Consider the following 51,393-nt stretch of genomic DNA (forward strand, 5'->3'; position numbering starts at 1 on the left):
TGCAGCCGCCTTCGCCGCCGCCATTTTTTCTGCCGCATCAGCGGGCACAGCGGTTTTTTCCGCTGCCGGCTTTGCCGCCTCCGGATTCTCCGCCGCAGCCTTCTCTGCCTCGGCTTTTGCCTTCGCGGCTGCCTCCGCCTTTGCCTTGGCGGCGGCTTCCTTCTTCGCCTTTTCCTCCGCCGCCTCCACCTCGACCTGTGCAAGGAATTCTTCGAGATCCGCGCGGTCCTTGTCCGTCATCGCATCGTGGGTCATCGTCTCCTTACTCCACGTCGAAATCGCATAGTCTTTGTCCCAGACGAGGGTCTTGACGGGGCAGACCTCCACGCAGAGATTGCAGTAGAGGCAGCGTCCCGACTTGTGCACATAGGACTTCATATGACGCTTTTTCTTTGCATCCTGTACAATGGTAAGATCGAGGGCCTTGTTCGGGCACGCATTCGCACACATCGAACAGCCGATGCAGATGCGCCAGTCCATCGCGAGGTTCCCCCCGCGGAAATTATCCGTCATCGGAAGCTTTTCCTCGGGATAGCAGAAGGTCTCCTTCTTGCCCCAGAGGTGCTTCCATGTGACGCTCATACCCGTGAGCAATCCTTTACCAAACATGTGAGCACCTCCTTAGACGATGCCGAGAAGATACATCCCAACGCCCGTCAAAAAGACGTTGAGAATCGAGAGCGGCACGAGCACCTTCCATCCGAAGGTGAGGATCTGATCGACGCGCGTACGTGGGAACGTCCAGCGGAACCACATGATGAGAAACACTATGAGTACCGCCTTCAGTCCGAACCAGACGAAGCCCGGCAGGAACTCGGGGCCGCTGTAGCCGCCGAGGAAGAACGTTGTCGCGAGAATCGCCGCCGTCAAGAGGTTCGCGTACTCCGCAAGGAAGAACAGTGCCCAGCGCATACCCGAGTACTCCGTAAAGGGGCCCGCAATGATCTCGGACTCGCCCTCCACGAGGTCGAACGGCGTACGGTTCGTCTCTGCGACCGCTGCAATCAGAAAGATGATAAAGGCAAGCGGCTGCATGAAGATGAACCAGCTGGTCTGCGCCTGCATCTGCACGATGTCGTCCATGCGCAGAGAGCCTGTAATCATGACGACACCGAGCAGCGAAAAGAGCAGCGGTGCCTCATAGCTGAGTATCTGCCCGACGATGCGCATGCCGCCGATGAACGAGTATTTATTGTTTGACGCATAGCCACCCATCAGAAACGGCAGAACCGCCTGTCCCGAGACGGCGAACAGGAGGAACACGCCCACGTTCACATCGGCGAGCACCGCGCCCGCATCGAACGGGAAGAACGCATAGGCGAGTGCCGCAGGCACAAAGAGCAGTGCGGGCGAGAGTGCCCAGACCACCTTGTCCGCGCCGGCGGGCATGATGTCCTCCTTGCTCATCAGTTTCAGCATATCCGCAACGGGCTGGAGAAGGCCAAAGCGTCCCCCGACGCGGTTCGGACCGATCCGCACCTGGATGAACGCACAGATCTTGCGCTCCGCATAGGTAAAGACGATCGCCGCCATTGAGATAATGCCGAGCAGGAGCGCGATGCCGACAAAGGTCATGACAAGATCAACCACAAACGGAATCGGCACAACACTGTAAACAGCTGCGCGCAGCATGAGCGCAATCGCTCCCAAGAAAGAAAGTTCCATCATTTGCCTCCTTTCTCAGCAGTCCACTTCGCCCATGATCGGGTCGATGGATGAATATGCGGCGACCGAGTCACCGATGAACATACCGCGGCACATCGCATCCAGCCCCTGCATATTGACGAACGAGGGGCGGCGGATGTGGATGCGGTACGGCTTCGTCGTACCGTCGCTGACAATGTAGAAGCCAAGCTCGCCGCGCGTGCCCTCCGTACGGCTGAACACCTCGCCCTTCGGCGGCTTGATGACCTTCGGTACTTTTTTCCCCATAAAGTCGCCCTCGGGCAGACCATCAATCGCCTGGCGGATGATCTTCGCGCTCTCGGCGATCTCATTCAGCTTCACCATGTAACGATCCCAGTTGTCGCCGTTCTTGCCCACGGGGATGTCAAAGTCAAAATCATCGTAGACGCTGTAGCCATCCACCTTGCGCAGGTCAAAGGCAAGCCCCGTCGCCCGCAGGTTCGGTCCCGTCATATTGTAGGACAGAGCCTGTTCCGTTGTCAGCGGCGATGTCCCCACAATGCGGCGGATAAAGATCTCGTTGCCCGTCAGGAGCTTGTTGTACTCCTCAAGGAAGATCGGCACCTCATCGAGAAACGCGCGGATCAGCACCTCCGCCTCGGGTGTGAGATCCTCCTTTACCCCACCAATGCGGATGTAGTGGAAGGTCTGGCGTGCACCGCAGACGAGATTGAAGATGTCGAGGATCTTCTCGCGATCGCGGAAGCAGTAGAGCATCCCCGTCGACGCGCCCAGATCGTTTGCAAGTGTCCCGATAAAGATCAAATGGCTGTTGATGCGGTTCAGCTCCGCCATGATGACGCGAATGTACTCCGCACGCAGCGTGGTCTCGATTCCTGCAAGCTCCTCCACGGCAAGCGCATAGCCAAAGTTATTGTTCATGGAGGAGATATAGTCCAGGCGGTCCGTATAGGGCAGCCCCTGCGGATACGTCCTGTCCTCGAGCAGCTTTTCGATGCCGCGATGGAGATAGCCCATGATCGGTGTCGCCTTGACGATGCGCTCACCGTCGAGTTCGAGCTGCACCTGCAGCACACCGTGCGTCGAGGGATGCTGCGGCCCCATGTTAAGCGTGTAGGTCTCGGTTCTCGGCATCACATTCCCTCCTTCCGAATGCGCGGGATATTGGGGGGCGGTGGCGGGACAAAGTCCTTGCGCAGCGGATGTCCAACGAAGTTCTCATGGTGAAAGACGCGCCTGAGATCGGGATGCCCCGTGAACGTGATTCCCATGAGATCATAGACCTCGCGCTCCTCGAACTCCACGCCGGGGAACACTGCCGTTGCCGATGGAACAACAGGCGCATCGTGCGGCAGCGTCACCTTCACCGTCAGCCAGTGCATATGCACGGGTGAAAAGAGATGGTAGACCATCTCGAAACGATCCTTCCAGTCCACCGCCGTCACATTCTCCATACGCGTCAGCTGCAGTGCCGTATCGTCACGCAGAAACGTCAGGAATGCGACGAGTTCATCCGTGCCGATATAGACTGCGGCACGCGCTGCCTCTGCATCATATGCTGCGTTTGAAAATGCGAGCTTGATGCCGGCAAGTGCCTCCGCAGATAAATAATCATTTCTCATGCGTTCACCGCCTTTGCCGCTGCCTGCTCCGCCCAATAGGCACGCTCGGCTGCAACCCGTTCGGGATGGAGAATCTTCTCGCGCAGCTTGAGCATCCCGTCGATCAGTGCCTCAGGGCGCGGCGGACAGCCGGGGATATAGACATCCACGGGAAGAATCTCATCCACGCCCGGCACAACGGCATACGAATCCGCAAAGGGGCCGCCCGCAATTGTACACGCCCCCATTGCGATCACATATTTTGGCTCGGGCATCTCCTCGTAGAGGCGCACAATCGGATCTGCCATCTTCCACGTCAGCGTCCCTGCGACGATCAGGAGATCCGCCTGACGCGGACACGGACGGAAGACCTCGTAGCCGAACCGCGCGAGATCGAAGCGCGCCGTCGCCGTGCTCATCATCTCGATGGCACAGCAGGCAAGCCCCGAGGACAGCGGCCAGATCGAGCTCGCGTGTGCCCAGCGCAGGAGCTCGTCAAGTTTCACCACGAAGACATTGTGACGCAGGCTTTCGGGTACGCGATCCGCTATCTCCATGAGAGATCCCCCTTTCGCCATGCGTAGGCAAGCCCGAGCGCGAGAATACCAACAAAGACAAACATCTCGATGAGCGCAAACAAGCCGAGCATCTGGAACTCCACCGCCCACGGATAGAGGAACACCGTCTCGATGTCAAAGACGATGAACAGCAGCGCGTAGAGGAAATACCCCGCACGATACTGCACATACGGCGAACCGATCGGATCGACACCGCACTCGTAGGGAATGTATTTCTGCGGTGACGGCTGCTTTGGCTGCAACAGAAATGCAGGGCCAAGCGCCATGACGGGGAAAAACAGTGCCACCATCAGAAAAATCCCAAGACTTCCATACTCTCCCATACACAGGCCTCCTTATTAGAAAATAAAATAAATACATAGGAAAAACAAATAATCAGAAACAATAATTTGATGGGTAAAAAAATTATGCCAATTTCAGTGTATATTATATAAAATTTATGCCCTCTAGCATGTATAATAAAATCTATGTATAATATACCCGAAAAGCATTTCTTTTACAAGGAGAGCAAGGAAAAAACTTCTATTTATATTCATTCTTTTTTGCTATTTTGACATCGTTTGAAAGAAGTGGCTTTTCCTGCTATAATCATAAGCAATATCGGGGAACGCTTCGTTGATCGGAGCAACAAGTTCTCAAGCCAGAAGGAGTTTTTTACACAATGCTGTTACACCGAAAATCCGTCGAACTGCTTGCCCCGGCGGGCACATGGGATGCCATGACCGCAGGCATTGCAGCGGGTGCGGATGCCGTCTATCTCGGCGGCAAACATTTCAATATGCGTCTGCACGAGGGCGACTTCAATTTCGATGACGAGCGCCTGAAGGCAGCCGTCGACTACGCGCACGCGCACAATGTTGAGCTCTACGTCACGCTCAACAACCTCATCAGCAACGAGGAGCTGCCCGCTCTGCGCGAATACCTCGCCTACCTCAACGAGATCCGCCCCGATGCAATCCTCGTCCAGGACTTCGCCGTACTCGAACTCGTACACGAGATGGGCATCACCGTCCCCCTGCACACCTCCGTCATGATGAACACGCACAACGAGCACGCCATCGAAAAACTCAAGGAGTATGGCATCACGCGCATCGTCGTCGGGCGCGAGATGACGCTCTCCGAACTCGCACTTTTCCGCACGCGCACGGGCATAGAGGTCGAGTACTTCATGCACGGCGATATGTGCATCTCCGAAAGCGGACAGTGCATCCACTCGGGCGTGCTCTTCGGACAGAGCGGCAACCGCGGACGCTGCATGAAGATCTGCCGCTGGCCGTTCGCCCTCATCAACGAGGAGACGGGCGCGGTGCTCGATGCGGACAGCCCCGGACCCTACAAGCTCGCCCTGAAGGATATGTGCATGTACCGCTCCATCCCCGCACTCATTCAGGCGGGGGTCTATTCGTTCAAAATTGAGGGGCGGATGCGTTCGCCCGAGTTCATCGCGCGGCTCGTCTCTACCTACCGCAAGGCGATTGATGCCTACATTGCAGACCCGAACGGCTACACAACGGATGAGGAGGGCTGGCGTACACTCTACGACAACCGTGTACGCGACTACACGACGACGTTTGCATTCGGACAGCCGACGGCTGTCGACATCGGCATGACGGGCGAGCGCGAACCGCGCTTCTTCAGCCAAGCGGTCGAAGAGGCGGGCTTTGCCGACGAGGTGCTGCGCGCCGAACGCCCGATTGAAAAGGAAAATGCGCCGAGCCGCCATCTCAGCGTTCGCGTCGGCACGGTCGATGCTGCGCGTGCGGCGGTGGATGCGGGTGCCGATACCGTCTACGTCGGCGGCGAGACATTCCGCCCCAACCGCCCGTGGAAGCTCACGGACTACGAGGATCTCGTCCGCTATGCAGCAGGACGCGCACGCGTCGTCGTGAACACACCGCGCACGACCATGCGCCGTGAGTGCGGCGAACTCGAACAGTTCTTTGCCGCACTGAACGACATCGGCGTTGACGGCATCATGGTCGGCAACCTCGGCACGCTGAAGCTCGCACGCACGCTCACGAAGCTGCCTGTGCAGGCGGATCATTCGTTCAACATCTTTAACCACCTCGCAATCACCTTTCTCAAGGAGAACGGGCTCACGATGGCGACCGCCTCCTACGAGCTTTCGTTTCAGCAGCTGCGTCAGATTGTCGAGAACGCTGTGCTGCCCGTTGAGGCAGTCATCCACGGTGCATACGAGTCAATGATCTGCGACTACAATTTCCCCGCGATGTCGCTGCCGAACTACAGCGAGCTCGCTGCACCCGAGCTGTTGGATCGCCTCTACGCGTTTCGTGACGGGGCGGGCGGCGTGCACTCCATCCGCATCGACCAGTACGGGCGCAACCACCTCTACTTTGCAAAAGATCTGTGTCTCTATCCCTACTTGGAGAAGTTCAACGGACTCGGCTCCTATCGCATCGAGGCGCAGGACTATACGGCGGACGTGACCGCAGAGATCGTCCGCATCTACCGCGCTGCACTCGACCGCCTCGCGGCGGGCAGTGACGGCTATCGGACAGAGGATTTCGAGCGGCTCACGGAGATTTCGCCACGCCCACTCGGCATTGGCACGTACCGTTTCCGCCAGAGCCGTAATTCAATCTGATACTAGAAAGAATACTTCATGGACACAGCTTCCTCGAACGAGAAGAACTATATCGGCGCAGCCGCCATCCTTGAGAAAAAGCAGAAATACATCATGCCCTGCCTCGGGCATTTCTACAGCGAGCCGCGCCAGATCGTACGCGGCGAGATGCAGTACCTCTACGACAGCGAGGACAGGAAATATCTTGACTGCTTTGCGGGTGTCTCCGTCATCAACTGCGGGCACTGCAATCCCGCGATCAATGCCGCCGTCACAGAGCAGCTGAACACGCTCCAACACGTCTGCAACATCTACCTCACGGAGAACTTTGTCAATCTCGCCGAGCAGCTTGCACGCATCACACCGGGAAAACTCCAAAAGAGCTTTTTCTGCTCCACGGGCACGGAGGCGAACGAGGGAGCGGCACTCCTCGCCCAGATTGCCACGGGCAGCAGCGAGTTCATTGCTCTGCGCGGCGGTCTCCACGGGCGCACGAAGCTCACGATGAGCCTCACGGGCATCTCCATGTGGCGCACCGACCCGAATCCCGTCGGCGGCATCCACTTTGTCAAAAATCCATACTGCTACCGCTGCCCGCATCAGCATACGCCCGAGGAGTGCGGCATTGACTGCACCTACGAGCTCGAGGAAACGATCAAAAGTGCCACCTCGGGACGACCTGCCGCATTCATAGCTGAGACCATTCAGGGCAACGCGGGCATCATCGTCCCGCCCAAGAACTACTTCAAACGCGTCAAGGAGATTCTCGACCACTACGGCGTACTCTTCATCGCGGACGAAGTGCAGACAGGCTTTGCGCGCACGGGCAAGATGTTCGCCATTGAGCATTTCGGCATTTCACCCGATATCATGACGATGGCAAAGGCACTTGGCAACGGTGCCCCCATCAGCGCATTCATCGCAACCCCAGAGGTCGCGGATACCTACACGAAGCCCGGCGCATCGACGCTCGGCGGCAACCCCGTCTCCACAACGGCAGGGCTTCATGTCATCCGCTACATCGAGGAGCATGATCTCATCGGGAACGCCGAACGGCGTGGAGTGCAGCTGCGTGCAGGCCTCAGGGAAATCCAGAAACGCCATCCCATCATCGGCGATGTACGCGGACTCGGACTGATGGTCGGCGCAGAGTTCGTCCACGCGGACAAATCCCCCGCCGCCGCCGAACTGGATGCCGTGCTCGAAGAGCTGAAGAACCGCGGCTTTATCGTCGGCAAGAACGGCATCGGACGCAACGTCATGGCGTTTCAGCCGCCGCTTATCATCACCGAGGACAATATCAACGACGTACTGAACGCCGTAGAGCTCGTCCTCACGGAGAAAGGACTCTAAAGGGTGCATTATGGCAAAACGATATTACGATCTTACGGTCGCGGGCTGCAAGCGCAGTCTCCCCATCCTCAACCTGAGTGACAGTCTTGCGATTGCGGGCTTCGTCATGCTCGGCGATGTCGAACTCTGCGAAAGCTGTGCGCGTGAACTCGCAAAGAAGGTGCCCGCCGAAGCCGAGATCATCATGACCGCCGAGACGAAGGGGATCCCCCTCGCGGCGGAGCTTGCACGGCAGATTGGAATGCCCTACTACATCACAGCACGCAAATCTGTCAAGGCATACATGGAAGATCCCATCTGGGTCGAGGATGAATCGATTACGACAATGGGCAAGCAGCGGCTCTACCTCACGCGTGCGGATATCGACCGCATTGCGGGACGCAAGGTGCTCCTCCTCGACGATGTCATCAGCACGGGCGGCTCCATGACGGCACTCAGCAATCTCGCCGAAAAGGCGGGCGCACACGTCGTCGGACAGGCTGCCGTGCTTGCCGAGGGCGATGCGGCAAAGCGCACGGATATTATCTTCCTCGAGTCGCTGCCGCTCTTTGAGGCAGAGTAGAGAGGATAGGTAGGCTTCCTTGCATCAATATCTCTTCTACATCGGAGACTTCCCCATCCGCTCGTACGGTGTCGTCATCTCCCTCTCCATCCTGCTTGCGACGGGTGTCGGCTACTTCCTCGCAAAGGCGGACGGACGCGGCTATGAGAAGCACGTTCCCGATCTCGGCATCTACTGCGGCATCGCGGGACTCCTCGGCGCGCGGCTCTGGGACGTGTTCTTCTTCGACTGGGACTACTACCAGCACCACCTGACCGAGATTCTGAACGTCTGGCAGGGCGGCATGGCGATCCAGGGCGGTGTCTTTCTCGGTGTGCTCGTCGGCATCCTCTACAGCCGGAAACACAAGCTCGACACCATCCACTTTATGGACATTGCCGCTCCTGCGATTGTCCTCGGACAGGCACTCGGCCGCTGTGCAAACCTCCTCAACGGGGATGCCTTCGGCGCACCGACAGGCAGCAGCTACGGCATCCTCTACCCCGACACCACCCTCGCGCACCACACCTACGGTGCGCAGCCGCTCTGGCCGGCGGAGGTCTGGGAAGGGCAGCTCGACATCGTCATCTTTGCCCTGCTGCTCATCTTCCGCGCACGCGGACACGCACGCGGGCAGTGCTTCGCCCTCTACGTCATGCTCTACAGCCTCGTGCGCTTCGCGCTTGAATACCTGCGCGGCGACTATACGGAGAAATACCTCGGACTCTTTACCAGTGCCCAGATGACCAGTCTCGGCTTCGGTCTCGTCGCCCTTGGCTTCTTCCTCTGGCTCGGACTGCGGACAGATACGCAAACCGCGCCCCTCATCGAGACCAAATCAGAAAACCGCAAAAAGAATAAACACAGGAAATAATCCCTCCTGCAAAAGAGCCCCGATGGACGGCAGCCGTTCATCGGGGCTTCTTTACAAATGATATGAAATTACAATCGTTCCATCCTCCAACGGATGAATGCGCGCGTGCACGCCATAGAGCTCATAGATAAATTCATTGGTGAAGATCTCCCTTGGCGTCCCCTCCCGCAAAATCCCCCCGTCTTTCATCGCAATAATTCGATCGCAGTATGCGGCGGCGACATTGAGATCGTGAATCGCGGCAATGACCGTCAGATTCATCTGCCGAATATTTTCCATGATCTCCAATTGGTAGCGAATATCCAGATGATTCGTCGGCTCATCGAGAATCAGACAGGCAGTCGACTGCGTGAGCGCCCGCGCGAGAAGCACGCGCTGCTGCTCGCCGCCCGACAGACTGGAAAAGGGCTGCTCCTCAAAGGCTTCCATCCCGGTGAATTCCAAATAGCGCTTGGCAAGTTTATAGTCCTCTTCATGATAGCGCTCCAACATGCGCTTGTAGGGACTGCGCCCCATCAGAACGACCTCCAACACGCTGAAATCAAACGAAAACGCATGATGCTGGGCAAGCACAGCCTGTCGTGTCGCCGTTTCCCGTACCGAAAGATCATCCAGACGATCCCCGCCAAGGAACACGGTGCCGCCATCCGGACTGAGCACACGATAGATGCACTTGAGGAGAGTGCTCTTTCCACTCCCGTTCGGGCCGATAATGCCGACGAATTCCTTATTATGTACCGCAAGAGAAATTTTATTTAAAATCTGCCGCCCATCAAAACTCTTTTCCAACGCTTCTACGCGAATATCCATCACATGCTCACCCCACCTACGCGCCGCCAAAACCATACGTCCGCTTCACCATCAGATAGATAAAGCAGGGCGCTCCGATCATCGAAATCAGAATCCCGATCGGCAGTTCGGTCTGCGGAATAATCACGCGGCAGAGCACATCTGCCCAGACGAGAAAGATTGCGCCGGAGAGCGCTGCAATCGGCAGCAGCCTCCGGTGATCTGCACCGACCAGCATGCGGCTGACATGCGGAACAATGAGTCCGACAAAGCCGATCATCCCCGCCGCATAGACCGCAAAACCAACGAGAAGTGCACTGACAAGCAGATATGCTTGCCGATATCTATGCAGATCCACACCGAGTGTAACCGCTGTATCGTCGCCAAGGAGCATCAGATTCAGCACCTTTGTCTGCGTGTAGAAAAAGAACGGTATGATAATGCTCATCGGAATCATCACCTGCAGCGTCGACCATTTCGCCCCCGCCATGCTCCCCATCAGCCAGTATGTGATGGACTGGAGCCGTCCTTATCGTTCGCAAAGTAGACAATGAAACTGGCAAACGCGCTGCATACAGCGCTGAGCGCCATGCCCGCGAGCAGGAGCTTCACTGCATTCGCACGCCCTCCCATATTCGCAATGAAGACAATCGCAAGAGATATCGCAAAGGCACCGATGAATGCGGCGATCCCGACGAAGTTCTCACCCAGTGATACGCCAACACCAAGCAAAATTGCTGCCGTTGCGCCGAGAGAGGCACCGGAAGAAACGCCCAGAATATAGGGGTCAGCAAGCGGATTTTTCACAATCGCCTGCATGATGACACCCGATGTTGCAAGCCCCGCGCCGATGCATGCGGCCATGAGAATACGGGGCATACGGAGCAGCCATACGATATCGTGCAGCGGCCCCTGCCCCGGCGCATCGATTGGCACACTGCTGCGCAGGGAATCATAAACCGCAGATATGATATCGCCGACGGACAGGGATACGGTTCCGAACGTCAATGCCCCTGCCATACTGATAAGCAGAATAATGAACAGCTGTATCAGGATGATTGCTTGCTGCCAGTCTGTACGATTCATAATTCCGGATACAACCCCTTTTTGATGGCTCTGATGCCATCCAGCGTATTTACGGCCGGTGTATACATATACCAGAACGGCAGCATATAGATTCTCTGGCTACGCGATGCTTTCAGTGAGTTAAACCGGACATTTTGAAAGAAAAGTTCCGATTCCTCGCGATGCCGCGAATTAAAGTAAACGACAAAAATAACGTCCGGATCCTGTGCCAGCAGGTCTTCTGCCCCCACAGAGCGACTCTTGACGGGCATATTCCCTCCCAAACGACGCACCATATCGCCTACGATCCAGCCATCATCATAGTTCATAATTCCCGTTTTACTCACTTCAACGACCATGACCTCTTGAGGTTTTTCCCCCACAGTACTCTTCTCTGCAAACTCTATCTCTGCATGAATTTCATTGATCAAAGCCTCTGATTTCTCTCTAATATCAAATATCCGCCCCATGTCATCCAGGAACTGGCACTCGTCTTCGATCGTCCCATACGGCACCACATGGTTTGATGTTGCAACGATATATGTATTCACGCCGCGCTCCTGCCACCAATCCGTGCTGCCATATCGCCTCGGAGAAAATGTCGACTTCCATCCCAGAATAAAATCCGGCTGATAAGCGATCGTCATCTCCCTGCTTATTTCTTGATTGGAGATATGTCGTATTTTTGCCAATTCTTCGGGATATTTCGCCTTCATACGAGCATAAGTCTCACCGGATGCGTTTAAGGACGCGCTGATGATTTTATCTCCCTGCCCAAAAGCTAAAAGAGTCTCAAGCGTATTTGCCTCATATACAAGACCTCGTACCGGCACCCTATGAAACCGAATACGTAGCGGATGTTTTGATGAATCAAATGTATCAATCTCCACAGGAGGATATAAACGCGAATCTCCTGTCATATCTTCCGGTGAACTTTCGAAAACAGAATTCTCTCCATTTCTTCCTGCCAAGAAAGTCGATAAACATATTATGACGAAAAGTAAAATCAGGGGTTTCTTCATATCTCCCCTCCTCATACCAATGACGACAAGAGTCGTTTTGACTGCTTGTCGTCATTGCCTTTCAACAATTAGAATTTATACTTCATCCCAATCAAGAAATGTCTGCCAAGCTGAGGCCAGCTTCCCTTTCCAAGATAACGGGTATAGACGGTCTCATACGCCTGATTGGTCAAATTCACAACAGAGGCATACAGAGTTAAATCTTTCTGAATCGCATAATTGATATTGAAATCAAGAACAAGCGCACGCCTGCTGGTATACGCCATTGTATTGCAGCCCGTATACCAAGTCCCCGTCAATGCCGTATACAGCTTTCCGTTCTCATACGCAAGATCTGCTGTGTAGGTATTAGCAGGACGCAGCTTATTGATAACAGAATTAACATTTCCATCTGCCCATTTCAGTTCAGGATCGAAGGTCATTCCATCCTTTGCCGAAAATTTGTCAAAGGCATGGGAATATCCTGCCGTAAGTGTCAAATGCGGACTAAATCGATGCTGCAGCGAAAGGTTGATCGATTTCTTGACTTCCTTCGCATTGACAAATTTGAGCTTAAAATCACTGGCTGCCCGATCCCAAACACTGTATCGTACAACTGCATTGCTCATGCGTGTATAGTCATAATGGAGAGAGGCTGTCGTATTTGGCGAAAAATCGTGCCGCACGCCGAGCGTCCACACATCTCCCTTCTCATCCTGCAGATTGGCAGCATCCGCTCCATTCGTCGCCGTATAGTCATTCGGTTTGAGCGGTCTGTGTACGCGGCTGTACCCGAAATATGCGCTCGTATCTTTATCAAACCGATACTGCGTATTGAGGGACGGTGTAATCGTGTTGGACGAGGCACCGCCGATGCTGTGAACCCCATCTTGCGATACGTGGCTGACATCACTGTAATGCGCGAAGCGAAGAGATGGTGTCAGCTCCCATTTATCTGAAAGCAGTATTTTATCCTGAATGTAGCCAAGAACAGAATCGCGTTTAACACGCGAGACCTTCCCCGTTCTCACCTGTGTATTGTAGTATTTTGAATTATCATAGGTCCACGAAGTAAGAACATCATGTTTCCCATAGGATTTGCCAAGTTGGAACTGAAGTCCTTTATTTTCCAGATGGTGATACCATGAGCGATGGTCTCGGCCGCGATAATTCGCTCTCCCCCATTCAAACCATTCAGGCGTATCTGGTACGGGCGAATCCTCCTTATCCCCTGCTCCAAACGACCCCCAATAGCGTTCATGCTGTTCGTAGTACCGAACAAAACTCTCCATGCCGTTATCTCTATGGAACGTATAGGTCAGATCAAGATTGTTCTTGTTGTAGGCGTTATAGGCACCGGTCACCGCCCACATATACCACAGCGTCCGATAGCCCGGATTTTTTATATCGCCGTATTTATCATTATGGAAATAATCATTCTTGATGCGGTTCCAATCTGCTGCATTAAAGTACTTGTGATCAGGCGCCGTAAGAGGATAATCCGCATCGCTCTGCATATGGTTGAATGCAGCCCTCAACGAATGGGTAGTATCGAAATCATAGTCCACACGGAGATTGAACGTCTCCTCCTTGTAGCCCGTATTCACATAGGTATAGGTATTGCCGCTAAGACCATCCTTATATTTTGCATCCCCACCCATTTCACGCCCGAGCGTAAAGAAATATTTCAGCTTCCCTTGATCCGTGCTCCCCGCATAGTTCAACTTATAATTATGCCGGTTCCACGAACCGGTTGACAGATCAAGCGACCCATAGGATTTATCCGTCCCCTTGCGTGTAATGATATTGATAACGCCGCCGGTAGCATCCGATCCGTAAAATGATGCACCCGGTCCTTTGATCACCTCTATTTTTTCGATGTTATCAATATTTGTAACCTGATTGATGTCCGTGACTGCCTTCGAGCCGCTCGTTGAACGTCCGGAGACAACGTTGCCTACAGAGTTATCCATGCGGCGCCCATCCACGAGTACAACAACGCGATCATCTCCGTTGATCGTCACAATATTATGCGTCTGCGTATACCCATACTCACCCCCGCGATACCCCGGCGTCTTGATCTGTACGCCCGGCACTTGCCGCAGCGCATCGCTGAGCTGATCGTAATGCCGCTTTTCCAGCGTATCACGGTCAATGACGTTCACATCACCGCCCGTGCGATAGTAGGACTGCTCCGTCATCACATTGCCGAAAGGATCTTTCATATTCCCTTCGACATCAATATCCTTTGTCGCATATGTTTTCTTGACTGTTTCCTCAGCGGGCACAGTCGACTCTGCGTCCTGAGCATAAACATCTGTGCCTCCCGTCAGCATCGTCGAAATTAAGATACCCAGTACAGTACCCTTTCGCATCTTCTTTTGCATGTGCTTACTCTCCTTTGCAAAAAACATTTGATACGGCGGTACATCATAGAAAACAATGTTCAAATACGGGCGTTATTCCCGTATTCACATTTTGTTTCCAAAATGTCAATAGGATTGATGCATCGTCAAATAGAGCACAAGAAAGGCACACCGTAAAAAGCAAACAAAAAGCCTTCTTGCTCCCCACAGCAAAAAAGCACACGAAACACATAAAAATAATCGCGCCTTCCTGTCTCTCGCAGGGACGATACAGCGTTCCAATCGGGCAGTTCTTCTGGCTCTGCTTCCTCGTCTTCTCCGCCTTCCCAGTTTCCCAGTGACGTATTGGAGTTGACTCTGCATTACAGCTGCGGGACAGCGCAGGTCTTTCACCTGCTTCTCTATAAAGTGCGATGCACACCCGATCGGCAAAGTATTCAATTGTGATTTAATTCCCAAAATCTTTCCGTAGATTATCATAGAATAAACAAAACGTCAAGGGATTTTAATCGAAATCACTGTCTTTTACATAGAATTACTATTGGTAATCGTATTCCATACTGTTAATCATATCACTTGCTATTTTATATGCAGATATCGCCCTCCTCACTGTAAACGCGAACGAAAGGGTGCAGATCACATTTCGAAAATCATCAAAGATCTCAATTGTAAATGCCATTGATTCACTGCTGTATAATTTAGAAAATACGGGTTGACAGAGTGCTTGTTCATCTGTTATAATTCGTTTTGTCGTTTGGACATGAACGGCGAAAAATGGGGTTATAGCTCAGTTGGTTAGAGTGTCTCGTTGACATCGAGGAGGTCACAAGTTCGAATCTTGTTAACCCCACCATTTGTTTTCTCATCCGCATGTGTGCGGATTTTTTTATCTCAGGCTCACTTAGCTCAGTTGGTAGAGCATCTCCGTCACATGGAGGGGGTCGGGGGTTCGAATCCCTCAGTGAGCACCATGTATGTATCTGATGCCGTCCTATGTGGGCGGTTTTTTCGTATATATGCAGGAGTATGCCATGAGCAAAGAAAACGCTGCCCAAATTCTCGCCGAGACCAGTCTCGCGCAGGGTATGAACGAGGAGGATGTAGCGGAGCTGCTTGCCTCCAGTGACGTGGCGCTGCGCTCCTACCCGAAGGGCGCAGTCATTTTCCACGACGGGGATCTCCCTCACTCGCTTTACATTCTGCTCGAGGGCGAGGTGCACATCCTCAAGGACACGTACTCAGGACGGCAGATCTTCATCTCGGAGATCGACCGCCCCGGCGATATGTTCGGCGAGGTCTACGAGGTGCTGAAACGCCCATACGATATGTACGTGCGTGCTGTGACAAAGGTAAAGCTGCTCGAGGTATCAAGCCACCTCTTCACGCTCGATGTCGGCGAGACACCACGCCGCTCTGCACTGATCGTGCAGCGCAACCTCATGAAGATCTTTGCGGGCAAGGCGTATGCAATGCACACAAAGCTGAAAATTCTCGCGAGCGGCACGCTGCGTGAGAAGATTGTCCGCTACCTCTTCCCTCATATTGACGAAAAAGGGCAGATTGCACTTAAGGTAAGCCGTGAGTTCATTGCCGCCTATCTCGCTGTCAGCCGCCCTTCCCTCTCGCGCGAGCTGAGCGCGATGCAGCGCGAGGGTATCATCGAGGCGACGGGGCGCAGTATACGGATTTTGGATATGGAACAATTCGAGGAGTATCTGTAACCTGCCCCCTCCATTCAAATATCTTTCCCCAACACAAAAGCAGAGCTGCCGTACCATTTCGTACAGCAGCTCTGCTTTTTATGTAAATGTTGTAGGAATCAATGTCATCGTGCGCCGCACGTCCCCGTCGAGACGCTGCAGTCTTCGTCACGGTTTGTGAAGCCCATCTCTTGGATGAGTTCCATATCCTCGGCGATGGTTGTCCCCGATGTCGTGAGCATATTGCCCGTGATGGATGCGGACGCACCCGCGCGAAACGCCGTCGCTCCGTTCTCGGGAAGGAGCTTGCGCCCTGCGCCAAGGCGGATGTTCGCCGTTGGATTGATGAAGCGGAAAATCGCAATCGTTCTGAGAATATCCTCGCCCGAGAGAGGCGCGAGATGTTCGAGCGGCGTGCCCGGAATTGCCATGAGCGAGTTCAGCGGGATGGACTCGATGCCGAGCTCCTGCAGTGCGAATGCCATGTCGAAGCGATCCTCCCACGTCTCCCCCATGCCGATGATACCGCCTGAGCAGACGCAGAGCCCCTCCGCCTGTGCCGCCTTGATCGTGCGAATGCGGTCGGCGTAGCTGTGCGTCGTGCAGATCTCGGGGAAGTAGCGCTCCGAGGTCTCGATGTTGTGATGATAGCTCGTCACACCTGCCTCGCGCAGGCGACGGAACTGACTGCGCGTGAGCAGCCCGTGCGAGGCACAGAGGTCGATGGAAAGCGTGCGGCGCATCTCCTTGTAGGCATCCAGTGCCTGCTCAAACTCCGTCCCCGAGAGCGCCCCGCCCGACGTAACGATGGAGAAACGGTTCGCACCCGCGTCCTGATTCGCCTTTGCATGCGCAATCAGATCCGTCTGTGCCATAAAGCCATAGGTGTCAACGCCCGTCTTATGTCGCCCTGCCTGTGCGCAGTACTTGCAGTCCTCTCCGCAGCGGCCGCTGCGTCCGTTGACGATCGTACACAGGTCGATGTGGTTCCCGCAAAAATGCTTTTGGAGGCGGTATGCTCCCTCGCCAAGCTCCTCAACGGGCGTATCCATAAAGATGGAGCGGTCGTCTGCACGGCTGACACGATACCCCGCGATGACCTTCTTCGTCAGTTCGTTGACACGATTTACGCGCATAAAAAAATACCTGCCTTGTCATAGATTATGTTTATGTCATCTATTATAAGGCAGGTTTTTTATTCCGTCAACTAAATATTTAGTTATGGTTTACTTTTTATATGTCAGCAAGCACTCCTGTGAGCAGTGACCGTACACGTTCTTCATGCACACAGACCTCTGCAACGAAATCCGAAAGATAGTCGTAAAAGATTCCCTCGCGCATACAGAGTTCGCGCAGCTCCGTCACAGCATGCTCTGCCGCAATATCATACTCGATGCGATGCAGGAGACGTGCCATCATGTGGCGCGACTCCTGCGAGAAGAACAGCTTGAGGTTCGCCGCAGCCGCCGTACTGCGCGATGCCTGTATGAGCCACGTGCGCGTTATGAGGTCGTCGCTGAAGTTTTGAAAGCCTTCCACAGCCCATGCCTCCCCCGCCGACGGATCGTCGTCGCGCTCCCCCGCAAAGAAGTGGATTTCCTTGTAGAGCGTATCATTGAGGAGACGCACAATCTCGGGCTTTGCGTACAGGTGACGGTCGCCGCGCACGCGGAACTCGCCGTCACGCAGAGCCGCAAGCACGCGATGATAGCGGATGTTGGTGTAGCAGGTGTAGAGGGTTCCCGTTTCTTTGAGCGCACGGTTCAGAGCCATGAGCGCGTCATACGGCTCATAGGCGCACTCAATCGCAAACGCCGAAATGATACGGTCAAACGTCTCCTCCGCAAACGGTAACGTGTCGCGCCGCCAGTCGAAGATGTGCCAGTGCACGCCGAGCGCGGCAACAATCTCATTCTCCGCAATCTCCTCGTATGGCGTAACGGCGTGCATCTCGGCGTACGGGTACATCTCCCGCAGCCGCGCAAGGTGCTCCGAGCCGTCGACGACAAGGATGCAAAGGCGTTCCGCACTCGGTGCAAGGAGTTCAAGCAGCTCCGTCCTCACCGCGAAAAGTCCCCGCGCTCTGCCCAGATGCGTTCGATCGCGTCCGTAACTGCACTGAGGTAGGATGCCCCATCCATCAATGCAGACTTCTCCGCCTCTCCACGCAGTGCTGTACGGCTTGCACGCACGGCAGCAATATCCTCTGCCATCCGCACGGCAAGATTCTCATACGTGCGCGCATCGTCCGCAATCCACTCCGCATGCCCCGCCGCCGTGAGCATGGACGCGCCGAGGCGTGCTGCGTGGGTTTCCCCGCGCATGGTGACGACGGGCACGCCCATGTAGAGCGCCGTTGCCGTCGACGCGCCGCCCGCATACGGGAAGGTATCGAGCGCGATGTCGATGTCCCCGTAGTCCCCGAGGTAGTCCCTTTTTCCCGTCCGCACAAAGATGCGCTTCGCGGGCAGTTTCAGCCCCTCGATCATCTCCAGAATCGTCGTCACGCGCAGCGGGCTGTCCACGGCGGCATCCTGCAGAATCAGCTGTGCCTGCGGCAGCTTTTTCAGAATCCGTCCCCAGACCTTGAGGCACTCCTCGTTGATCTTCATAAAGTTCTGAAACACGCCGAAGGTCACAGGTGCATCGGCAGGACGCTCCGCCACCGCGCTCGCCCGCATCGCCGAGTCGGGCGTGAAATGGAACGCATACGGCAGACGCAGCAGCTCCTCACTGTAGAACTCCTCCGTGCCCGCAGGAGACAGCACATTGTCCGTCAAAAAGCCGTCCACAAAGGGAACGCCCGTCGTCGCGAACCAACCGATGCCCGAGATCTGTACGGGTGCGGGACGGTGCGCGAGCACCATGAGGGTCATGCCGCCATCCGTATGTCCGCCGAGGTCAACGAGTACGTCGATCTCGTCCGCACGAATGCGCTCCGCCTGCTCTTCGATGGAGAGATTCGCGAGTGCATGGTAGTTCACCGCGCCGCGCAGGCTCTCCGTAAATCCATCCGCACGATCATCAAGCGCATACGCGTAAACATCATATTGTTCCGTCAGCCCACGCAGAAGTCCCTCATAGAAAAGCGACGAGGACGAGCTGAGGAAATGCTGCGCGAGAAAGCCGATCCGAAGCCGCTCATGGCGTACGTCTACACGCGGCGACAGCGGCTCCTCGTGACGATAGAGCGTCGCGTACATATCGAACTGCGCCTTGAGCTCCTTCGGCGTGAGGTTCGGCACGGCATGGCAGAGGTAGAGATAGTTGGAGAAATGCTGCCGCTGGCTGCGGAGGAATTTATCCTCGGTCGCCGCCTCGAAGTAGGCCGCAATCGCCCCTTCCGTATCGGCAAGTGCACCGCAGCACGCCCCCATCATCTCGGAGAACCGCCACTGCTCATCCGCGGGAATCTCCTCATGTGCACGCAGATAGAGGATCCCCTCAATCGCCTCGTAGATATAGCCCTGATGAATGTCCTCGCGGAGGGCGGTGTAGTCGTCCATCCAACTCATTGTACTGTTCTCTCCAATCTAAAATATGCAATCTCGGGCGGGCAGCCGATCCGCAGCGGAAACCAGCTGCCGTTGCCTGTATGCACGTAGCCATGACTGTCTCCGATGCGCACCATGCCGCGCGTGTACTTGAACACGGGAAAGAGAGGCTGACCGAGGATACCGAACTGGCTGCCGTGCGTATGCCCCGTCAGCGTCAGCGGCACGCCGCCATGCGCCGCCGCATCGTCGATGAACTCGGGATGGTGCGCGAGCAAGACCGTCACCGCATCTGCAGGCACATTCTGCATCGCCGCCGCAAAGTACGCCTCTTTCTCGGGATAGAACGCCTCGCCGCGCGCAAACGGATAATCCGTACCCGCAATCCAGAGCGTGCCGCGTCCCGTAACCTGCGCCGCACTGTTCCGAACGACGTACACACGTCCCTCGCGCTGCATGCGGTCGACGAGCGGGCGCGCATTCCGATAGTATTCGTGGTTGCCGATGCAGTACCAGATGCCGTCGCGCCAGTCGCCCGCGTGCGCGGCAAGCACCTCAGCCGCCGCCTCGTTCAGTGGCTCGTCGTCGAAGACATCCCCCGTCACGGCTAGGAGATCTGCTCCGCCCTGCGCCACCTCCACAAGCAGCGCGTCGAACTCCTCCACGGAGAAGTACGTCCCGAGATGCACGTCGCTGATCTGCGCGATCACCATGCCGTCTGCCTCGGACGGAAGATTTTTGATGGGAATCACATAGTCGCGCCGCACCGTTTGATGCCGTTCAATGAATGCACCGTAGCTGCTGAGGAGAAAGCCCGCCGCAGGATAGAGCGCTGCATTTTTCAGCACGCGCCGCCGCTCCGCAGAATACGGAACGCCGCGTATTCTGCGCCAGATGAAACGCAGGAGGACGGCAAGCACGACAAAGGCTAGGACAATCAGCTGACCAACGAGAAAGAGGATGATCGGCAGCGTCAGAAGTCCCGCCCAACCGTCCGTGCGGTGCGTGCTGAACAGATAGAACAGCCCGCCAACCGCCGCAATTTCAAAAACAGCAATCCCAATGCGCGCCGTCAGGAGCATTTTACCCTCAGCGAGATAGCGCAGGAAGAAGACAGACAGTCCAAGACAGGCGAACACGACGAGCATGAAAATTGTCAACGCGCTGAGCAAATATGCCTCCTTTGTAGCAAATCACAGCCCCGTAATCATAGACACAAGCGGAATTGTCGCCACAGAGATCAGTGTCGAGAGCGCGATAATCTCCGTCATGAGCGGATAGGCGACCTTGTTGTAGAGCAGCGCCACCATTGCAACCATACCGCCTGTCGGCGCGGCGACAATGACGAGGCTGCATCCGAGGATGTAGGGATTCGTGACAAAGGCCTTCATTGCAAAGAGAATCGGAATCGGCAGGACAACGGCTTTCAAAAAGGTGTAGAGCAGGAGCTTGTGATCCGTCAGCATATGGCGCATATGGATGTCCTTAAGCGATGCGCCGATCATCATCATCGCCAGAGGTGCGGTCATCGCTCCGATCATTGCGAAAGCCTGCGAGAGCAGCGGATTCGTCGGAATCTCACCGAAGTAGATCACGCACGCAATGAGTGAGGCGATGATGCCGGGATTCAAGAGCATGCGGAACATCTCGAAGCCACGCCGCTTGTGGATGCTGATGGAGGAGACGCCGTAGACGAAGAAGAGTAAATTGACGGGAATGAAAAAGAGCGTCATGTAGACGACCGCCTGATCGCCGTACACCCCCTGCACGAGCGGCAGCCCCATGAAGAGCGAATTGTTGAACCAGAACGAGAGGTTCACTGCGCCGCGCAGACGCCCGCGAAAGCGCAGCAGGAGCGGCAGCAGGAAGCCAACGATGCACATCATTGCAAGCAACGCCGCATAGGCGGTATAGGTCTCGATGACCTGCGCGAGCCCCATGTGCTCCTCCGCGCGCATCGCTGCCGAGATGATGAGGCACGGGCACGCGATGTTGACAATCAGGGAGGAAAACTGCTCCTGATTGTTTGGAATGATGATGTTGTAACGGCGCGCGAGCGCCCCCGCAAAGATCATCAGAAAGAATACGATCATCTGCCCTAAAATCAGCATTACATTACCTTCTTTTTCAGTTCGTTTATGGATTGAGCGCCCCTTCCACCATGCTCCGCATGGTCCCCCTCCCCCGTGGCGCACGGGGGAGGCTCAAAGAGGATGCTTTTCTTCAAGCAGCGGCTTCAAAAATTGTCCTGTATAAGACTCAGGCACTTCCACGATCTGCTCGGGTGTCCCCTGCGCGACAATCGTTCCGCCGCGCACGCCGCCCTCGGGGCCGAGGTCGATCACATAGTCCGCCGCCTTAATCACGTCGAGGTTGTGCTCGATGACAACGACGGTATCGCCGCCGTCCACGAGCCGTTGGAGGATGACGAGCAGCTTGTGGATGTCCGCCGCATGGAGTCCCGTCGTCGGCTCGTCGAGGATGTAGAGCGTCTTGCCCGTGCTGCGCTTCGACAGCTCCGTCGCGAGCTTGACACGCTGCGCTTCGCCGCCCGAGAGCGTCGTCGCGGGCTGTCCGAGACGGATGTAGCCCAGCCCCACGTCGCGGATAACCTCGAGCTTGCGCGCGATGCGCGGCACATTCTGAAAGAAGGTCACGGCCTCCTCGATCGTCATGTCAAGCACCTCGGCGATGGTCTTGCCCTTGTAGTGCACCTCGAGGGTCTCGCGGTTGTATCGCGCGCCCTTGCACACCTCGCAGGGGACATAGACATCGGGGAGGAACTGCATTTCAATCTTCAAGATGCCATCCCCACGACACGCCTCGCAGCGCCCGCCCTTCACGTTGAAGCTGAAACGTCCCGCCTTGTAGCCGCGCATACGCGACTCCGAGACCTGACTGAAGAGGTCGCGGATCGCGTCGAACACCCCCGTATAGGTTGCGGGGTTGGAGCGCGGCGTGCGCCCGATCGGCTGTTGGTCGATGTTGATGACCTTGTCGATGTGCTCCAGTCCCTTGATTTTCTTGTGCTTGCCGGGCTTCCCCTTCGCACGGTAGAGCCGTGAGGCGACCCCGCGATAGAGAATCTCGTTGACGAGTGTGGACTTGCCCGAGCCGCTGACTCCCGTCACGAGGGTGAGCGTCCCAAGTGGGAACTTCACGTTGATGTTCTTGAGGTTGTTCTCCGCCGCGCCCACGATCTCAAGGACGTTGCCGCTGCCCCTCCGCCGCGTCTGCGGTACGGGAATGAATTTTTTCCGTGCAAGGTACTGCCCCGTGATGGAGGCGGGATTCTTCATAATCTCCTCCGCCGTCCCCTCGGCGACCACTTCGCCGCCATGCTCGCCCGCACCGGGGCCGATGTCGATGATGTGGTCGGCGGCATACATTGTGTCCTCGTCATGCTCCACAACGATCAGCGTATTGCCAAGGTCGCGCAGATGGCGCAGGGTCGCGAGCAGACGGTTGTTGTCGCGCTGGTGCAGACCAATGCTCGGCTCGTCTAGGATGTAGAGTACGCCCATCAGCCCCGAGCCGATCTGCGTCGCGAGTCGGATGCGCTGTGCCTCGCCGCCCGAGAGCGTCCCCGCCGCACGTGAGAGCGTGAGATAGTCAAGTCCCACATCGAGGAGGAAGTTCAGACGTGCGTGAATCTCTTTCAATATCTCCACGGCGATCTTTGCCTCACGCGGGGAGAAGTCCTTCTCCGCCTCGGCGAGGAATGCGTCCGCCTCTCGGATCGTGAGCGCCGTGAGCTCGGCAATGTTCTTGCCGCCGACGGTGACGGCAAGTGTCTCGGGCTTGAGACGCGCCCCGTGACACGCCGTACAGGGCGTGTCCGTCATATAGTCCTCGTAGCTCTCGCGCATCTCCTCGGAGTCCGTCTCGCGATAACGGCGCGCGAGCGCGGGCAGCACGCCCTCATAGGGCACATTATACTCCTTTTCCTCGCCGAACATATTCGTATATTGGAAGGAAACGAACTCCTCCGAGCCGTGCAGCAGCATGTGCTGCATCTTCTTGTCCATGCGTTTCCACTGTGTGTGCTCGTCGCAGTCATGCGCGCGCAGGAGCGCCGTGATTGCGCGCATACCGTACGAGTTCGGATTCTTCGAGAGCGGCGCAAAGACACCGTCCGCCACACTGAGGGTCGGATCCGGTATGACGAGGTCGGGGTCGAACTCCTTGTGACTGCCAAGCCCCGTACAGACGGGACACGCGCCGAACGGGCTGTTGAACGAGAACATGCGCGGCGCAATCTCGGGGAGCGAGATGCCGCAGTCCACACAGGCGAAATTCTCGCTGAACATGAGGAGCTCCCCATCCACCACCTGCACGTAGACCACGCCGCCGCCCACACGCAGAGCCGTCTCAAGTGAGTCTGTCAGACGGCTCTCCATACCCGCACGCACAACGAGACGGTCAACGACGATCTCAATCGTATGCTTCTTCTGCTTTTCGAGCGCGATTTCCTCGCCGAGGTCGCGCAGCTCCCCGTCAATGCGCACGCGCACATAGCCGTCGCGGCGAATCTGGTCAAGGATCTTGCGATGCTCGCCCTTCTTCCCGCGCACAAGCTGCGCCATGATGAGCAGCTTCGTCCCCTCGGGCTGCGTCATGATGGCATCGACCATCTGATCGACGCTCTGCTGCGCAATGGGCTTGCCGCAGCTCGGACAGTGCGGACGACCCGCACGCGCATAGAGCAGTCGCAGATAGTCATAGACCTCCGTCACCGTGCCCACCGTCGAGCGCGGGTTGTGGCTCGTCGTCTTCTGGTCAATCGAGATTGCGGGCGACAGCCCCTCGATGTTGTCCACGTCGGGCTTGTCCATCTGCCCGAGGAACTGCCGCGCATACGCCGACAGCGACTCGACATAGCGGCGCTGCCCCTCGGCGTAGATCGTGTCAAAGGCGAGCGAGGACTTGCCCGAGCCGGACAGCCCCGTTACCACGACCAGCTTGTCGCGCGGAATCTCCACGTTGATATTCTTCAGATTGTGGGCACGCGCCCCTTCGATTTTGATGCTTTCGTTCATTTTCCCCTATTTTTCCTATTTTTTCTTCTTCGGCAGTTCGCCCTCGAGTTCCACGATCATGTCGCGCAGCTCCGCCGCACGCTCGAATTCGAGGGCGCGCGATGCCTGCTGCATCTCACGCAGGAGGCTCTTGACAAGGTTCTCGCGCTCCTTTTTGCCGAGTTTCTTCTTGCCCTTTGCATCCTTTTTGCCATACGGCGCTTTCTCCTCGGCGGCGACAAGTGTCATCTCGATGAGCGGCACGATGGGCTTCTCGATCGTCTTCGGCGTGATGCCGTGCGCCTCGTTGTATTCGTTCTGTATTGTGCGTCGGCGCTCCGTCTCGTCAATCGCACGCTGCATCGAGCCCGTGATGACATCGCCATACATGATGACGTGTCCACCCGCGTTGCGCGCGGCGCGACCGATGGTCTGAATAAGTGCGGTATCGGAGCGCAGGAAGCCCTCCTTGTCCGCGTCGAGGATGGCGATGAGCGAGACCTCAGGCATGTCCAATCCCTCGCGCAGGAGGTTGATGCCGACGAGCACGTCGAACTCGCCCGCACGCAGGTCGTGGATGATCTCCGCGCGCTCGATGGTCGCAATATCCGAGTGGAGATAGCGCACCTTGACCCCCGCTTCGCGCAAATACTCGGTGAGGTTCTCCGCCATGCGTTTGGTAAGCGTCGTGACAAGAACACGCTCATTTCGCTCGATGCGCACGCGGATCTCCGAGAGCAGATCGTCGATCTGTCCGTCGAGCGGGCGCACCTCCACCACGGGGTCGAGCAGCCCCGTCGGACGTATGATCTGCTGCGCAACCTGCTGCGCCTGCTGCATTTCGTACTTCCCGGGGGTCGCCGAGACGTAGACGATCTGGTTCACGCGCGCGGCGAATTCCTCGAATGTCAGCGGGCGGTTGTCAAATGCGGACGGCAGGCGGAAACCATTGTCCACGAGCGAGATCTTGCGGCTGCGGTCGCCGCCGTACATCGCGTGAATCTGCGGCAGGGTAACGTGCGACTCGTCGATCATGATGAGGAAGTCCTCGGGGAAGTAGTCGAGCAGTGTATACGGCGTATCCCCTGCTTTCCTATGCGTCAGATGGCGCGAGTAGTTCTCGATACCCGAGCAGTAGCCCATCTCTTCGATCATCTCAAGGTCGTAGTTCGTGCGTTGTTCGAGCCGCTGCGCTTCGAGGAGTTTGCCCGCGCCCTTCAGCTCATCCAGACGCTGTGCAAGCTCCGTGCGGATGTCCGCCATTGCAATCTTCATATCCTCATCGTCCGTGACGTAGTGAGACGCGGGAAAGACCATCGAATGAAGCCGCTCGCCGTAAACATCGCCCGTCATGACATCGAACTCGATGATGCGCTCCACCTCGTCGCCGAACATCTCAATGCGCACGCCGCGGTTGTTGTAGCCCGCAGGGAAGATCTCGACCACATCGCCGCGCACGCGGAAGCGCCCGCGCTCGAATGCGATGTCGTTGCGCTCGTAGCGGATGGAGACGAGCTTTTGCAGGATCGCCTCGCGCGGGATGGTCTGTCCCTTGTGCACGGAGAGCACCATCTCATGATAGCTCTCCGGTGAGCCGAGTCCGTAGATGCAGGACACACTCGCGACGATGATGACATCGCGCCGTTCGAAGAGCGAGCAGGTTGCGGAGTGGCGCAGTTCGTCAATCTCATCGTTGATCGACGCATCCTTCTCGATGTAGGTATCCGTCTGCGCAATGTACGCCTCGGGCTGGTAGTAGTCGTAGTAGCTGACAAAATAGCCGACGTAATTGTCGGGAAAGAAGGACTTGAACTCGCTCGCCAGCTGCGCTGCGAGCGTCTTGTTGTGTGCAATGACGAGGGTTGGCCGCTGCACCTGCTCGATGACCTTTGCCATCGTGTAGGTCTTGCCCGTGCCCGTCGCACCGAGCAGCACCTGCGCTGCCATTCCATTCTCGATGCCGCCCGCAATATCGGCGATTGCCTGCGGCTGATCCCCCATCGGCTCGAACGGTGCGGCGACTTTGAACGGAATCTCCCCCTCGAATATTGTCGTATTGAGCTTTGGAACCATCGCCATATGCTGCCCTCCCTGCTGTTCTCGAAAAGTCATTTCTGTATTATAGCGCATTCATCGTGCGATGGAAATAGCGGCGAATGAAAAAGCACCCCGCAGGGTGCTTCCTGATTGATGCATTAGAGTTTGCTGACCTCTGCTGCCGTCATGATCTCGACAACGGTGAGATCCTTCACCGTATTGAGGTCGATGAAGCCGCCGTCCGTGAGCTGCACAACGGGCATTGCCGTAACACGCGACTCATCGATGTAGACAATGCGCCCTGCCGTGCCGTCCGAGAGGCGCAGCCAGCAGCCGTTGAGCGCGGCGTTAAGCTTGCGCATAAAGAGCACAGCGTACTCGGAGTCGAGTTTCCCATCCAGCACGTCGGCATAGAGGATCTTGAACACCTCGAACGGCGAGCGCTTCTCCGCATAGGTGCGGCTGGACGCCATCGCGTCATAGCTGTCGAGCACGGCGAGCACCTTGCCGAACGTTGAGATCTGATCCGCCTCGAGTCCGGACGGATAGCCGGAGCCGTCATTGCGCTCGTGATGCTGGATAACACCGTTCATGAGATCCGTGCGGCCGGAGAGGTCGCTGGATTCGAGGAGCTTAAAGCTGTCGACCACGTGATTCTTGAGGATATCGAACTCCTCCTCCGTGAGACGCCCCTTCTTCTCGAGCAGATCCTTCTCGATGAACTGCTTGCCGATGTCGAGGAAGAGCCCCGCGAGCACAAGGTTCTGACGATCCATGCCCACAAGCCCCATCCACTTTGCCATCAGTCCGCTGAGAATCGCGAGATGGACGCAGTGGTGGATGTTGTAATCCCCATCCTGATTCATTGTGTAGATCATGGAGACCGCCGTTGCACCCTCCTTGTAAAGGTCGCGCAGGCGTCCGCTCGCCATGACAGGCTGCAGGATATCCATGTTAAGCCGCCCCGTAACGGCAGCCTCCTGGAAAAGCTTTTCCATCTCGCCGTATACATAGCGGTAGTCCTCGGCGTATTTATCGTCGAGCTTTGCGTCCCGCTCGGGGGTCACAGTCTCCTCAGAAGGCTCTGCCTTCGCCGCTTTTTCCTTCTGCACGGCCGCGAGGATACTGTCCTCATCGACATAGACGGATGCGATCCCCTTCTCCTTGAGCAGGTTGATCGTCGCGCGATCCAGAATTGTACCGCCCTCAACCAGAACGACCTCCGTCTCGCCTTCGTAGACCGTACGCCCAATGAGCATTTCCGGCAGGAGGCTCCGAACAGCAAACGCTTTTAACATGATGATTGATCTCTCCCTTTTTCTTCCTTGAACTGAGGTGTTATACCTATTTATCCCTTGACAACAATATTGACCAACTTGCCGGGCACGCAGATGACCTTTACGATCTCCTTGCCCGCCGTGAGTTCCTTCGCGCGCGGCAGCTCTGTGACGATGCGCTCCATCGCCGACTTATCCAGATCGGTGGCAATCTTCACGCGGTCACGCACCTTGCCGTTGATCTGCAGAACCACCTCGATCTCGTCCTGCGTCAGTGCAGATTCATCGTAGGCAGGCCATTTCTGAGCGTGCACACTGCCTGTAAAGAGGCGTGCCCAGAGTTCCTCCGTGATATGCGGCGCAAACGGCGCGAGCATCCGCAGGAGCGCGCTCCCCGTCTCGCGTGCAAGTGCGGGGTTGAGCTCCTTGTCCTGAAATGCGTAGAACGCATTGACAAGCTCCATGATGGAGGAGATCGCCGTGTTGAACATGAAGCGGTCGCGCACATCCTCCGTGACCTTCTTGATGGTCGTGTGCAGGACGCGGCGCAGCTCCGCTTCCTCCGGTGTAAGGATCGCCGTATCATAGGACGCCGGCGCGCCCTTGATCGCCTCCTCGAACTGCAGGAGGATGCGCCAGACGCGGTTCAGGAAGCGGAATGCGCCCTCGACGCCCTGATCGCTCCAGTCCAGATCGCGTTCCACGGGCGCGGCAAAGAGGATAAAGAGACGCGCGGTGTCCGCACCGTACTTCTCGATGATCTCCTCGGGCGAGACGACGTTGCCGAGCGACTTCGACATCTTTGCGCCGTCCTTGATGACCATGCCCTGTGTGAGGAGGTTCGTGAATGGCTCGTCGAAATCGAGCATCCCCGCATCGCGCAGCACCTTCGTGAAGAAGCGCGCATAGAGGAGATGCAGGATCGCATGCTCGATGCCACCGATGTACTGATCGACAGGCGCCCAGTAGTTGACCTTGTCCCGATCAAAGGGGCGCTCCGTATTATGCGGATCGGCGTAGCGGTAGTAGTACCACGAGGAGCAGATGAAGGTGTCCATCGTGTCCGTCTCGCGCGTCGCGTTGCCGCCGCACTTCGGGCATTTACAATGGAGGAAGTGCTCGCTCGATGAGAGCGGCGACACCGTGCCCTGCTCGAACGACACATCCTCGGGCAGGCGTACGGGCAGTTCCTCCTCGGGAACGAGCACCTCGCCGCACGCCTCGCAGTTGATGATGGGGATCGGTGCGCCCCAGTAGCGCTGGCGCGAGATGAGCCAGTCGCGCAGACGGTAGTTGACGCGGCGCTTGCCGAAGCCCTGTGCCTCCGCCTCGTCGATGATCGCCCCCATCGCCGCGTGCATCTCCATGCCCGTGAACTTGCCGGAGTTGATCAGGAAGCCTTCCTTCTCGACGTAGGCTGCCGTCATATCTTCAAGGCGCAGCTCGCCCTCGGGCGGACGAATCGTGAGGATCTTGCGGATGCCGTACTTCGTCGCAAACATCCAGTCGCGCTGATCCTCGGACGGAACAGCCATGACGGCGCCCGTGCCGTACTCGAAGAGGACGTAGTTCGTGATCCAGATCTCGACCTGCTCCCCGTTGAACGGGTTCGTGCAGTACAGACCTGTGAAAATTCCTTCCTTCTCCGACTCGCTTGATGCACGCTCGATATCGGACTGCTTCTTCACGCGCGTGCAGAACGCGCGGATCTCGTCCGCCTTGTCGCTGATCGCGCAGATCTGCTCGACAAGCGGATGCTCTGGCGCAAGCGCGAGGAAGGTGATGCCGAACACGGTATCGGGGCGCGTCGTGTAGACGGGGATCTCCGTCTCGAGTGTGGGTGCGGGCAGACGGAACTCGAGTCCCTCGCTGCGTCCGATCCAGTTCTCCTGCATCGTCTTGACGCGCTCGGGCCAGCCCGGAAGTTTGTCGAGGTCGGCGAGAAGTTCGTCAGCGTAGTCCGTGATCTTGAAGAACCACTGTGCGAGGTTCTTCTTGTGCACCTCAGACTTGCAACGCCAGCATTTGCCGTCCTCGACCTGCTCGTTCGCGAGCACGGTGCCGCACGTGTCGCACCAGTTGACGGACGCCGCCTTCTTGTAAGCCAGCCCCTTCTTGTAGAACAGCTCGAAGAGCCACTGCGTCCAGCGGTAGTAGTCCTCGCGGCAGGTGATGACCTCGCGCGACCAATCGTACGCAAGCCCCAATGCGCGCTGCTGGCGCTCCATGTTCTCAATGTTCGCATACGTCCACTGCGCGGGGTGCACCTTGTTCTGGATCGCCGCATTCTCTGCAGGCATGCCAAAGGAATCGAATCCCATCGGGTGCAGGACGTTGTAGCCCTCCATCGTCCGAAAACGCGCGACCACGTCTCCAATCGAGTAGTTGCGGACATGACCCATGTGGAGTTTTCCCGACGGATAGGGGAACATCTCAAGCACGTAGTATTTCGGCTTCGTGTCATCCATCTCCGTATGGCAGCTGTGCGCACTCTCCCAGTGCTTCTGCCACTTCGCCTCAATCTCCTGCGGGCAATATCTCTCCACTATACTCTTGCTCCTCCCAGTATCCAAACCAAATCTCACAACAAAACCGTGAGATATTTTCTTTTAATAGTTTTGATTCATTATACATGAAACGGGATGAACGCGTCAATCATTATTCATATTTTTCGTCACAAAAATACGGACTTTTTTCCTATATTCCTATCCATCTAAATACGACGGCATACCTCGTGCATTCCCTGTTTGTTCGTGGTACAATGACGATGCAACATAATTTTTATGAAGGAGGGGTATCGTTGGAGCACTATCTTGCGGGTGTCGCCGCACATATGGGGCCAACGCTTGCGATCTTCTTCGCGGCATTCATCCAATCCATCACGGGCTTCGGTCTCGTCATCATCGCCGCCCCCCTCCTGATGTTCTTCTACGAGCCGAAGCTGACCGTGCCGATCATGCTGCTGCTCGCATGCAGCGGTAACGCCGTACAGGGCTTCCTCATGCGGCGGCAGGCGAATCTGCCGCTCGTGCGCTGGATGTATCTCGGCATGCTCCTCGGCCAGCCCGTCGGCTTCTTTTTCTTCACCTACATCTCGAACGACGCGCTGAAGGTCTTCATCAACGTTGTTGTCCTGCTAAGTCTCCTCCTCATGCAGATCTCGCACCGCCGCATCCCGGAATGCCGGCGCAACACGATCATCACGGGCATGCTCTCGGGCTTCACGGCGATCACGACGGGCATGGGCGGTCTGCCGTTCCTGATCTACCTTGCCTACACCTCCATGCCTCCTAATGTCTTCCGTGCAACCTGCTTCGTCTACTTCTTCCTCGGCAATGCAACCTCACTCGTCAGCTACCTCATCGGCGGTTTTCCGCTTACGGCGGCATTCAACGAGTTCATCTATCTCCTGCCCGCGCTCGCCGTCGGCATCATCGCGGGACGCGAGAGCATGCGCTTTATGCCTGCCGCTCTCTTTCGCAAACTCGTCTTCGCTATGCTCTACGTCGCCTCCACCTATACCATCGTATCCATTCTAATGAAATCGTTCTGACACAGAAAAAGCGCGGATGATGCCGCGCTTTTTCTGTGCTGTGAAATTTTCTCAGCGAATGGAGCGGAGCACCGTCTCCAGCTCATCGTAGCGCTCGGTCAGCTGCGCGCCGAGCTTTGCCATACGATCAATGGACTCCGTCGAGCGGCGGATTGCACCGAGGCCGCCGTCGAGACTCTTCTTCAGCTCCTCAATGCGTCCGTCGAAACCATGCTCGAAATCCTCGACCTGATCCTCAAATGCCTGATTCGTTGCCAGCATCTTGTCGATCTCCTGCACGTCACGCAGGAGCTGGCTGATTGCCTCATCCGACGCCTCGAGGCGCTCACGCGTGTTCTCGGAGAGTTTTCGCACCTCGCCCGCAACAACGGCGAAACCACGCCCCATCTCGCCCGCACGCGCCGCCTCGATCGCTGCATTGAGCGCGAGGAGATTGATCTGCGCGGAGATCTCCGTAATCATGTTCATGACCTGCTCGATCTTTTTCGTGCTCTCCGTGAGACGTTCGAGCTTCGGCGTGATCTCAGCATTCCGTCCGAGTAGCTCCTTCGTCATGTCGCCCTGACCGCCGAGCCCGCTACTCAGCTTGTCAATGAGACCGGAAACGCTCTCGGCACTTTCGCCGACGCGCATCATCATCTTGGACATCCCTGCCATCTCGCCGCGGTACTCGTTGAATTCACCTATAATACTGTCCTTGAGGCGCCCAATGATCTCAAGACGGCTGACCTCGTGCTCGAGGAAGGATTTCTGACAGAGCGCATAGACGGATGGGAAGCGGTTCATATAGCCGTCATAGAAGCCGCCGCCCGAGAGCTGATAAAAGAAGATCGCCGTCAGCGTCTCGTTGATGTGCATACCTGCGATTTCACCGAGCGCGGAGTAGCCCGCCACAGGGAATCCGTCAAAGAGGTCGGCACGGCCGATTTCGTCCGAAAAAGTCAGACGGCGCAGGATGCAGTCATTCATCACGACTCCGATGGGCGCGGGTTTGCCCTTGGAAAATCCCGCATAGTCCGCCTGCAGCGTCTCGAGGAATTTTTCACGGCGCATGAGATAGAGCTCTTCGCCCGTCGTAATGTCACAGAAGAAGTGCATGCGCTTCGTCGCCTCGTCAATCTTCTGCAGAGAGCGGATGTAGAACTGATTGCCGACGTGGGTTGCAAATGTATAACCCGCAAGCGCATCCGTGAGTGCCGAGACACTCGAGACATGCAGATAATCCATCAGCACATCCGCGAATAATACGGGACGTCCCTCGGCATCGGCAACGGTGTCCACGGTGCGGAACGTCGCATCCGAGCCGATGATCGTCCAGTGCGCCCCCGTCTCCTCCGCTGCCTGCGTCTTGAACACGGAGTAGCGGTAGTCCCCGGCAAGCTTCACCACAAGGATAACGGCGTGGTTCTCTAGCACCTGTGTGCCGTTGTAGATGTAGGTATGGGAAAAGTCGAGCACACCGCCCGCGCTGCCGCCGACGTACGGGCAGGGCAGGCTCTCCGCCTCGTAGAGTGCCCGCAGGACAAAGGACTCGCACGCGCTCACGCCGTCGACGTAGACAAAGGCAAAGGTGTCGTCGAAACGCACAGGAAACGGTATGCGCTCAGCACGCACGTCTGCCGTGATCTTCGCAACGCGCTCGGCGGGTGTGAGCGTCACCTCCCCGCGCCTCATATCCTCGTTGTGCAGGGGGATCGTCATCATATAAGACTGAGCAATCATGCGCTTGCTGAACACCTGCAGGAGCACCTTCGCACGCCCGTCCGCCGCATCCATATAGTAGGAGCGCGTGCCCGGAGTATGTGTCAGCTCGCCGCAGGTCGTCATGAGCAGGAGCTTCACATCAGGCGGCGAGGCAGACTGCACGGCGCGCGCCACATCGTCCATCGCGAGATCTGCGGAGATAAAGCCGAGCACAATCGCAGGGCCGCCCGGCACATCGTAGAGCTCACGCAGACGTTCCGCCGTCAGCTCACTGCGCGAGAGATAGGCAGACTTCATGTCGCTGCCGCCCACCGTGCCGAGCCCGGCAAACGGCGCACGCGTCTTCGTTCCCTCTTCGTGCGCCTGCGGCTCCACGGCAAGAGGCTTCGCCTTGATCCGGTCCGCGAGCGAGACCTCTTCCCTTTTCTTATTCCCAAACAATCCGAACATAATTTACCTCCCTATCTGCAAAGGTGCTTTAATGTAATTATAACATCTCTCTACCTTCCCCGCAATAAGCGATAGAGAATCATGGGAACAACGAGCATGGGCACACCGAGATAGAGCGCGGAACGCAGCTCAGGCATAAAGATCATGAAGGCGAGGCAGAAGACCTGCGCCCAGATGCCGAAGAGGGTCACGTACGGAAAAAACGGCATGCGGTAGCGCAGGAGCTCCACCTGCCCCTCCGCCTCGAGCCTGCGCCGCCGCCGATACTGACTCCAGCAAATCGAGATCCACGCCACCGCGCCCGAGAAGCCCGAGAGCGCGAGCAGATAGGTATAGAGTTCGGCGTGCGGGTTCATCGCATAGATCGCAATGACGCCCCAGCAGAAGAGGATGGAGGCGTAGATTGCGCGCGAGGGGACGCCCTTTGCGCTGAGTCCCTCGAGTACGCGCGGTGCCATGCCCATGGTCGCAAGCGCGTGCACCGTCCGCGCCGCACCGTAGAGCCCCGAGTTCGAGCAGGAGATCGCCGCTGTGAGCACGACGAGCGAGAAGAGCGCTGCGAGATGCGAGAATCCGTGCTCGGCGAGCGCCGCCGCAAAGACGCTCTCGCTGAGCGAGGCGTGATCCCACGGCAGAATTGAGATGAGGAGGGTGATCGGCACGATGTAGAGCGCGATGATGCGCCATGTCACATTGCGCACCGCCGTCGGTATGCTGCGTGCGGGATCGGCAGTCTCTCCCGCCGCGAGGCCGATGATCTCTGTCCCTTGAAAGTTCACAAGGATAATAACCATCGTGAGTGCGATGCTCCAATAGCCGTGCGGGGCGAAGCCGCCGCTGCCGAGCAGAATACGCGTCCCGATATAGCCCTCCTCACCGATGAGTCCAAGGCAGATGAGGAGCGCGACCACGCTGAACGCAACGAGCGCAGTCACCTTGATGAGCGAGAGCCAGAACTCGCTCTCACCGAATTTATCGACGCGAAACAGATTGAGAATGGTGACGATGAGACCGAAGAACACCGCCCACCAGATTGTCCCGATCTCCGGGAAAAAGCCATTCATGATGATGCCGGCGGCGATCATCTCCGACGGCACATAGGAGACCCATGTCACCCAATACGACCAGCCGACACCGCACGCCCACGTCGCCGAGATATTCTCGCGCGCGTAGACGACAAAGGAGCCCGAGAGCGGCTTTTCCACCGCGAGCTCGGCGAGGCAGAGCATGACCGCGAGGACGATGACGCCCCCGAGGAGATAGGAGATCATGGCAGCAGGTCCCGCCTGCTCGAGCACATAGCCCGTTCCGAGGAAGTATCCGCTCCCGATGACGCCGCCGAGAGAGATGAACTGAAGATGTCTGTGCTTCAGCTTCCGTTTCATTGTCGATTCGCCCATGGGCTTTCTAACACGACCTTTCTTCCCGATTGCACTGGATGAAAATGCGCCTTTATCATACTACAAGAACGCATAGATTACTACGATTTATTTGACAAAGCTGTAAATTTTTATTATCATCATTAGCAACTATGTAAAGGAGGAGCTAGTATTATGAAATTCAGAGCCTTGCTGCTCGCTCTCGTGCTTGTCATCACGGTCTCGGGCACAACGAGCGCAGCCGTCACCGAGCATCGCGAGTCGACGACAAATCTCTCCATCGCCTATCCTGTTCTCAGCCTCGAGGACGCTGCTGTCGCGAATCTCATCAATGCCGACATGGAGGCGCTGGCGGGGAGCGTGCGCTCTGCCTACGAGAGCGGCGCATTCTATCGCGGCGAGTTCGGCTATCGCGTCCACCTCGACGATGACAACTTCCTCTCCGTGACGTTCACGGATCTGCGCTACGAGCTGCGCGGCAACCAGCCGACACGCCACGACTACGGCTACGTCTACTACAAGAAGACGGGTCAGCGTCTGCCGCTCGCGTTCTTCGTCCACGTCACACCGTCCGATCTCGACGGCGAGGCGGTGAATGGACATCTCTACAACGAGCAGGGACGCAACACCCCCATTCAGCCCGAGAAGTCCGTGCGCGAGGTACCGACGAACTACTTCCTCGGCGGGCGCGGCTATGTCTGCCCAATCTTTCAGGCGGGTGAACTGACGGCGAGCACGGGGCCGACCTACATCCTGCTCGACGCAAGCATCATCGACTACTTCAACCGCAAGAACAAATAACGATGGAAGCCTATACGACCATCACAGGGGAGATACCGGCGGGCGGTGTCTCCCCTGTTTTGTATGAGATTCAGCGCTCGCGCTTCCTCGCCTATGCCATCCACGCAGAGGACGAGGAGGAGGTGCGTGCATGGCTCGCATCCGTAAAGAAGGAGCACTACGAGGCGCGCCACGTCCCCTATGCAATGGTGCTCGGGGCGCGTGCCGACCGCCAACGCTCGAGCGATGACGGTGAGCCGGGCGGCACGGCGGGCAGCCCCATCCTAGAGGCAATCAAGGCGCGTGAGATTACAAATGCTGCTGTCGCCGTCGTGCGCTACTTCGGCGGGATCAAACTCGGTGCAGGCGGGCTCATCCGCGCCTATGCACACGCGGCAGGTCTCGGACTCGAGGCAGCGGCAAAGCTGCGCATGACGCCGCTGCATACGATGTACGTGCAGCTCGACTACGACCTCCTCGCAGCCGCCGAACGCTATGTACGCGATGCTGCATTACAAACGGGCGAGACAAACTATGCGGACGCCGTCACCCTCGCCCTCCTCGTACCGACGGGCGACATCGAGCTCCACCAGCGTGCACTCACCGATCTTACGGCGGGGCGAGCGCGATACCAACTCGGTGACCAAAAGTATAGTGCTGTACCGATACCATAACAAAAAACGCCCCGACGGGCGTTTTTTTATTCGATATTGCAGATGTCCTTGCCGCAGTTCTCGCAGTGGATCTCCGCCTTGAGAAATTCGATGTCCTTGATGAGGATGAGGTGACCACGCATCGCAATCACATCATTCTTTTTGAGATCGGCAAGCATGCGGTTGAGACTCTCGCGCGCGGATGCCGAGTAGTTCGCAAGTTCCTGATTCGTCAACGGCACGGAGATGAGAATCCCCTCATCCGTCTGCATCCCGTAGCTGTTCGCAAGGCGAATGAGCGTCGAGTAGAGCGCACCCTTCTTCCCGTAAAGCACAAGGTCACGGAACTTCAGATGCTGCTTGCGCATGTGCAGACCGATCAGCTTGAGAAGCGCAATTGATAGATGCGGGTGCTTCTCGAGATAGGATTGCAGCACGGGGAACTCGATCGCATAGACCTCCGACGCGCTGCGTGCAACCGCACTGAAAATATAGGTTGGAGTTTCCTCATAGAGCGGTAGCTCGCCGATAAGACTCCCTTTCGTCGCAAGGCGCAGCGACAGGACGCGCCCTGACTCACCATATTTTACGATAAAGATATGCCCCGAGCGCACAATGTAGAAATAGCGCGCCGACGTGCCCTCACGAAACAGATACGCCCCATCATGCAGCGATATCACCTTCCCCGGGATCGACATCATCTCCCGAATGAGCGCCTCCTGATCCACAAGTCTCACCTCCGTTCATTTCATAGGACTCACCTATCATATTTTTTAATATTATCGAAAAAACTATGAAAAACCTGTGACATCGGTCACATCCAAGAGAAAAATTTTTCACTATAATTTTTTCATATAAAATTCATAGGAAACTCTGATAAGGCACAACCTTCCTCAGTGTTTCACGAAATCATTATGGGAGAGATGCAAATGGAAAGCAAAGACATCCTCGCCGCTCTCGGTGAGAATCCGTCACGGCGCGACATCCTCGCGCATTGGGATCCGGAGAACGAGGCATTCTGGAAGAAATACGGCGAGCGCGTCGCAAAACAGAATCTCTACACCTCGACGTGGGCGCTGACCCTCGCCTTCGTCGCGTGGACGATGTGGGCGACGATTGCCGCACAGCTCAATCAAGTGGGCTTTCACTTCACGGACAACGAGATCTTCACGCTCGCAGCGCTGCCGGGACTCGTCGGCGCAACGGGACGACTCATCTACACCTACCTCCCCGCTATCGTCGGCGGGCGCAACTGGACGTTCATCTCGACCGCCCTCCTGCTCATCCCGCTCATCGGTCTCGGCAATGCCCTTACGGACACAACGACGACCTATGATACCTTTGTCCTCCTAGTAGCAGGCATCGGCATTGCGGGCGCAAACTTCTCTTCGTCCATGGCGAACATCGGCTTCTTCTTCCCGAAGTCACAGAAGGGTCTCGCCCTCGGCATCAACGCCGGCATCGGCAACCTCGGCGTTTCGCTCATCTACCTGACTGCGCCGATGCTCCTCGGCGCGAGCTTCGGCGGCCTCTTCGGTGAGCCGCTCATGAACGCGGCGGGCAAGGAGGTCTACCTCCAGAACGTCTGCTACTTCTGGGCGATTCCGACCGCGCTCACCCTCGTCCTCGTCTGGATGTTCATGGACAATCTGCCGATTCCAAAGCAGAGTCCGCGCAGCATGATGTCCATCTTCGGCAACAAGCACACGTGGCTTATCACGGTCATCTACACCTGCGGCTTCGGTTCGTTCATCGGCTACTCTGCAGCTCTCGCACTCCTCGTCAACCGCGAGTTCCCCGAGGTCTCCTTCGCCTACGCGGCATTCCTCGGGCCCTTCATCGGTGCGGGCGTGCGCCCCATCGGCGGCTGGGTCACGGACAAGGTCAACAGCGGCTCGAAGGTTACGTTCTACTCGCTGCTCCTGATGCTCGTCGCCTGCGTCGTCACCGTGCTCGGCATTCAGGCGCACAACTTCGCGCTCTTCTTCGGCGCGTTCCTCGTCCTCTTCTTCTCGACGGGGTTCATCAATGCAGCATCGTTCCGCATGATCCCGTTTGTCTTCGAAAATCCCGTGCACGCCTCGCTCGTCACAGGTTTTACAGCAGCAATTGCAGCATACGGTGCCTTCTTCATCCCGAAACTCTTCGGACTTTCGTACGCAACGCAGGGCAGTGTCATCCCTGCATTTTACTTCCTCATCGGCTTCACCGTCGTCACCATCATTATTACATATGTATTCTACGCACGCAAGGGCAGCGGCATCAAATGCTGATGCACGCCCCCCGCTAAAAATCCCCCTTCGCACGATTTTCGCGCGAAGGGGGATTTTCTATCCACCGATTTATTTTTTACGATAGATGATCGGATTCCTTACAAGGTACTCGAACGGTGCGCTGAGGCAGTGGACGAGGCGCGTGAACGGGAAGAGGAACGCGACTGCCATCCATGAGAACATGTGGATACGGAACATGAGCGGCACGTTCTCCATGTAGTCGATCTCGGGGCTGAGTGCGAGAACCGAGCGGAACCACGGCGAAATCGTCTCGCGATAGTCGAACCCGCCCTGCACGGCATTCAGCGTCGTGGACGCGCAGCCCGTAAAGATCGCAAGGAAGAGGAACAAATAGAGCCACTTGTCCATCGTCGACGTATTGACCGCCATCCTGTCCTTGCCGAAACGGCGGATGAGGAGCAGGACAAAGCCCCCGAAGAAGAGCAGCCCTGCGGGCGCACCGCCGCCGAGCGCGATCATGTGGTAGAGGTGCTCGTTGATCCCCGCCGCCTCGGTCATGAACTTCGGGATGAGCACGCCAATGACGTGCCCGCCAAATGCCATGACAAGACCAAGGTGGAACATGGGTCCCGCGATCTTCAGGTCGCTCTTGGAGAGGAACTGACTCGACTTCGTCGTCCAGTTCCGCTCAGAAACAGTGTAGCGCACAATCGTCCCCACGATGAGGAACGTGAACGCGATGTAGGGGAGTATGCCCCATGCGAATTGTTTCATTATGCTGTCCTCCCTTCGAGTCCCGCCGCCTCCGTGAGCACGACATCGAGGAGAAACGCATAGGGCAGCTTCGCCTCGATCAGACGGTCGCGCAGGAGTTCCAGTTTCGGACGCACCTCGGTCAGGATGTGCAGTGCCTGTTTATCCGGCCCCGCTGCCGCAAGTTCGAGGATCGCGGGCAGGTAGTCGGGCAGTTCGTGATCGAGGTCATAGCCCGCATCGAGGAAAAGCTGCTTGTATGCGAGCATTTCCTCGGACTGCTTGCCGAAATCCGTGCGGTTGTGCGTTGTGAGGTAGAGGTTCGTATTCTGCGAGAAGTCAAAGGCACGTACGTAGGCATCCTCGAACTCCTGTCTGTCGCTCTCGCCGATGTAGCCAAAGAACTCCTCGAACACCTCGCGCGACTGCGGACGCTCGACATCCGCAACTGCCGCTGCATGGGTGGGAACGCCCTCCCACCACTCTGCCGAGGGGTACTCGAACAGGTAGGAGGTGAGGAGGAGCGGTGTCTGAATGCGGTTCGTATCCATCAGCAGCACCCTCCGGGACAGGCATAGCCGACCGAGCCCTGCAGCTCGCGCAGTTTCTCATGCGTGACATCCTGAAGCCCCGCAGGGATGTTGAAACGCTCGCGGCGTTTCGCAAGCCCGAGGAGACGGTACATCGCCTCGTAGGTTTCCACATCGTGCGTCAGATTCGCAGGCAGAGCATCGCCCGTCTGCTTTGCACGCATGACGGCACGCAGTTCGAGGAGGACATGCAGCACGCGCTCGATCGCCGCCTCGTCGCCCGCCGTGAGGAGCTGTGCGAGGTAGGCGACAGGGATGCGCATCTCCGCCGCGCCCGGGAAGAAGACCTTCTCCTCGACGCGCCGTGCAATCGGGCTGAGGGGCGGGACGTACCAGACATTCGGCAGCGTGCGGTACTCCGGATGGAGGGGGAACGCGAGCTGCCACTCGGCGATCAGCTTGTGTGCGGGCGAGTTCTGTGCCGCACGCATCCAGCGGTCGGGGATCCCCGCCTCCTTTGCCGCCTTGACCACCGCAGGGTCGTTCGGGTCGCAGAGCGCACCAAGGTATGCCTTGTAGATATCCTTCGGATCGGGGGTGGATGCCGCCGACTTGACCTTGTCCGCATCGTAGAGCAGGACACCGATATAGCGCATACGCCCGACGCAGCCATCGCTGCACACGGTCGGCAGACCGTTCTCCAGACGCGGGAAGCAGAACGTGCACTTCTCCGCCTTGTTCGTCTCCCAGTTGTAGTAGATTTTTTTATAGGGACACGACGGAACGCAGTGACGCCAGCCACGGCAGCCGTCCTGCGAGATGAGCACCACGCCGTCCTCGTCGCGCTTGTAGATCGCGCCCGAGGGGCACGCCGCCACGCACGCGGGGTTGAGACAGTGGTTGCACAGGCGCGGCAGATGCTTCATGAAGATGTCGTGGAACTCGAGCGTGATCTCCTGTCCGATCTTCGCGAGGTTGTAGTCCTTGCGTGCGGACGCGCCGTCGGCGAGGTCGTCCTCCCAGTTCGGCCCCCACTTGATCTCCATGCGCTTCTGCGTGATGAGCGAGCGCGGGCGGGCCACGGGCTGATGGTTGCGCCGCTTCCCGTGAATCAGCGTTTCGTAGTCGTACGTCCACGGCTCGTAGTAGTCGTCCATCTCGGGCTGCTGCGGATGGTAGAACAGCTTTGCAAGTCGCGTTGTCATGCCGCCGGTCTTGAGGCCGAGTTTTCCATCGCGCAGCTCCCAGCCGCCCTTCCATTTCTCTTGATTCTCCCACTGCTTCGGATAGCCGATGCCGGGCTTGGTCTCGACGTTGTTGAAATACATATACTCCGCGCCGCGCCGGTTTGTCCAGACGTTCTTGCAGAGGATGGAGCACGTATGACAGCCGATGCACTTGTCGAGATTCATGACCATCGCAATCTGTGCTTTAATCTTCAAGCCAATCTACCTCCTCCATGCGCCGCACGACAACGTACGAGTCGCGCTGATTGCCCGTCGGGCCATAGTAGTTGAAACCGTAGCTGAGCTGCCCATAGCCGCCGATGAGGTGGGTGGGCTTGATGTGGATGTGCGTCGGTGTGTTGTGCGTGCCCGCGCGCGTGCCCGAGATCTTCGAGCCCGGTACGTTGATGTGGCGATCCTGCGCGTGGTGCATAAAGACCGCACCGTGCGGGATACGCGGCGAGACGACGACGCGCGAAGCGACGACGCCGTTGCGGTTGTAGAGTTCGATCCAGTCGTTGTCCTTCACGCCGATCTCCGCCGCATCCTTCTCGCTCATCCAGACACTCTGTCCGCCGCGGAACATCGTGAGCATCTGCTGCGCATCGAAGTACATGCTGTGCGTGCTCCACTTGTTGTGGGGCGTGAGGTACTTCAGCGTGATTTCCTTCTGCGTGCCGTTCAGCGACTTGTTCATCGGACGGAAGTCGAGGATCGGGCGGTAGACCGCCTGTGCCTCGCCGAACTCACGCATGACCTCGTGATCCATGTAGAAATGCTGGCGCCCCGTGAGTGTACGGAACGGGATCAGCTCCTCCACATTGTTCGTAAAGGGCGTATAGCGGCGGTTCTGATTGCTGCCCGTAAACGTCGGCGCGGTGATCGTCTCGCGCGGCTGTGCGATGACCGCATCATAGGTGAAGCGATCCTCCTCGCGATCCTTTGCGAGCTTCACGAGGTCATTCAGCCCCGTGCGCTTCTCCACCGCCTCCCATGCGCGGACGGCCGTCCTGCCGCAGGTCGTCGGGGACATACCGAGCACGGCGTCAATCGCCTGCCGCGCCTCGTAGATGGAGGGACAGCCGTAGGACACATAGTCCTTGTTCTGAATGATGCCGTTGCGCTGACGAATCTCCTCGTAGTCCTCCGCAGAGTCCCACGTATTGCCGTGGCTCGCCGTCTTGCCGCCCGCATTGGGTCCGAGCGCGATCCACTTCTCATAGAGCTTCGTGTAGTCAATCGTGTTCGAGGCGATGTTGGGCATGGTCTTGCCGGGGATCGGCTCACACTCGCCCTTGCTCCAGTCGCGCACGATGCCGTCCGGCTGCGCGAGTTCTGCCTCGCTGTCGTGCCCGAGCGGGGTCGCAGCGATGTTCGTGTACGGCGTGAGCTTTGCGTCCTTTGCCACCTCAGACACCGCCTGTGCCAGTGTGCGGTAGATGTCCCAGTCCGTCCGCGACTCCCAGAGCGGGTCGACCGCAGGCTGGAAGGGATGGACAAACGGGTGCATATCCGTCGAGGAGAGGTCGGTTTTCTCGTACCACGTCGCCGTTGGCAGCACAATGTCGGAGTAGAGCGCGTTGCCCGCCATGCGGAAATCGAGCGAAACGAGGAGGTCGAGCTTGCCCTCGAGCGCGCCGCCCGGCTGCATGAGCTCCTCCTTCTCGCGCCACTTGACCTCCTGCGGACGCGTCGCACAGTCCTCCTCTTGGAAGATGCTGTTCTCCGTGCCAAGGAGGTATTTGAGGAAGTAGTCGTTGCCCTTCGCGGACGAGCCGAGCAGGTTGCAGCGCCAGACAAAGAGGTTGCGCGGGAAATTCTCCGGTGCATCGGGGTCTTCCCATGCGAACTTCAGGCTCTTGTCCTTCAAGCTCTTGACGATGTATTCCTTGATGCCGTCCGCGCCCTCGAAGCCCGCCGCCTTTGCATCCGCAGCGAGGTCGTTCGAGCCACGGTTGAACGTCGGGTAGGAGGGTGCCCACCCCAGACGCGCCGCGAGCACAGCATAGTCCGCCGCGTGATTGTAGCGTGCATTTTCGTTCGCCGCCGTCAGTGCATCCGTCTGAATCTCGTCGCTGCGCCACTGGTCGGTCGCGAAGTAGTAGAACGAGGTAGAGTTGAGCAGCTTCGGCGGCGCCTGCCAGTCCGTGCCCGTCATGATACGCGCCCAGCCCTCGTTCGGGCGTAGCTTCTCCTGCCCGACGTAGTGCGCCCAGCCGCCGCCGTTGCGCCCCTCGCAGCCCGTGAAGAGCAGGAGGTTGACGATCGTACGGTAGACGACGTCCGCATGGAACCAGTGGTTAATGCCACCGCCCATGATGATCATGGTTCTGCCGTTCGTCTTGATGGCGTTGTCCGCGATCTCGCGTGCAGTCTTGATGACGAGATCGGGCGAAATGCCCGTGTACTTCTCCTGCCACGCGGGCGTATATGGGGTGTCGTCCTCGTACGAGCCTGCGCTCTCGCCGCCGATGCCGCGATCAATCGCATAGTTTGCAAGCGTGAGGTCATAGACCGTCGTGACGAGCACCTCGCCGTCCGCCGTCTTGACGCTGCGCACAGGCAGAGCACGCGTCAGCGTACGCTCCCTGCGATCGTTTCCGAAGTACGGCAGCTGCACCTCAACCGTCCCCGTCTTGTCATCCCAGACCGAGAGACGCGGGCAGATCTCCGCGCCCGTGTCGCGGTTCTCCTCGCGGATGTTCCACTTCTCCTGCGTCGACCAGCGCTCGCCGAGCGTGCCGTTCGGAATGACGATCTCGCCCGTCTTGTCGTCCACGACGTAGTAGCGGAAGTCCGCGTGCTTCTCGTCGCGTCCCATGTCGCGCGAGGAGAGCATACGCCCGGGGATGTACGTGCCATCCTCTTTCTTCTCGATGCGCACGAGGAACGGGAAGTCCGTATACTTCCGCGTGTACTCGAGGAAGAACGGCGTGGTTTTATCAACGTAGTATTCCTTGAGAATGACGTGCCCCATCGCCATCGCCATTGCGGAGTCGCTGCCGACCTTGAGTGGGATCCACGTATCCGCGAACATCGAGGACTCGGCATAGTCGGGCGCGATGGAAACGACCTTTGTCCCCTTGTAGCGCACCTCCGCCATAAAGTGTGCGTCCGGCGTGCGCGTAAGCGGTACATTCGAGCCCCACGTGATGAGGTAGCCCGCATTGTACCAGTCGCTCGACTCGGGCACGTCCGTCTGCTCGCCCCAGATCTGCGGGCTCGCGGGAGGCAGATCGGCGTACCAGTCGTAGAACGAGAGTCCGACGCCGCCCATGAGCTGCATGAAACGGATGCCCGCCGCATAGCTCAGCATCGACATTGCAGGGATGACAGAGAAGCCGAAGATGCGGTCGGAGCCGTAGGTGTACGCCGTGTAGAGCACGGAGGCGGCGATCAGCTCGCTGACCTCCTGCCAGTTCGAGCGCACAAAGCCGCCCATACCGCGCGCCTGCTTGTACTGCTTCTTCTTTGCGGGATCGGAGGCGATGCTCTTCCATGCCTCGTACGCATTCGGATGCGCCGCACGCGCCTCACGCCAAAGAGCCGCGAGTTCCCCGCGCATATACGGGTACTTCACGCGGTGCGGACTGTAGAGATACCACGAGAACGTCGTCCCGCGCGGGCAGCCGCGCGGCTCGAAGTCCGGCATATCCGGCGCCGTCTCCGGATAGTCGGTCGCCTGATTCTCCCACGCCACAATGCCGTTCTTGACGTGGACGTTCCAGCTGCACGAGCCCGTGCAGTTGACCCCGTGCGTCGTGCGGACCGTCTTGTCGAACGACCAGCGGTCGCGATACATGTTCTCCCATGCGCGCCCGCCCTCGTGTGTCTCATTGTGACCGTCTGCGGATTTCGACGTCGGAATCAGATACTTAAACTTTTGAAAGATACTGCTCACGCCTTCACCCCTCCATTATTTTGGCTTTCATTGAAAAGGCTTATAGATACGATATAATTTTACTATATAGGCTTTTACGTGCATGTGAGTAATGTCACATATTTATAAATTTTTATAGCTGAAACTTATTCTTTCTATCGCTTTTATCTATCATAGAGTATTTGTCCATCTGTATACCGGATTTCTTATTTCACGCCGATAATCTTCTGTGATATAATGACAAAAATATTGTAAGCAGGTGAGAAAGGCAGACCGTGATGCTCCTATGAACACTGAACTCATACAAAATGCCTCCAAAGACAGCAATAAAATGCTCAACCACAAGATGAAGATCCTGCTCGACATCGGGCAGACACTCATGGAGAACGGCGCGGACTGTTCGCGCATCGTGCGCGATATGCGGCGCGCGGCAGTGCACCTCAGGATTCCCTCCGAGCAGATCCAGTCGCACGTCACCTACACGACGCTCATGCTCTGCGTCAGCGACGGTGAGCGCTCCTTTACACAGTTCCGCAAATGTCTGAAGCACGGTGTCAACCTCGCCGTCCTCGCCGCTGTCAGCAAGCTGACATGGCGCATCCTGCGCGGCAATACGCCGCTGGATCCAATCGAGCGCGCAATCAACCGCATCCGCGAGCGTCCGCTCTGCTATCCCGACTGGATCATTGCGCTCGGCGCCGCCGTCGGCTCGGGCGGCTCGTGCAAGCTCTTTGGCGGCAGCTGGACAGAGGCGCTTGTCGCCACCATCGCGGCGCTCATGGGTTTCCTCGCCCACCGCACGAGCACGCGATACGCCTTCAACCCCTATGCATGTGCCATGATTACGGGCTTCGTCGCAACGCTCGGCGCATGGATCATCCCCGTTGCGCTCGGGCTTCCTACGATGTGGTATGCGCTCGTCGCCTGCACCATCTTCCTCATGCCCGGCTTCCCATCGATCAACGCCGCGAGCGACCTGCTGAACCGCTTCACCACCTCGGGCATGACGCGCGCAATGGACACGATGCTCATCATCGGCGGCATGACCTTCGGCATCGCCTTTGCCATCCTCGTTGCGGGCGTACACAATATTTCGGACGTGCACATACAGCCGACCGACAGCTATCTCAATCAGGCGATTGCCGCCATCCTCGCGGCAGGCGGCTTCTCCATCATGTTCAACACACCGAAGAAGCTGCTCGCCATCGTCGCTATCGAGGGCATTGTGACCATGCTCATTCGCAACGTCCTGATGCTCGAGTTCGGACTGCCGCAGGCAATCGGCTCCTTCGCAGCAGCAGCCGTCGTCGGCATCGCCGCGCTGAAGATCATCCATATCGTTCACACGCCGAATACCCTGCTCATCATCCCGCCCGTCATCCCCCTCATCCCCTGCGTCCTCCTCTATCGCCTCCTCTTCGCCGTCCTGCACATCCAGACCATCTCCGTCGAGGAGCTGCTGGAGGCGCTGCGCTTCGGCGTAAACGGCGTCACCATCATCCTCGCCGTCGTCGTCGGTGTCTCCATCCCGAACATCTTCATCCAGAAGCGCATTGAGGCACAGCAGCAGCGCGAGATCAGCGCCATCATCGCACAGCGAGAGACGGAGGACTGAATCCTGTGCATACAAATAGGACTGCCATTCGTTTGGCAGTCCTATTTGTATGCGGCAAAGCGCGTATTCAGCCGACGATCTCGGAGACGATGCGCATGAAATTCCCATGCGCAATTTTCTCCAGATCTCCCGCACTGTAGCCCCGTTTTTTCAAAATATCAAGGAAGTGCGGTACATCTGCCGCACTCGTGAGATCCGCAGTCATCTCCTCTGTATGGACGAACGAGGCGAGCGTATCGCCCGGCAGATAATCGCAGAAATCAAAGCCGCAGGCAATGTGATCCACACCGACGAGCCCGGCAATGTAATCGACATGATCTGCCAGCCGCTCCGCACTCGGCTGCTCCGCCGCGATGAACTCCGGCCACGCATTCATCCCGATCACGCCGCCGCGCGCGGCGAGCGACTTGATCTGATCGTCCTTCAGATTGCGCGCGTGCGCACACAGCGCGTAGGCATTGGAGTGCGAAGCGATGAACGGCTTCTCCGTGTGCTCATAGATATCCCAGAAGGTCTGCTCGTTGGCATGGGATACATCCACGATCATCCCCAGCGCTTCCATGCGCTGTACAGCTCTGATGCCAAGCGGCGTCAGCCCTGCATCTGCATGGGGACTGCATGCGCCATTGGCAAACTCGTTGACCTCGTTCCACGTCAGCATTGCATGCCGAACGCCCCACGCATAGAGCACATCCAGGAAGTCGACCTGCCCACGCAGACCGCTCAGCCCCTCCATGCCAAGGAGAATTGCCAGCTTTCCCTGTGCGCAGATGCGCTCAATATCCGCTGCACAGTATGCAGTCTCTGCGACATCCGCAGCCTCCCTCAGCTCCGCACAGGCAGAGGACATGATCTCAACCATACGCTCCGTCGGCGTATCCGTGTACGGCGGATCAATCCATACACAGCAGGTCATCGCTTGGATATTGCCCTCCTGCAGCTGCGCGCTGTGACAGCGGCGGATAACCGACTGCTCGCCCTGCTGTCTGCGCAGGGTGACATTGGTAAACAGATCTGAGTGCGCATCAAAGACGCTTATCTTTGTATTCATTCATTGCTCTCCCGCATCTATGCGCCCAAGATACTGCCGACAATAATGCCAAGATACGTTCCTATGACATAGCCGAGCGTACCGACCAGCATTGCGGGTCCTACGAGCTTGTTCCATCCCTGCGAGATCGCCATGCCTGCCGCCGTGGTCGGGCCGCCGATGTTCGCATTGGAAGCGATGATAATGTCCTCTAGGTCAAATTTGAGCAGCTTCCCGCCGATCAGGCAGAAGAGCATATTGACAACCACCATAATCAGGCAGAAGACGAAGAGCAACGGTGCATTCGTCAGAATCTCCATAATGGAGGCAGGCACGCCGATGACAAAGAAGAACATATAGATGAAGAATGTACCGATTTCCTGCGTGCCGTTCATCGAGCTCGCCTGCTTCTCAAAGAACGTTGCAAAGATCATCGAGATCATCGTGATCCAGACGTACTGACTGCCGAGGAAGGTGTTGCACATCTTCGTGAACCAGTTCGCGTCTGCGGGGATCAGTCCGCCGAGCGTTGCACCGATGAATTTCGACACAGTGACGACGACGACCGCATAGGTGACACACATAGCAATATCCTTGAGCGAGATGTCCTTGCGTCCCCAGTAGGTCGCCGCAAGCGTCTTCCCCTCATCGGATGCCCCGTTCTTCTCCACATCATCGATCAGAGGATGCGTATACATGCTGCGGAAGAACGAATTCCCCGCAATTCCGAGGAGGATCAAAAAGTAGATCGCCATATTGAGATTGTCCGCGACAATCGTCGATGAGACGAGCGTACCGCTGACCTTGAAGGCATCGGCAAGCGCTGTAAAGTTGACACCACCGCCGATGTACGACCCCGTCATCATCGCTGCGACCTTTGGCAGACCGTCGATTGCAGAGCCCAGCAGGACACAGCCAAGGAGCGCGCCCGCAATGGTTCCCGCCGCACCGATCAGGAAGATTACGAGCAGACGGCCCGTCTCCCTCCAAATCTTCAGGATATTGGTCTGGAGGAGCAAGAGCGGGATAGCGATGGGCACGACATAGCCCCATACGATATCATCGTAAAGCTCCGCATGCGGCGGAATAATATTCGTATTAACCAAAACCAGTGCAATAATCAGGGCAATGACAGCGCCCGAAATGCGGGACGCCCAAGCATATTTCTGCTCCAGATAGACCGAAACCGCTACCGCGAGCAGCATCACAGTCATCAATACCCATGTATTCTCAGGGCTGACCAAGGTATTCATATCTGTTCCTTTCTTTCATAATGATAAATAAACGGAGCCGCCGCGGACAGAAACATATCCGCAGCAGCCCCGCTCTTTGGTAGCGTCACGCACAGAAAATTACGCTACTTGACATAGACACGAGGGACGCGCTCAGAGACGAGGAAGACGACCTCATAGTTGATCGTATTTGCCCAGCCTGCGACCTCGTCCGTCGGAAGGGTCTCCGAGCCGAACAGCGTGCAGACATCGCCCATCTGCGCCTCTGGAATGTCCGTAATGTCGATCATGAACTGATCCATGCAGACACGTCCCGCAATCGGGGCACGCTTTCCGCAGACCTCCACACTCCCGCCCGCATAAGCACGGATGTATCCGTCCGCATAGCCGACCGGCAGAGTCGCGATACGCGTCTCACGCTCTGCGATGAATTTCCGTCCGTAACCAACGGATTCGCCTGGCTGAATCGTCTTGACGTAGACGATGCGCGCACAGAACTTCATGCATTGACGCAGGTCGATGGGGCGCGTAACCTCATCCGACGGCCAGAGCCCATACTGTATGATGCCCGCACGCACCATGTCGAAGTGCACATCGGGGATCTCAAGAATTGCAGCCGACTCGGCAATATGTTTGATGGGAATGTGAATTCCTGCCGCTTCGATTGCATTACATGCCTCTTGGAAGAGTTTGACCTGATTTTTCGTAAAGGTCTTATCCGGAATATCCGCCAGAGCGAAATGGGAGAAGACGCCCTCAAGCTCCACATTTGGAAGTGCGGCAATCTTCTTCGCCGTCTCAGCGGCATCCTTCGGATGAACGCCGATGCGCCCCATACCGGTCTCAATCGTCAGGTGAACCTTTACCGTTTTGCCCTGACGCACAGCCTCCTTCGAGAGCGCCTCAACGAGATCCATGCGGCAGACCGTCTGCGTGATATCGCCGTCCACAACCTCACGCGCACTCTCCGGCTCCACGAGTCCGAGAATGAGGAGTGGTGTCGTAAATCCCGCTGCACGCAGCTTCAGCGCCTCGGAGAGGGTTGCAACAGCCAGATAGTCTGCGCCTTCCTCGAGCGCCACGCGTGCAACGGCAATCGCCCCGTGACCATAGGCATCCGCCTTGACCACGGCACAGAGCTTTGCGCCCTTTGCAATACGCGAGCGGATCTCACGGTAGTTGTGGGCAAGTGCCCCCATATTGATCTCCGCCCATGCTGCACGATTCGGCATCAGGACTCACTCCCCTTCGAGAAGAACTTCATGCGGATGAGTTTGATCGACATGAGAGCCATGACGATAAAGCCGATGTAGCCGTTCAGACCATACACATAGTTGAGCATCATGTGATAGGGCACGAACATGCCGAAGAAGAAGCCAATGGCTGCAAGACCGAGCGCCCACATCTTATACTTGGCCGAGCCCTCTTCTCCAGTGCGTGCGACTGCCGTCCAGAGCAGCGGGCACGCCGTCGTATAGACCGCGACGAAGATCAGAACGCCGAAGATGGTCGTGAGACCCGGTGAGAGGCTTGCCACAATGACGAGGTTCGGAATCTGAACCTGATAGAGATCCGTGATGCGGCTCATGATCGAGAGACCGATGATCGTGTTGAGCACAACGAGCAGAACGGTGGAGAGGACGTTGGCGCGGAACAGCGTCTTGAAATCTTCACGCGCACCAAGGACGGCGCTGAAGTTTGCAAGCATCAGGATGCTGTAGCCGCCGTTCGACATGCCGGACATGAACCAGTTGCTGCCGACGCGCGTCATCTCGAGTTGACCGGAGGAGATGAGGTCTGCATTTGCTGCAAGCGTGTCAATGTGCTGAACGAGATGGACAAAGACCATACCGACGATTGCAAAGAGAAGCGCCGGCGTGATGCGCCCGATGATGTCAACGAGCTTACCGAGGCCAAGCGCCACCGACCCGCCTGCGAGAATGGCAACAATTGCAGCGCCGACGTAGACGGGAAGTCCATATTGCTGCTGCAGTGTAGCGGCACCACCGGCGACCATGACGCAGTATGACAGATAACAGAAAAAGACCGTAAACCAGTCAAAAGCCTTGCCAAGGAACGTGCCATTGTAGAAGATGAACGCCTGCTGTCCGGAGGTCGCGTTGTGATCGCGTCCTGCAAGAGCAAAACCGTAGTTAGCAACAATGAAGATGATCGCAATGACGACAGCCGTGCCGAAGATCATCCAGCCGTTTGCCGTATAGTACTGGAGAATTTCCTGTCCCGTTGCAACGCCGGTTCCAATCATGAAGCCCAGATAGGAGCCTGCAAGAATGCATACGCGTTTCCATGAAGCCAAGTGAACCAGTCCTTTCAGTTTCTCAAAACGCTTTACTTTACTTAAAAAGGGGGCTGTTTCACGGCACATATGGAAACATATGGGAGTGAAACAGCCCCCTCAGCAGTCAGAGTGGAGAATTACTTCAGG

At 57.2% G+C, this 51,393-nt stretch carries 39 protein-coding genes, 2 tRNA genes, 1 pseudogene and 1 riboswitch (1 of these 43 running past the window's edge); of the genes and pseudogenes, 12 read left to right on the forward strand and 30 right to left on the reverse strand.

Annotated features, from left to right (window positions below):
• The 6 genes in view from HMPREF9163_RS11115 to HMPREF9163_RS11140 are tightly spaced (at most 12 nt apart) and all read right to left on the reverse strand, a layout consistent with a single transcriptional unit that may run on beyond the window.
• Positions 1-609, reverse strand: the 5' portion of a protein-coding gene (locus tag HMPREF9163_RS11115; RefSeq protein ID WP_009441903.1) for a 4Fe-4S dicluster domain-containing protein. It extends 108 nt beyond the left edge of the window; the window shows 609 of its 717 coding nt (coding positions 1-609); the start codon lies at positions 607-609; the stop codon falls past the left edge of the window.
• Between the two features lie 12 nt (positions 610-621).
• A complete protein-coding gene (nuoH, locus tag HMPREF9163_RS11120; protein WP_009441904.1) occupies positions 622-1,668 on the reverse strand; it encodes an NADH-quinone oxidoreductase subunit NuoH in 1,047 nt (348 codons plus the stop codon).
• Between the two features lie 12 nt (positions 1,669-1,680).
• Entirely contained in the window at positions 1,681-2,781 is a 1,101-nt protein-coding gene (locus HMPREF9163_RS11125; RefSeq protein WP_009441905.1) for an NADH-quinone oxidoreductase subunit D, read from the reverse strand.
• Positions 2,781-3,269, reverse strand: a complete 489-nt coding sequence (locus tag HMPREF9163_RS11130; RefSeq protein WP_009441906.1) for an NADH-quinone oxidoreductase subunit C — start codon at positions 3,267-3,269, stop codon at positions 2,781-2,783. The genes HMPREF9163_RS11125 and HMPREF9163_RS11130 overlap by 1 nt, the downstream gene beginning before the upstream one ends.
• On the reverse strand, positions 3,266-3,805 hold the full coding sequence (locus HMPREF9163_RS11135) for an NADH-quinone oxidoreductase subunit B (protein WP_009441907.1): 540 nt from the start codon (positions 3,803-3,805) through the stop codon (positions 3,266-3,268). Before HMPREF9163_RS11135 ends, HMPREF9163_RS11130 begins: the two co-directional genes overlap by 4 nt.
• Positions 3,796-4,149 carry an NADH-quinone oxidoreductase subunit A gene (locus tag HMPREF9163_RS11140; RefSeq protein WP_009441908.1) on the reverse strand — a complete coding sequence of 118 codons (354 nt, stop codon included), beginning with the start codon at positions 4,147-4,149 and terminating at the stop codon, positions 3,796-3,798. The genes HMPREF9163_RS11135 and HMPREF9163_RS11140 overlap by 10 nt, the downstream gene beginning before the upstream one ends.
• 338 nt (positions 4,150-4,487) lie before the next feature.
• Between HMPREF9163_RS11140 and HMPREF9163_RS11145 the strand changes: the two genes are divergently transcribed.
• Genes HMPREF9163_RS11145 through lgt form a run of 4 tightly spaced genes read left to right on the forward strand, consistent with a single transcriptional unit; the run spans position 4,488 to position 9,181 of the window.
• Positions 4,488-6,434, forward strand: coding sequence for a peptidase U32 family protein (locus tag HMPREF9163_RS11145; protein ID WP_009441909.1), 1,947 nt, complete (start codon positions 4,488-4,490; stop codon positions 6,432-6,434).
• Between the two features lie 18 nt (positions 6,435-6,452).
• Entirely contained in the window at positions 6,453-7,766 is a 1,314-nt protein-coding gene (locus tag HMPREF9163_RS11150; RefSeq protein ID WP_009441910.1) for an aspartate aminotransferase family protein, read from the forward strand.
• 10 nt (positions 7,767-7,776) lie between these two features.
• Positions 7,777-8,328 carry a phosphoribosyltransferase family protein gene (locus tag HMPREF9163_RS11155; RefSeq protein WP_009441911.1) on the forward strand — a complete coding sequence of 184 codons (552 nt, stop codon included), beginning with the start codon at positions 7,777-7,779 and terminating at the stop codon, positions 8,326-8,328.
• Between the two features lie 19 nt (positions 8,329-8,347).
• Positions 8,348-9,181 (forward strand): prolipoprotein diacylglyceryl transferase, encoded by an 834-nt coding sequence (lgt, locus tag HMPREF9163_RS11160; protein ID WP_009441912.1) that lies wholly within the window; start codon positions 8,348-8,350, stop codon positions 9,179-9,181.
• A gap of 51 nt (positions 9,182-9,232) precedes the next feature.
• Here the strand turns inward: lgt and HMPREF9163_RS11165 are convergent, their stop codons facing one another.
• The 4 genes and pseudogenes from HMPREF9163_RS11165 to HMPREF9163_RS11180 form a co-directional block, all read right to left on the reverse strand.
• Entirely contained in the window at positions 9,233-9,991 is a 759-nt protein-coding gene (locus tag HMPREF9163_RS11165; RefSeq protein ID WP_037347096.1) for an ABC transporter ATP-binding protein, read from the reverse strand.
• 16 nt (positions 9,992-10,007) lie between these two features.
• Positions 10,008-11,056 (reverse strand): annotated as a pseudogene (locus HMPREF9163_RS11170) (FecCD family ABC transporter permease).
• Positions 11,053-12,057: an ABC transporter substrate-binding protein gene (locus HMPREF9163_RS11175; protein WP_037347099.1), complete on the reverse strand. Its 1,005-nt coding sequence runs from the start codon at positions 12,055-12,057 to the stop codon at positions 11,053-11,055. Before HMPREF9163_RS11175 ends, HMPREF9163_RS11170 begins: the two are co-directional and overlap by 4 nt.
• Positions 12,058-12,125: 68 nt before the next feature.
• Positions 12,126-14,423 (reverse strand): TonB-dependent siderophore receptor, encoded by a 2,298-nt coding sequence (locus tag HMPREF9163_RS11180; RefSeq protein ID WP_037347101.1) that lies wholly within the window; start codon positions 14,421-14,423, stop codon positions 12,126-12,128.
• Between the two features lie 246 nt (positions 14,424-14,669).
• Positions 14,670-14,842, reverse strand: a riboswitch (cobalamin riboswitch).
• A 336-nt stretch (positions 14,843-15,178) separates the two neighbouring features.
• Here HMPREF9163_RS11180 and HMPREF9163_RS11185 point away from each other — a divergent pair.
• The 3 genes from HMPREF9163_RS11185 (at position 15,179) to HMPREF9163_RS11195 (ending at position 16,123) form a co-directional block, all read left to right on the forward strand.
• Positions 15,179-15,255 (forward strand) — tRNA-Val (locus tag HMPREF9163_RS11185).
• Positions 15,256-15,297: 42 nt separating this feature from the next.
• Positions 15,298-15,373 (forward strand) — tRNA-Val (locus tag HMPREF9163_RS11190).
• Positions 15,374-15,433: 60 nt separating this feature from the next.
• Positions 15,434-16,123, forward strand: coding sequence for a Crp/Fnr family transcriptional regulator (locus HMPREF9163_RS11195; RefSeq protein WP_037347144.1), 690 nt, complete (start codon positions 15,434-15,436; stop codon positions 16,121-16,123).
• 104 nt (positions 16,124-16,227) lie between these two features.
• Here HMPREF9163_RS11195 and bioB read toward each other — a convergent pair whose 3' ends face one another.
• From bioB to leuS, 9 genes are all read right to left on the reverse strand, one after another.
• Complete coding sequence (gene bioB, locus HMPREF9163_RS11200; RefSeq protein ID WP_009441920.1) at positions 16,228-17,238, reverse strand: biotin synthase BioB; 1,011 nt, start codon at positions 17,236-17,238, stop codon at positions 16,228-16,230.
• 97 nt (positions 17,239-17,335) lie between these two features.
• On the reverse strand, positions 17,336-18,166 hold the full coding sequence (locus HMPREF9163_RS11205) for a methyltransferase domain-containing protein (RefSeq protein ID WP_009441921.1): 831 nt from the start codon (positions 18,164-18,166) through the stop codon (positions 17,336-17,338).
• Entirely contained in the window at positions 18,163-19,617 is a 1,455-nt protein-coding gene (locus HMPREF9163_RS11210) for a hypothetical protein (RefSeq protein ID WP_009441922.1), read from the reverse strand. Before HMPREF9163_RS11210 ends, HMPREF9163_RS11205 begins: the two co-directional genes overlap by 4 nt.
• On the reverse strand, positions 19,614-20,744 hold the full coding sequence (locus HMPREF9163_RS11215; RefSeq protein ID WP_009441923.1) for a metallophosphoesterase: 1,131 nt from the start codon (positions 20,742-20,744) through the stop codon (positions 19,614-19,616). Before HMPREF9163_RS11215 ends, HMPREF9163_RS11210 begins: the two co-directional genes overlap by 4 nt.
• A 45-nt stretch (positions 20,745-20,789) precedes the next feature.
• Positions 20,790-21,707, reverse strand: coding sequence for an AEC family transporter (locus tag HMPREF9163_RS11220; RefSeq protein WP_009441924.1), 918 nt, complete (start codon positions 21,705-21,707; stop codon positions 20,790-20,792).
• 93 nt (positions 21,708-21,800) lie between these two features.
• Positions 21,801-24,635, reverse strand: coding sequence for an excinuclease ABC subunit UvrA (uvrA, locus tag HMPREF9163_RS11225; protein ID WP_009441925.1), 2,835 nt, complete (start codon positions 24,633-24,635; stop codon positions 21,801-21,803).
• 15 nt (positions 24,636-24,650) lie between these two features.
• Positions 24,651-26,693 (reverse strand): excinuclease ABC subunit UvrB, encoded by a 2,043-nt coding sequence (gene uvrB / locus HMPREF9163_RS11230; protein ID WP_037347104.1) that lies wholly within the window; start codon positions 26,691-26,693, stop codon positions 24,651-24,653.
• 116 nt (positions 26,694-26,809) lie between these two features.
• Positions 26,810-27,949, reverse strand: a complete 1,140-nt coding sequence (locus tag HMPREF9163_RS11235) for an HD-GYP domain-containing protein (RefSeq protein WP_009441927.1) — start codon at positions 27,947-27,949, stop codon at positions 26,810-26,812.
• A 50-nt stretch (positions 27,950-27,999) separates the two neighbouring features.
• Positions 28,000-30,474, reverse strand: a complete 2,475-nt coding sequence (gene leuS / locus HMPREF9163_RS11240; RefSeq protein WP_037347107.1) for a leucine--tRNA ligase — start codon at positions 30,472-30,474, stop codon at positions 28,000-28,002.
• Between the two features lie 254 nt (positions 30,475-30,728).
• On the opposite strand from leuS, the gene HMPREF9163_RS11245 reads away from it, so the two are divergent.
• Positions 30,729-31,481 carry a sulfite exporter TauE/SafE family protein gene (locus tag HMPREF9163_RS11245; protein ID WP_037347112.1) on the forward strand — a complete coding sequence of 251 codons (753 nt, stop codon included), beginning with the start codon at positions 30,729-30,731 and terminating at the stop codon, positions 31,479-31,481.
• Between the two features lie 51 nt (positions 31,482-31,532).
• On the opposite strand, the gene HMPREF9163_RS11250 is transcribed toward HMPREF9163_RS11245, so the two are convergent.
• Together HMPREF9163_RS11250 and HMPREF9163_RS11255 are read right to left on the reverse strand one after the other, a co-directional pair.
• The gene (locus tag HMPREF9163_RS11250) at positions 31,533-33,635 is read right to left on the reverse strand and encodes a methyl-accepting chemotaxis protein (RefSeq protein ID WP_009441931.1); all 2,103 of its coding nucleotides are present in this window, start codon (positions 33,633-33,635) and stop codon (positions 31,533-31,535) included.
• A 50-nt stretch (positions 33,636-33,685) separates the two neighbouring features.
• On the reverse strand, positions 33,686-35,035 hold the full coding sequence (locus HMPREF9163_RS11255; RefSeq protein WP_009441932.1) for an amino acid permease: 1,350 nt from the start codon (positions 35,033-35,035) through the stop codon (positions 33,686-33,688).
• 153 nt (positions 35,036-35,188) lie between these two features.
• Between HMPREF9163_RS11255 and HMPREF9163_RS11260 the strand changes: the two genes are divergently transcribed.
• A complete protein-coding gene (locus HMPREF9163_RS11260; RefSeq protein WP_009441933.1) occupies positions 35,189-35,815 on the forward strand; it encodes a hypothetical protein in 627 nt (208 codons plus the stop codon).
• 2 nt (positions 35,816-35,817) lie between these two features.
• The gene (locus HMPREF9163_RS11265; RefSeq protein ID WP_009441934.1) at positions 35,818-36,468 is read left to right on the forward strand and encodes a YigZ family protein; all 651 of its coding nucleotides are present in this window, start codon (positions 35,818-35,820) and stop codon (positions 36,466-36,468) included.
• 26 nt (positions 36,469-36,494) lie between these two features.
• On the opposite strand, the gene HMPREF9163_RS11270 is transcribed toward HMPREF9163_RS11265, so the two are convergent.
• Complete coding sequence (locus HMPREF9163_RS11270) at positions 36,495-37,175, reverse strand: Crp/Fnr family transcriptional regulator (RefSeq protein ID WP_009441935.1); 681 nt, start codon at positions 37,173-37,175, stop codon at positions 36,495-36,497.
• Between the two features lie 195 nt (positions 37,176-37,370).
• Between HMPREF9163_RS11270 and HMPREF9163_RS11275 the strand changes: the two genes are divergently transcribed.
• Complete coding sequence (locus tag HMPREF9163_RS11275; RefSeq protein WP_037347147.1) at positions 37,371-38,720, forward strand: MFS transporter; 1,350 nt, start codon at positions 37,371-37,373, stop codon at positions 38,718-38,720.
• Positions 38,721-38,789: 69 nt separating this feature from the next.
• On the opposite strand, the gene narI is transcribed toward HMPREF9163_RS11275, so the two are convergent.
• The 4 genes from narI to HMPREF9163_RS11295 are packed head-to-tail and all read right to left on the reverse strand — an operon-like array spanning position 38,790 to position 45,091.
• Positions 38,790-39,455, reverse strand: a complete 666-nt coding sequence (gene narI, locus HMPREF9163_RS11280; protein ID WP_009441937.1) for a respiratory nitrate reductase subunit gamma — start codon at positions 39,453-39,455, stop codon at positions 38,790-38,792.
• On the reverse strand, positions 39,455-39,985 hold the full coding sequence (narJ, locus tag HMPREF9163_RS11285) for a nitrate reductase molybdenum cofactor assembly chaperone (protein WP_009441938.1): 531 nt from the start codon (positions 39,983-39,985) through the stop codon (positions 39,455-39,457). The genes narI and narJ overlap by 1 nt, the downstream gene beginning before the upstream one ends.
• Entirely contained in the window at positions 39,985-41,406 is a 1,422-nt protein-coding gene (gene narH, locus HMPREF9163_RS11290; RefSeq protein ID WP_009441939.1) for a nitrate reductase subunit beta, read from the reverse strand. Before narH ends, narJ begins: the two co-directional genes overlap by 1 nt.
• Positions 41,396-45,091: a nitrate reductase subunit alpha gene (locus HMPREF9163_RS11295; protein ID WP_009441940.1), complete on the reverse strand. Its 3,696-nt coding sequence runs from the start codon at positions 45,089-45,091 to the stop codon at positions 41,396-41,398. The genes narH and HMPREF9163_RS11295 overlap by 11 nt, the downstream gene beginning before the upstream one ends.
• 265 nt (positions 45,092-45,356) lie before the next feature.
• On the opposite strand from HMPREF9163_RS11295, the gene HMPREF9163_RS11300 reads away from it, so the two are divergent.
• Complete coding sequence (locus HMPREF9163_RS11300) at positions 45,357-46,685, forward strand: threonine/serine exporter ThrE family protein (protein WP_009441941.1); 1,329 nt, start codon at positions 45,357-45,359, stop codon at positions 46,683-46,685.
• Between the two features lie 67 nt (positions 46,686-46,752).
• On the opposite strand, the gene HMPREF9163_RS11305 is transcribed toward HMPREF9163_RS11300, so the two are convergent.
• The 4 genes from HMPREF9163_RS11305 to HMPREF9163_RS11320 form a co-directional block, all read right to left on the reverse strand.
• Complete coding sequence (locus tag HMPREF9163_RS11305; protein WP_009441942.1) at positions 46,753-47,736, reverse strand: dipeptidase; 984 nt, start codon at positions 47,734-47,736, stop codon at positions 46,753-46,755.
• 17 nt (positions 47,737-47,753) lie between these two features.
• Positions 47,754-48,968, reverse strand: a complete 1,215-nt coding sequence (locus tag HMPREF9163_RS11310; protein ID WP_009441943.1) for a DUF819 domain-containing protein — start codon at positions 48,966-48,968, stop codon at positions 47,754-47,756.
• A gap of 104 nt (positions 48,969-49,072) precedes the next feature.
• Complete coding sequence (gene alr / locus HMPREF9163_RS11315) at positions 49,073-50,179, reverse strand: alanine racemase (protein WP_009441944.1); 1,107 nt, start codon at positions 50,177-50,179, stop codon at positions 49,073-49,075.
• The gene (locus HMPREF9163_RS11320; RefSeq protein ID WP_157049446.1) at positions 50,179-51,264 is read right to left on the reverse strand and encodes a hypothetical protein; all 1,086 of its coding nucleotides are present in this window, start codon (positions 51,262-51,264) and stop codon (positions 50,179-50,181) included. The genes alr and HMPREF9163_RS11320 overlap by 1 nt, the downstream gene beginning before the upstream one ends.
• Positions 51,265-51,393: the final 129 nt, after the last annotated feature.

This window comes from Selenomonas sp. oral taxon 138 str. F0429, from assembly GCF_000318175.2.
GTDB lineage: Bacteria > Bacillota > Negativicutes > Selenomonadales > Selenomonadaceae > Centipeda > Centipeda timonae.

Excerpts from the sequence above, each read along its gene's own strand:
- narI (WP_009441937.1), bottom strand. The coding sequence starts at position 39,455 with ATGAAACAATTCGCATGGGGCATACTCCCCTACATCGCGTTCACGTTC.
- HMPREF9163_RS11265 (WP_009441934.1), top strand. The coding sequence starts at position 35,818 with ATGGAAGCCTATACGACCATCACAGGGGAGATACCGGCGGGCGGTGTC.
- HMPREF9163_RS11310 (WP_009441943.1), bottom strand. The coding sequence starts at position 48,968 with ATGAATACCTTGGTCAGCCCTGAGAATACATGGGTATTGATGACTGTG.
- HMPREF9163_RS11135 (WP_009441907.1), bottom strand. The coding sequence starts at position 3,805 with ATGGAGATAGCGGATCGCGTACCCGAAAGCCTGCGTCACAATGTCTTC.
- uvrB (WP_037347104.1), bottom strand. The coding sequence starts at position 26,693 with ATGGCGATGGTTCCAAAGCTCAATACGACAATATTCGAGGGGGAGATT.
- HMPREF9163_RS11215 (WP_009441923.1), bottom strand. The coding sequence starts at position 20,744 with ATGCTCGTCGTGTTCGCCTGTCTTGGACTGTCTGTCTTCTTCCTGCGC.
- HMPREF9163_RS11250 (WP_009441931.1), bottom strand. The coding sequence starts at position 33,635 with ATGTTCGGATTGTTTGGGAATAAGAAAAGGGAAGAGGTCTCGCTCGCG.
- HMPREF9163_RS11235 (WP_009441927.1), bottom strand. The coding sequence starts at position 27,949 with ATGTTAAAAGCGTTTGCTGTTCGGAGCCTCCTGCCGGAAATGCTCATT.
- HMPREF9163_RS11140 (WP_009441908.1), bottom strand. The coding sequence starts at position 4,149 with ATGGGAGAGTATGGAAGTCTTGGGATTTTTCTGATGGTGGCACTGTTT.
- bioB (WP_009441920.1), bottom strand. The coding sequence starts at position 17,238 with ATGCGCGTAAATCGTGTCAACGAACTGACGAAGAAGGTCATCGCGGGG.
- HMPREF9163_RS11275 (WP_037347147.1), top strand. The coding sequence starts at position 37,371 with ATGCAAATGGAAAGCAAAGACATCCTCGCCGCTCTCGGTGAGAATCCG.
- HMPREF9163_RS11260 (WP_009441933.1), top strand. The coding sequence starts at position 35,189 with ATGAAATTCAGAGCCTTGCTGCTCGCTCTCGTGCTTGTCATCACGGTC.
- HMPREF9163_RS11150 (WP_009441910.1), top strand. The coding sequence starts at position 6,453 with ATGGACACAGCTTCCTCGAACGAGAAGAACTATATCGGCGCAGCCGCC.
- alr (WP_009441944.1), bottom strand. The coding sequence starts at position 50,179 with ATGCCGAATCGTGCAGCATGGGCGGAGATCAATATGGGGGCACTTGCC.
- HMPREF9163_RS11145 (WP_009441909.1), top strand. The coding sequence starts at position 4,488 with ATGCTGTTACACCGAAAATCCGTCGAACTGCTTGCCCCGGCGGGCACA.
- HMPREF9163_RS11175 (WP_037347099.1), bottom strand. The coding sequence starts at position 12,057 with ATGAAGAAACCCCTGATTTTACTTTTCGTCATAATATGTTTATCGACT.
- HMPREF9163_RS11155 (WP_009441911.1), top strand. The coding sequence starts at position 7,777 with ATGGCAAAACGATATTACGATCTTACGGTCGCGGGCTGCAAGCGCAGT.
- HMPREF9163_RS11130 (WP_009441906.1), bottom strand. The coding sequence starts at position 3,269 with ATGAGAAATGATTATTTATCTGCGGAGGCACTTGCCGGCATCAAGCTC.
- HMPREF9163_RS11305 (WP_009441942.1), bottom strand. The coding sequence starts at position 47,736 with ATGAATACAAAGATAAGCGTCTTTGATGCGCACTCAGATCTGTTTACC.
- HMPREF9163_RS11300 (WP_009441941.1), top strand. The coding sequence starts at position 45,357 with ATGAACACTGAACTCATACAAAATGCCTCCAAAGACAGCAATAAAATG.
- HMPREF9163_RS11220 (WP_009441924.1), bottom strand. The coding sequence starts at position 21,707 with ATGCTGATTTTAGGGCAGATGATCGTATTCTTTCTGATGATCTTTGCG.
- HMPREF9163_RS11195 (WP_037347144.1), top strand. The coding sequence starts at position 15,434 with ATGAGCAAAGAAAACGCTGCCCAAATTCTCGCCGAGACCAGTCTCGCG.
- nuoH (WP_009441904.1), bottom strand. The coding sequence starts at position 1,668 with ATGATGGAACTTTCTTTCTTGGGAGCGATTGCGCTCATGCTGCGCGCA.
- HMPREF9163_RS11125 (WP_009441905.1), bottom strand. The coding sequence starts at position 2,781 with ATGCCGAGAACCGAGACCTACACGCTTAACATGGGGCCGCAGCATCCC.
- uvrA (WP_009441925.1), bottom strand. The coding sequence starts at position 24,635 with ATGAACGAAAGCATCAAAATCGAAGGGGCGCGTGCCCACAATCTGAAG.
- HMPREF9163_RS11255 (WP_009441932.1), bottom strand. The coding sequence starts at position 35,035 with ATGGGCGAATCGACAATGAAACGGAAGCTGAAGCACAGACATCTTCAG.
- HMPREF9163_RS11180 (WP_037347101.1), bottom strand. The coding sequence starts at position 14,423 with ATGCAAAAGAAGATGCGAAAGGGTACTGTACTGGGTATCTTAATTTCG.
- narJ (WP_009441938.1), bottom strand. The coding sequence starts at position 39,985 with ATGGATACGAACCGCATTCAGACACCGCTCCTCCTCACCTCCTACCTG.
- HMPREF9163_RS11165 (WP_037347096.1), bottom strand. The coding sequence starts at position 9,991 with ATGGATATTCGCGTAGAAGCGTTGGAAAAGAGTTTTGATGGGCGGCAG.
- HMPREF9163_RS11210 (WP_009441922.1), bottom strand. The coding sequence starts at position 19,617 with ATGAGTTGGATGGACGACTACACCGCCCTCCGCGAGGACATTCATCAG.